49 protein-coding genes and 4 pseudogenes (2 of these 53 cut by a window edge) are annotated in these 57671 nt (G+C 63.0%); 27 read left to right on the top strand and 26 right to left on the bottom strand.

What is annotated here, in order from left to right:
- Together SBA_RS21025 and SBA_RS21020 are read left to right on the top strand one after the other, a co-directional pair.
- Positions 1-538, top strand: the 3' portion of a protein-coding gene (locus tag SBA_RS21025; protein ID WP_261936870.1) for a GMC oxidoreductase. Its footprint begins 1145 nt before the window's first position; 538 of the gene's 1683 nt are visible here — the last part of the coding sequence; its start codon lies off the left edge, out of view; it ends in the stop codon at positions 536-538.
- Positions 535-1365, top strand: coding sequence for a nuclear transport factor 2 family protein (locus tag SBA_RS21020; RefSeq protein ID WP_261936869.1), 831 nt, complete (start codon positions 535-537; stop codon positions 1363-1365). The genes SBA_RS21025 and SBA_RS21020 overlap by 4 nt, the downstream gene beginning before the upstream one ends.
- A 68-nt stretch (positions 1366-1433) precedes the next feature.
- On the opposite strand, the gene SBA_RS21015 is transcribed toward SBA_RS21020, so the two are convergent.
- Both SBA_RS21015 and SBA_RS21010 read right to left on the bottom strand, forming a co-directional pair.
- Positions 1434-2819, bottom strand: coding sequence for an MFS transporter (locus SBA_RS21015; protein ID WP_261936868.1), 1386 nt, complete (start codon positions 2817-2819; stop codon positions 1434-1436).
- A 101-nt stretch (positions 2820-2920) separates the two neighbouring features.
- Positions 2921-3688 (bottom strand): hydroxypyruvate isomerase family protein, encoded by a 768-nt coding sequence (locus SBA_RS21010; protein ID WP_261936867.1) that lies wholly within the window; start codon positions 3686-3688, stop codon positions 2921-2923.
- A 426-nt stretch (positions 3689-4114) separates the two neighbouring features.
- Between SBA_RS21010 and SBA_RS21005 the strand changes: the two are divergent.
- A pseudogene (locus SBA_RS21005) lies at positions 4115-4261 on the top strand (transposase); the annotation flags it as partial.
- A gap of 176 nt (positions 4262-4437) precedes the next feature.
- Here the strand turns inward: SBA_RS21005 and istB are convergent.
- Together istB and istA are read right to left on the bottom strand one after the other, a co-directional pair.
- Positions 4438-5166, bottom strand: a complete 729-nt coding sequence (gene istB, locus SBA_RS21000) for an IS21-like element helper ATPase IstB (RefSeq protein ID WP_261934260.1) — start codon at positions 5164-5166, stop codon at positions 4438-4440.
- Complete coding sequence (istA, locus tag SBA_RS20995; RefSeq protein ID WP_261934293.1) at positions 5153-6667, bottom strand: IS21 family transposase; 1515 nt, start codon at positions 6665-6667, stop codon at positions 5153-5155. Before istA ends, istB begins: the two co-directional genes overlap by 14 nt.
- Positions 6668-6772: 105 nt before the next feature.
- On the opposite strand from istA, the gene SBA_RS20990 reads away from it, so the two are divergent.
- The 4 genes and pseudogenes from SBA_RS20990 (at position 6773) to SBA_RS20975 (ending at position 11574) form a co-directional block, all read left to right on the top strand.
- Complete coding sequence (locus SBA_RS20990; RefSeq protein ID WP_315975828.1) at positions 6773-7537, top strand: aldehyde dehydrogenase family protein; 765 nt, start codon at positions 6773-6775, stop codon at positions 7535-7537.
- The gene (locus SBA_RS20985; protein WP_261936866.1) at positions 7534-9165 is read left to right on the top strand and encodes an AMP-binding protein; all 1632 of its coding nucleotides are present in this window, start codon (positions 7534-7536) and stop codon (positions 9163-9165) included. Before SBA_RS20990 ends, SBA_RS20985 begins: the two co-directional genes overlap by 4 nt.
- Positions 9158-9955 (top strand): thioesterase family protein, encoded by a 798-nt coding sequence (locus tag SBA_RS20980; protein WP_261937485.1) that lies wholly within the window; start codon positions 9158-9160, stop codon positions 9953-9955. The genes SBA_RS20985 and SBA_RS20980 overlap by 8 nt, the downstream gene beginning before the upstream one ends.
- Before the next feature lie 660 nt (positions 9956-10615).
- Positions 10616-11574: pseudogene (locus SBA_RS20975) on the top strand (IS481 family transposase).
- A 4-nt stretch (positions 11575-11578) separates the two neighbouring features.
- Here SBA_RS20975 and SBA_RS20970 read toward each other — a convergent pair.
- The 6 genes and pseudogenes from SBA_RS20970 to SBA_RS20950 all read right to left on the bottom strand — a co-directional run.
- Positions 11579-11731 (bottom strand): annotated as a pseudogene (locus tag SBA_RS20970) (IS3 family transposase); the annotation flags it as partial.
- Positions 11720-11878, bottom strand: a pseudogene (locus SBA_RS25320) (IS3 family transposase); the annotation flags it as partial. The pseudogenes SBA_RS20970 and SBA_RS25320, both read right to left, overlap by 12 nt.
- Positions 11879-12174: 296 nt before the next feature.
- Positions 12175-12744, bottom strand: coding sequence for a fasciclin domain-containing protein (locus tag SBA_RS20965; protein WP_261936865.1), 570 nt, complete (start codon positions 12742-12744; stop codon positions 12175-12177).
- Positions 12745-12826: 82 nt separating this feature from the next.
- On the bottom strand, positions 12827-13531 hold the full coding sequence (locus tag SBA_RS20960) for an anti-sigma factor (RefSeq protein ID WP_261936864.1): 705 nt from the start codon (positions 13529-13531) through the stop codon (positions 12827-12829).
- Positions 13524-13991, bottom strand: coding sequence for a sigma-70 family RNA polymerase sigma factor (locus tag SBA_RS20955; protein ID WP_315975827.1), 468 nt, complete (start codon positions 13989-13991; stop codon positions 13524-13526). The genes SBA_RS20960 and SBA_RS20955 overlap by 8 nt, the downstream gene beginning before the upstream one ends.
- A gap of 254 nt (positions 13992-14245) precedes the next feature.
- Complete coding sequence (locus tag SBA_RS20950) at positions 14246-14974, bottom strand: FadR/GntR family transcriptional regulator (RefSeq protein WP_261936863.1); 729 nt, start codon at positions 14972-14974, stop codon at positions 14246-14248.
- A gap of 183 nt (positions 14975-15157) precedes the next feature.
- On the opposite strand from SBA_RS20950, the gene SBA_RS20945 reads away from it, so the two are divergent.
- The 7 genes from SBA_RS20945 to SBA_RS20915 all read left to right on the top strand — a co-directional run bounded on the left by SBA_RS20945 (position 15158) and on the right by SBA_RS20915 (position 24932).
- Positions 15158-17845, top strand: coding sequence for a TonB-dependent receptor (locus tag SBA_RS20945; RefSeq protein ID WP_261936862.1), 2688 nt, complete (start codon positions 15158-15160; stop codon positions 17843-17845).
- Positions 17846-17868: 23 nt separating this feature from the next.
- Entirely contained in the window at positions 17869-19548 is a 1680-nt protein-coding gene (locus tag SBA_RS20940) for a GH39 family glycosyl hydrolase (RefSeq protein ID WP_261936861.1), read from the top strand.
- Positions 19549-19566: 18 nt separating this feature from the next.
- Positions 19567-20832 (top strand): MFS transporter, encoded by a 1266-nt coding sequence (locus SBA_RS20935; RefSeq protein WP_261936860.1) that lies wholly within the window; start codon positions 19567-19569, stop codon positions 20830-20832.
- Entirely contained in the window at positions 20829-22007 is a 1179-nt protein-coding gene (locus SBA_RS20930) for an L-rhamnonate dehydratase (RefSeq protein ID WP_261936859.1), read from the top strand. The genes SBA_RS20935 and SBA_RS20930 overlap by 4 nt, the downstream gene beginning before the upstream one ends.
- Positions 22004-22876 carry an NAD(P)-dependent oxidoreductase gene (locus tag SBA_RS20925; protein ID WP_261936858.1) on the top strand — a complete coding sequence of 291 codons (873 nt, stop codon included), beginning with the start codon at positions 22004-22006 and terminating at the stop codon, positions 22874-22876. The genes SBA_RS20930 and SBA_RS20925 overlap by 4 nt, the downstream gene beginning before the upstream one ends.
- 22 nt (positions 22877-22898) lie before the next feature.
- A complete protein-coding gene (locus SBA_RS20920; RefSeq protein ID WP_261936857.1) occupies positions 22899-23180 on the top strand; it encodes a hypothetical protein in 282 nt (93 codons plus the stop codon).
- Positions 23181-23318: 138 nt separating this feature from the next.
- Positions 23319-24932: an FAD-dependent oxidoreductase gene (locus SBA_RS20915; RefSeq protein ID WP_261936856.1), complete on the top strand. Its 1614-nt coding sequence runs from the start codon at positions 23319-23321 to the stop codon at positions 24930-24932.
- A gap of 99 nt (positions 24933-25031) precedes the next feature.
- Here SBA_RS20915 and SBA_RS20910 read toward each other — a convergent pair whose 3' ends face one another.
- The 4 genes from SBA_RS20910 to SBA_RS20895 all read right to left on the bottom strand — a co-directional run bounded on the left by SBA_RS20910 (position 25032) and on the right by SBA_RS20895 (position 30588).
- Positions 25032-25745 carry a DUF3142 domain-containing protein gene (locus SBA_RS20910; protein ID WP_261936855.1) on the bottom strand — a complete coding sequence of 238 codons (714 nt, stop codon included), beginning with the start codon at positions 25743-25745 and terminating at the stop codon, positions 25032-25034.
- A gap of 23 nt (positions 25746-25768) precedes the next feature.
- On the bottom strand, positions 25769-27781 hold the full coding sequence (locus SBA_RS20905) for a hypothetical protein (RefSeq protein WP_261936854.1): 2013 nt from the start codon (positions 27779-27781) through the stop codon (positions 25769-25771).
- On the bottom strand, positions 27768-28010 hold the full coding sequence (locus SBA_RS20900) for a hypothetical protein (RefSeq protein ID WP_261936853.1): 243 nt from the start codon (positions 28008-28010) through the stop codon (positions 27768-27770). Before SBA_RS20900 ends, SBA_RS20905 begins: the two co-directional genes overlap by 14 nt.
- A gap of 133 nt (positions 28011-28143) precedes the next feature.
- Positions 28144-30588: a TonB-dependent receptor gene (locus SBA_RS20895; RefSeq protein ID WP_224549124.1), complete on the bottom strand. Its 2445-nt coding sequence runs from the start codon at positions 30586-30588 to the stop codon at positions 28144-28146.
- 313 nt (positions 30589-30901) lie between these two features.
- Here SBA_RS20895 and SBA_RS20890 point away from each other — a divergent pair, with 313 nt between their 5' ends.
- From SBA_RS20890 to SBA_RS20875, 4 genes are all read left to right on the top strand, one after another.
- Entirely contained in the window at positions 30902-31810 is a 909-nt protein-coding gene (locus SBA_RS20890) for a TonB-dependent receptor plug domain-containing protein (RefSeq protein WP_261936852.1), read from the top strand.
- Entirely contained in the window at positions 31756-31962 is a 207-nt protein-coding gene (locus SBA_RS20885) for a hypothetical protein (protein ID WP_261936851.1), read from the top strand. Before SBA_RS20890 ends, SBA_RS20885 begins: the two co-directional genes overlap by 55 nt.
- A 60-nt stretch (positions 31963-32022) precedes the next feature.
- The gene (locus SBA_RS20880) at positions 32023-32607 is read left to right on the top strand and encodes a TetR/AcrR family transcriptional regulator (protein ID WP_261936850.1); all 585 of its coding nucleotides are present in this window, start codon (positions 32023-32025) and stop codon (positions 32605-32607) included.
- Positions 32608-32705: 98 nt separating this feature from the next.
- The gene (locus SBA_RS20875) at positions 32706-34439 is read left to right on the top strand and encodes an acyl-CoA dehydrogenase family protein (RefSeq protein ID WP_261936849.1); all 1734 of its coding nucleotides are present in this window, start codon (positions 32706-32708) and stop codon (positions 34437-34439) included.
- Positions 34440-34542: 103 nt separating this feature from the next.
- Here SBA_RS20875 and SBA_RS20870 read toward each other — a convergent pair whose 3' ends face one another.
- The 9 genes from SBA_RS20870 to SBA_RS20830 form a co-directional block, all read right to left on the bottom strand.
- On the bottom strand, positions 34543-36858 hold the full coding sequence (locus SBA_RS20870; RefSeq protein WP_261937484.1) for a TonB-dependent receptor: 2316 nt from the start codon (positions 36856-36858) through the stop codon (positions 34543-34545).
- Positions 36859-36909: 51 nt separating this feature from the next.
- Complete coding sequence (locus SBA_RS20865; RefSeq protein WP_261936848.1) at positions 36910-37821, bottom strand: NAD-dependent epimerase/dehydratase family protein; 912 nt, start codon at positions 37819-37821, stop codon at positions 36910-36912.
- Positions 37818-38279: a nuclear transport factor 2 family protein gene (locus tag SBA_RS20860; protein WP_261936847.1), complete on the bottom strand. Its 462-nt coding sequence runs from the start codon at positions 38277-38279 to the stop codon at positions 37818-37820. Before SBA_RS20860 ends, SBA_RS20865 begins: the two co-directional genes overlap by 4 nt.
- 3 nt (positions 38280-38282) lie before the next feature.
- On the bottom strand, positions 38283-39062 hold the full coding sequence (locus SBA_RS20855) for an SDR family NAD(P)-dependent oxidoreductase (RefSeq protein WP_261936846.1): 780 nt from the start codon (positions 39060-39062) through the stop codon (positions 38283-38285).
- Positions 39059-40204: an LLM class flavin-dependent oxidoreductase gene (locus SBA_RS20850; RefSeq protein ID WP_261936845.1), complete on the bottom strand. Its 1146-nt coding sequence runs from the start codon at positions 40202-40204 to the stop codon at positions 39059-39061. The genes SBA_RS20855 and SBA_RS20850 overlap by 4 nt, the downstream gene beginning before the upstream one ends.
- A 25-nt stretch (positions 40205-40229) precedes the next feature.
- A complete protein-coding gene (locus tag SBA_RS20845; protein ID WP_261936844.1) occupies positions 40230-41063 on the bottom strand; it encodes an SDR family NAD(P)-dependent oxidoreductase in 834 nt (277 codons plus the stop codon).
- A gap of 128 nt (positions 41064-41191) precedes the next feature.
- Entirely contained in the window at positions 41192-42313 is a 1122-nt protein-coding gene (locus tag SBA_RS20840; protein WP_261936843.1) for a tyrosine-protein phosphatase, read from the bottom strand.
- A 7-nt stretch (positions 42314-42320) separates the two neighbouring features.
- Positions 42321-43088 carry an SDR family NAD(P)-dependent oxidoreductase gene (locus SBA_RS20835; RefSeq protein ID WP_261936842.1) on the bottom strand — a complete coding sequence of 256 codons (768 nt, stop codon included), beginning with the start codon at positions 43086-43088 and terminating at the stop codon, positions 42321-42323.
- A gap of 56 nt (positions 43089-43144) precedes the next feature.
- The gene (locus SBA_RS20830; RefSeq protein ID WP_261936841.1) at positions 43145-45301 is read right to left on the bottom strand and encodes a TonB-dependent receptor; all 2157 of its coding nucleotides are present in this window, start codon (positions 45299-45301) and stop codon (positions 43145-43147) included.
- Between the two features lie 172 nt (positions 45302-45473).
- Here SBA_RS20830 and SBA_RS20825 point away from each other — a divergent pair, with 172 nt between their 5' ends.
- Positions 45474-46106: a TetR/AcrR family transcriptional regulator gene (locus tag SBA_RS20825; RefSeq protein ID WP_224549106.1), complete on the top strand. Its 633-nt coding sequence runs from the start codon at positions 45474-45476 to the stop codon at positions 46104-46106.
- Here SBA_RS20825 and SBA_RS20820 read toward each other — a convergent pair.
- Entirely contained in the window at positions 46092-47189 is a 1098-nt protein-coding gene (locus SBA_RS20820; protein WP_261936840.1) for an AraC family transcriptional regulator, read from the bottom strand. The two genes, SBA_RS20825 and SBA_RS20820, sit on opposite strands and share 15 nt — an antisense overlap.
- Before the next feature lie 81 nt (positions 47190-47270).
- Between SBA_RS20820 and SBA_RS20815 the strand changes: the two genes are divergently transcribed.
- The 6 genes from SBA_RS20815 (at position 47271) to SBA_RS20790 (ending at position 53627) form a co-directional block, all read left to right on the top strand.
- Positions 47271-47903 (top strand): nuclear transport factor 2 family protein, encoded by a 633-nt coding sequence (locus tag SBA_RS20815; protein WP_261936839.1) that lies wholly within the window; start codon positions 47271-47273, stop codon positions 47901-47903.
- A 5-nt stretch (positions 47904-47908) separates the two neighbouring features.
- Positions 47909-48982 (top strand): alkene reductase, encoded by a 1074-nt coding sequence (locus SBA_RS20810; RefSeq protein WP_261936838.1) that lies wholly within the window; start codon positions 47909-47911, stop codon positions 48980-48982.
- Position 48983: 1 nt separating this feature from the next.
- Entirely contained in the window at positions 48984-49775 is a 792-nt protein-coding gene (locus SBA_RS20805) for an SDR family NAD(P)-dependent oxidoreductase (protein ID WP_261936837.1), read from the top strand.
- 5 nt (positions 49776-49780) lie between these two features.
- A complete protein-coding gene (locus SBA_RS20800) occupies positions 49781-50596 on the top strand; it encodes an SDR family NAD(P)-dependent oxidoreductase (RefSeq protein ID WP_261936836.1) in 816 nt (271 codons plus the stop codon).
- The gene (locus SBA_RS20795) at positions 50593-52059 is read left to right on the top strand and encodes an FAD-dependent oxidoreductase (protein WP_261936835.1); all 1467 of its coding nucleotides are present in this window, start codon (positions 50593-50595) and stop codon (positions 52057-52059) included. Before SBA_RS20800 ends, SBA_RS20795 begins: the two co-directional genes overlap by 4 nt.
- A gap of 74 nt (positions 52060-52133) precedes the next feature.
- The gene (locus tag SBA_RS20790; RefSeq protein WP_261936834.1) at positions 52134-53627 is read left to right on the top strand and encodes a flavin-containing monooxygenase; all 1494 of its coding nucleotides are present in this window, start codon (positions 52134-52136) and stop codon (positions 53625-53627) included.
- Positions 53628-53664: 37 nt separating this feature from the next.
- Here SBA_RS20790 and SBA_RS20785 read toward each other — a convergent pair whose 3' ends face one another.
- Together SBA_RS20785 and SBA_RS20780 are read right to left on the bottom strand one after the other, a co-directional pair.
- On the bottom strand, positions 53665-54435 hold the full coding sequence (locus SBA_RS20785; protein ID WP_261936833.1) for an SDR family NAD(P)-dependent oxidoreductase: 771 nt from the start codon (positions 54433-54435) through the stop codon (positions 53665-53667).
- A gap of 32 nt (positions 54436-54467) precedes the next feature.
- Positions 54468-56603: an oxidoreductase gene (locus SBA_RS20780; RefSeq protein ID WP_261936832.1), complete on the bottom strand. Its 2136-nt coding sequence runs from the start codon at positions 56601-56603 to the stop codon at positions 54468-54470.
- A gap of 125 nt (positions 56604-56728) precedes the next feature.
- Between SBA_RS20780 and SBA_RS20775 the strand changes: the two genes are divergently transcribed.
- The gene (locus tag SBA_RS20775; protein WP_261936831.1) at positions 56729-57244 is read left to right on the top strand and encodes a nuclear transport factor 2 family protein; all 516 of its coding nucleotides are present in this window, start codon (positions 56729-56731) and stop codon (positions 57242-57244) included.
- Positions 57241-57671, top strand: partial view of an alcohol dehydrogenase catalytic domain-containing protein gene (locus SBA_RS20770; protein WP_261936830.1) — the start only. Its footprint extends 643 nt past the window's final position; only the first 431 of its 1074 coding nucleotides appear in the window; the start codon lies at positions 57241-57243; its stop codon lies beyond the right edge, outside the window. Before SBA_RS20775 ends, SBA_RS20770 begins: the two co-directional genes overlap by 4 nt.

Raw genomic sequence — 57671 nt, 5'->3', positions numbered from 1 at the left:
CGGCGCGCTGCAAAGCGGCTGGACAGCGGCCAAGCGATCGGCCGGTATCGGTAAGGATTATAAGGAGCACAACCACAAAGTCGGCCCGTGGCGGATGGTGTTCGTCGGTTTCGCCGAAAGTCTGCCGCGCGTGACCAATCGCCTGACGCTTGACCCGGTTAAGCTGGACCCGCAGGGCTTGCCGCAGCTCAACGTGCATTTCGAGCATGGCGACAATGAACGCCGCGCGCTGGCGGATGCGAAAAAGGAAGCGGCCGCGATGATGGAGGCTGCTGGCGGTCATGTCATCATGGGCTTTGATGAGCCAAATAATGGGGGCACCGCCATTCATGAAATGGGCGGCGCGCGCATGGGGCATGACCCGGCGACATCCGTCCTCAACAAATGGAGCCAGTCGCACGACATATCCAACCTCTTCGTCACCGATGGCGCGCAGATGAGTTCGTCCGCCTGTCAGAACCCGTCGCTGACCTATATGGCGCTGACCGCGCGGGCCTGCGACCATGCGGTGTCGCTGATGAAGGAAGGCGGGCTGTGAAGCGGTTCGCCTGCATCATGAGCGTCGCGCTAGTCGCTTTGGCACCCATAGTCACGGCGAAGGCAATCGACGACCGGGCTATCGTCACCGACTTTGTCGATCGCTTCTATACGAAGCACGATGTAGCCGGTGCCTTCGCCGCGCATGTCGCGCCGGACTATATCCAACATAATCCGGGATTGCCCGACGGACCGAAGGCTGCCGTGGACGCGTTGGCGCCGATGTTCGCCCGGCCGGATTCCCGGTTCGAGGTAAAGCATCTGCTGATCGACGGCGATCTCGCGCTGGTGCATCTGTTCGGACAGGGAAAGCCGGGCACGCCCGGCGCTGCGGTGGCGGATCTCTATCGGTTGAAGGGCGGCAAGGTCGTCGAACATTGGGACGTGCTGCAACTGATCGAACCGGGCAGCGATCCCATGGCGATGGCGCCTGCCGCGCCGGCGGCGAAGGACGCCACCACACGCAATCGCGCGGCGTTCGATCGCTTCATCGCCCTGTTGTTCGGAAAGGGCGATGTCGACGGCGCTTATCGCCAGTTCGTTGCGTCCGACCTGATCCAGCATAACAGCCGGATGGGGCAGGGGCGGGACGCCGCGATCGCGGCGATCAAGGGGCTGCGATCGGCACCGGGCGCGACCTTTGCAGTGCAGCGCACTCTGGTCGACGGTGATCTGGCGGCGGTCCATTATCGCGGCAAATTGTCGGTCGAGGATCGCGGCGCCGCCGTTGTCGAGATTTTCCGGTTCGACAAGGGCAGGATCGTCGAACATTGGGACATGTTCCAGCCTGCGCCGGAAACGTCGCGCAACGCGCATCCGATGTTCTGAAACAAAAGGCGTAGAGAAACAAAGAGAGGGGCCGCTGCCGGATGCAGCGGCCCCTCTCTTTGTACGTATCAGGCCGCCCGTGCTGCGATATCCCGGCGAATGCGGTCATGCAGTCCGTCCATCGGCCAGAAGGCGATAATTCCGATCTGCACGATCATGATCCCGATCGGCCATCCATAATAGGACCAGCGGATCGCGGCGCGGGCGCCCTCCGTCACAGCCTTGGGATCATAACCGCAGACAGCCAGCACATAGGCAATGATCGCCGTGCCCACCGCCATGCCGATCTTAGTCGACAGGCTGATGCCGGACGAAAGCAGTCCCTCGTTTCGCGTGCCGAAAACCCATTCATGATAGTCCACCGCATCTGCCGCCATGGTGAAGATGGCCGTCATCGTCAGGCTGACAAGGATTGCCGCAACAACGAATAGCGCCAGAAATAGGCTATGCTGCGCTTCGATCCAGGGCAGGATCAGGTGCAGGATAATGGCGAGCATCAACGCGATCATGCAGCCACTACGGATACCCGTCCGTTTGAAGATGAACGGCGCGATGAAAGCGCTCAGCAGCAAAGTCCCTGACACCGCAGGCAGTAGGATGCCGATCATCCATGGCGCGCGCATCACTTCGATCGCGAAGAAGGCCGTGACCGAAATCACGCAGCCGAAACGCAGAAAGTTGAGCGTGCAGAAGAGGAATGTGACCAGCCAGGCCCGGTTGCGGAACATCGCGCCGACATGCGGCATGATCGCCCCACCAGCAGGCGCTTCGTCATAATGCCGCTCCCGGCAACTGAAAAACAGATTCAGGAGCGCCGCCAGAGTCAGTCCGGCAAAAATCAGCGCAACCAGCGCAAAGCCCAGCCGCTCGTTACCCCCGCCAAGAAGGATGACCAGCGGCATAGTGGCGGCGGTCGCCAATATGACCGAAACAGAAGTGCCGATCGCGCGGGCACTGCCCAACTGCATCCTCGTGCCATGGTCCCGTGTCATCATCGGCATCAGCGCAGAGAAGGGAACGGCGAGAAAGGAATAGAGGATGCCCAGCAGCGTGAACGTCACATAGGCATAGGCCAACTTCGCGCCGGTAGATCCATCGATAGTGGTGAAGGTCAGGACGAGCAGGATGGAAAAAGGAATGGCCGTGAACAGGAAATACGGCCGGGTCCGCCCCCACCGCGTCCGCGTCCGGTCCACCATGATGCCGACGCCAAGGTCGATGCCGGCATCGAAAAGGCGCGACAGCAGGAATAAAGTGCCCACGGCGGCGGCGGGCAGCAGGGCAACGTTGGTATAAAAATATAGCAGGAACGCGCCGACCGCATTCCAACTCAGCCCGCAGGCGAAATCGCCGATGCCATAGCTGACCTTCTCCCATGGCCGAACGGCTATCCCGATATCCGGGGCCGGGGACAGGTCAGCCCGCATGGCCTGACTCATAGCGGCAGTGGTCATCGCGCTCTCCTCGCCAAATGTGTTTCGGCCCATGCATGGCAGGCCGTTTATATCGAAATTGTGGGACCGGCTCACGGCCAGCCCCACAGCCAGTCACCTGTTCAGAGGCCGGTAGAGGCGCGCGCCTGCGCTATGGACTGGAGGGTCGGCTTGGTCGGCTGATATTCCAGCCCAACGGCGCCGTCATAGCCCAGATCACGAAGCTTCGAGACCGTCAGAGGCCAGTCGATCGTGCCGGTCCCCGGCTCGTTGCGTCCTGGATTGTCGGCAAACTGGACATGCTGCACCAGATGGATGCGGCCCTTGAGCACCTCTTCCAGATCCTCGCCCATCACGGTGGAATGGAACACATCGTAAAGCAGGCGCAGGTTGGGGCTGTCGACTTCCTCGATGATGTCGAGCGCCAGCGTGGTGCTCGACAGGAACATGCCAGGGTGAGACACGATGGTATTGAGCGGCTCCAGCACCAGCACGACACCGGCCTCCTCCGCCAGTGCGGCAGCCTGCTTGAGTGCCTTAACTGCTTCCGCACGCTGTTCTTCCAGGCTCACATCGTCGCGGGTAAAGCCGGACGCGACCACCAGCGGCGGGCTGCCGAGCGCCTTGGCCGTTGCCAGCGTCGCCTTGATTGCGGCCAGAAACTCTTCATGCTGCGCCGGGTCCACCAGACTGCGGCGTGGGCCGACGCAGAAGCTGGTCAATTTCACGCCGGTTTCTTCCAGAGCAACCCTGATGTCTTCGATCGGCTTATCGTCCCAAAGATGGAACTCGACCGCTTCGAGGCCGGCAGCCTTGGCGGCGCGGATGCGATCGGCAAAATCGGGGTTGCTGTCTTTGAACAGCCATTCGATACAGGCGGACGGGTACATGGGAACTCTCCTTGGGCGTCCCTGTTTTCTGGAACTGGGTCCGGTTGAGCAAAGGAAGCCGATCCCGCCGGCCTAGCCGGAACCGTCGCCAAATAATTCTATGCCGAAGTTTGTTCGTTGCAAATACGATGCTGTTTCGGCTGATAGCTTCTTTTGATCAACTTGCCCCGCAAAGTTTAATGAATTATAGTTCGTATTATAATATGGTCGGATCGTTGTGTCAAACACCAATGGTGTGGATCGGTGCCGAAGCGGGAACCCTTCAGGTTTCTCTACACCGCTGTATTACAAATAGAAATATCCAGATGCGGGGGCCCGATAAGCGCCGATTGGGACCCTCCCAATATCCTTTCTTCCAGAGTCTTTTTAGATAGTCACGCCGACTTGAGCCGGGAGTCAGCTTCGACGCCGATCCGCAGACAAGCTAAGGAGGCACTCCGGCGTATCGGCAAATGGACCGTCGAGATCGTCAAGCGATCCGATGTGGCAAAAGGCTTCGTGGTTCTCCCGCGCCGCTGGGTCGTCGAGCGAACACTGGCTTGGCTGAGCCGCAACCGCTGCCCCGCCAAGGATGTCAATCGGCGTGCAAACGGGACCCCCTATCGGCGCGCAAAAGGGACCCCATTTCAAGATGGCGCAAGGTTGATCTGACGCGCTCTCCTGCGCTGCGCGCGGCGTAGGGAGGGCGTAGCCCGACCGAAGGCGCGCGCAGCGCAAAGCATCTTTTAATTGAGGGCCGATGGGGAGGATCAGCTCCGGTTTTTGAAGCGCCAGCTGTCATTGCCGGTCTCGACTATGTCGCAATGATGGGTGACGCGATCCAGGAGCGCGGTGGTCATCTTGGGATCACCGAACACGGTGGGCCACTCCCCGAAGGCGAGGTTGGTGGTGATGATGACACTGGTTTGCTCGTAGAGCTTGCTGATCAGATGGAACAGCAACTGGCCGCCCGATCGGGCGAACGGCAGATACCCCAGTTCATCGAGCACGATGAGATCGAGGCGGGATAGCTGGGCGGCGAGTGTGCCGCTTTTGCCGATCCTGGCCTCCTCTTCGAGACGGGTCACAAGATCAACGGTGTTGAAGTAGCGGCCCCGCGCACCCGAGCGCACGACATTAGCGGTGATGGCGATGGCCAGATGGGTCTTTCCGGTGCCTGTACCGCCGACCAGGACGATATTGCGCCGCGCGGGCAGGAACGCGCCGCTGTGCAATGAACGCACCAGTCCTTCGTTGATCGGGGTGCCCTCGAACCGGAAGGCGTCGATGTCCTTCACGATCGGCAGCCTCGCGGCCGCCATCCGGTATCGGATCGACGCGGCGTGGCGATGCGTCGCTTCCGCCCTCAGAAGATCGGTCAATATCTCCATCGTGGTGCGCTGGCGCTGAAGGCCGGTGGTGACCGCATCGTCGAACGCGCCTGCCATGCCTTTGAGCCCGAGCCCGCGCATGGCCTCGATCATGTCATGCCGCTGCATCGAAGGTCCTCAGCTGGTCGTAACGGGCACAGTCGGCGATCGGAGGATGGCGCAGCGCGCTGTCCTCGGAGGTGATGATCGTGAGTGGACGCGGCGGTTCCCGGCGTCGCGCCAGGATGTTCAGGATCAGGTCGTCGCTTGCCGTGCCCGTCGCCAGTGCCTCGCGCACCGCCGCTTCGACAGGCTCCAGGCCATCGGTCAACACAGCCGACAGCACACGGACGAACCGGCGATCAGCATCGTCGCCATTACCCAGCTTGCGGCGCAGGCGGGCAAGCGCCGGTGGCAGATCCCAGCCCTGGAAGGGGGCGCCGTTCCGCAGCGCGCCGGGCTTGCGGGCCAGCACCGGCAGATAATGCCAGGGATCATAGATCGTGCGGTTGCGCCCGAAGTAGCGAGGATGTTCGGCGACAACCTCCTCGCCGCAGCGAACGACGATACGATCGGCATAGGCGCGGACCTGCACAGTGCGCCGTGCCACCGTCGAGAGCACCGAGTAACGGTTGCGGTCGAAGCTGATCAGGCAGGTGCCCGTCACGGCATGCTCGCTCTCATTGAAGCCGTCGAACGGCCCCAGCATCGGCTGCAGCGCGGATCGTTCGATCTCCAGCACCTGCGCCACGGTCAGCTCTCCCTGTTCGGGATGGGCCTGCCGTTCCGCCCAGCGCCGACACTCGGCCTCCAGCCAGCCATTAAGCTCTTCGAGGCTGGCGAACCGCAGCCGGGGCTGGAAGAAGCGGCCACGGATCGTCTGCACCTGGTTCTCGACCTGGCCCTTCTCCCATCCCGCCGCAGGCGAGCAGGCCGTGGGCTCGACCATATAATGGTCGGTCATGATCAGGAACCGCCGGTTGAAGACTCGTTCCTTGCCGGTGAACACGCTCGTCACCGCCGTCTTCATATTATCGTAGATGCCGCGCTCCGGCACGCCGCCAAAGAAGGCAAAGCCGCGCGCATGCGCGTCGAACAGCATCTCCTGGCTCTCGCGAGGATAGGCTCGGACATAGACCCCGCGTGACGCGCACAGTCGCATATGCGCGACCTTCACCCGCATCGGCTTGCCGGCGATCTCGACATCCTCATGGCTCCAGTCGAACTGGTAGGCCTCGCCTGGCCTGAACATCAACGGGATAAAGGCGGTGACGCCATCGCCGGCATCCTTGCGCCGTTCGATCTTCCATCGCGCCGCGTAGCGCCGCACGGCATCGTAGGAACCCTCAAAGCCTTCGCGCACCAGCAGGTCATGGATCCGCGTCATCCGCAGCCGTTCACGCCTGCCGCGCACCTCGTTCTCTTCCAGCAGCGTGTTCAGACGATCCTGAAACGGACCGATCCTGGGCAGTGGCTGAATCTTGCGCTGATAGTCGAATGCGCCCTCCGGCGCTCGGATCGCCTTACGGATGACCTTCCGCGACACATGCAGATCCCGCGCGATCGCCTTGATCGCCTTGCCCCCGGCATACTCGCGCCGGATCCGAACAACTGTCTCCAAAACCAACATCCCGATCTCGCCGCCTGAAAATCCAGGCAGCTGTTTAAACCATCGAAATGAGGGGTCCCTTTTAGACGCCGATCACCCCGCTAACGGGGTCCTTTTTGCACGCCGATCCACAGCTTTACCGGATCGACCGCGACCGGCAAGCGCATCGCCGCCGGCAGCGCCGAGGGACTGAAGCGCGTGACGCTGGAACTGGGCGGCAACGACCCCGCGATCGTGCTGGAGGATGTCGACGTGCGCGAAACGGCGAAGGCCATTTTCGGCAATGCTTTCCTCAATGCCGGGCAGGTCTGCCTGGCGGTCAAGCGCGCCTATGTCCATGCCGACATTTACGACGCCATGTGCGCGGAACTGGCGACGCTGGCGCAGGCGGCGATCGTCGGCGACGGGCTGGAGCAGGGGACGCAGATCGGCCCCATCCAGAACGCGGCCCAATATGAGAAGGTGAAGGGCTTCCTCGACGCCGCACGGGCCGACGGCACGATCGTCGCGGGCGGGCAGGCGATAGAGCGCGCCGGCTATTTCATCGCGCCTACCATCGTGCGCGACGTCACCGACGGCATGAAGATCGTGGACGAAGAACAATTCGGCCCGATCCTGCCCGTCATCAAATTCGATGATGTGGAGGATGTGGTCGCGCGGGCTAATGCGTCCGACTATGGGCTTGGTGGATCGGTCTGGTCCGCCAATGTCGAGCGCGCCGCCGCCATCGCCGCGCGGATCGAGAGCGGACAGGTCTGGGTCAACCAGCATATCGCCATCGGCCCGCACATCCCCATGGCCGGCTTTAAGCAAAGCGGCCTTGGCGTCGAACAGGCGGAAGAAGGGCTTGCCGAATATAGCCAGTTGCAAGTCATCAACATCAAACGATGAGCGCCCTGTCGATCGCACAGGGCGCCACCGACGTCCCGCTGCTGGAAACGACTATCGGTCAGGCGCTGCTGAATATCGTCGCGGACCATGGCGACGGGCTGGCGCTGGTGTCACGGCACCAGTCCATCCGCTGGACCTGGGCGCAATTGCTCGCGCAGGTCGATGCCGTCGCCACCGGCCTGCTGGCGCTGGGCGTCGGCAAGGGCGACCGCGTCGGCATCTGGGCGCCCAATTGCGCGGAATGGACGGTGATCCAGTTTGCGACGGCACGGATTGGCGCCATCCTCGTCAACATCAACCCGGCCTATCGCACCAGTGAGGTCGATTATGCCCTGAACAAGGTCGGGTGCAGCCTGCTGGTCACGGCGCCGCGCTTCAAGAGCAGCGACTATGTCGCCATGCTGCGGGAAATCGGGCCGGACCGGCTGCCCGCGCTGCGCCATGTGGTCGTGCTGGGTGATGAACGGCATGGCGGCTGGCTGAACTGGTCCGATCTACTGGTGCAGGCCGATCCCGCCCGCCTGACCGGGATCGAGGCGAGCCTCGACCGCAATGATCCGATCAACATTCAATTCACCAGCGGCACCACCGGCCAGCCCAAGGGTGCGACGCTCACGCACCGCAACGTGCTCAATAACGGCTATTTCTCCGCCCGCACCATGCGGCTGACGGCTGCCGACCGGCTCTGCATCCCGGTGCCGCTCTATCATTGTTTCGGCATGGTGCTGGGCAATATGGCGGCGCTGACCAGCGGTGCGGCGATGGTCTATCCGGGCGAAGCCTATGATCCCCGGCTGGTGCTGGACACGGTGCAGGCGGAAGGCTGCACCATGCTGCACGGCGTGCCGACAATGTTCATCACCATATTGAACCAGCCGGACCTCGACGCCTTCGACATATCGACCCTGCGCACCGGCATCATGGCGGGATCACCCTGTCCCGAAACGGTGATGCGGCAGGTGATGGACCGGCTGAACCTGACGCAGATCACCATCGGTTACGGCATGACCGAAACTAGCCCGCTCACCACCCAGACCGCGACCGACGATCCGCTGGAGGAGCGCGTCACGACGGTCGGCCGCGTCCATCCCCATGCGCAGGCGAAGGTGGTCGGTCCCGACGGCGCGATCCTGCCCATCGGCCAGCAAGGCGAATATTGTTCGCGCGGCTATGCCGTGATGCTGGGCTATTGGAACGATCCCGAACGCACGGCCGACGCCATTGACGCCGATGGCTGGATGCACTCCGGCGATCTGGCGACGATGAACGCGCACGGCTATGTCCGCATCACCGGCCGGATCAAGGACATGATCATCCGCGGCGGCGAGAATATCTATCCACGCGAGATAGAGGAATATCTGCTCCGCCATCCCGCCGTCGCCGACGCGCAGGTGTTTGGCGTCACCGACGACAAGTTCGGCGAAGCGGTCTGCACCTGGATCATCCCCAGAGCGGACGCAATCCTGTCGGAACAGGATATACTCGACCATTGCCGGGGGCAGATCGCCCATTTCAAAATTCCCCGCTATGTGCGTATCGTCGACCGGTTCGAGATGACGGTGACCGGAAAGGCGCAGAAGTTCGAGATGCGGGCAATCATGGAACGGGAACTGGGCCTTGGTGGCTGAAGAGAATGGCGCGCAGGCCTATTTCCTGCGGATGGATGATGGCTGCTTCATGCCCACGGCCCATGTCGGTGGCGCATGGAATGTGTCGGAACAGCATGTCGCGCCGGCGATCGGCCTGCTGGTCCATGCGGTCGAGGCGGATCATGCCGCACGCCGCGCCGACCGCTTGCAGATCGCCCGCCTGTCATACGACATATGGGGCGTCATCCCGATGGACGCGTTCGAGATCGCCATCGTCGTGCTGCGCCCCGGCCGAACGATCGAACTGGTCGAGGCGCGCCTCAGCCATGGGGGCCGCACCGCCATCGTCCTGCACGCCTGGCTGACTCAGGCCTATGACAGCACGGCTCTGGCGGCGGTCAACTTCCCGTCGCTGCCACCGCCCGATGCCATGCCTGCTGGTAACCCTAAAGCGCTATGGGATGGCGGCTTCATCGCCAGCGTACAGGCGCGGCGGGAGGAAGAAGGGCAGGGGCGCGCCCGCTGCTGGGTCCGTTCGCCCTTCGCCCTGCTAGAAGGTGAGGCCGTGTCGCCCGCCGCGCGAATGATGGGGCTGGCCGACATCGCCAACGGCTTGGCACCTCTGGCTTCGCCAAAAGACGTTGCTTTCCCCAATCTCGATCTTACCGCCCATTTTTTTCGGCAGCCAACAGGTGACTGGCTAGGCATCGACTTGTCGGTGTCCGCCGGCGCGAGCGGCATCGGCGTGACACACAGCATTCTACACGATGACTGCGGGGCTTTTGGTACATCTTGTCAGTCCTTGACAATCCGTCCAAAAATTAATTAGTCGCAGAGAAATTATTCGTTAATCTTGTCTTTCCGAAGGTAGGGAAGGTGCTATGTAATAGCGGGCGGTACTTAGGTTACAGAACTATGTGCAGGAACCGATTTTCGTCGGGTGTTAGCCGCGCTGAATTTTATATTTTTTATGCGTGATCCGAGTCTGCTCTTAACGCGGATTTTTCACCTTATCGGTCGGTGAAGGCGCGTCATGAATGACCGCTTTCGGGAATGCGGATGCTATTGTCCAGCAGCCATAATTCAAAGGCGATCCGGTCTTTTGAGCTGGGGCGCTGTGCGCTCTATTATGGCGCGACGGTGTCAAGCTACAGCAGTTCATTATGATGGCGTCGATCTATATGCGCTTGCCCGGAAAAGGACGATATGTATCCTCCTGTCTTCGCGAGACGCTCGCCTGGAAGTCACCCATGCTGGTTCGGCAAACTGCCGGACTTTTTGCTGGCATTTGACAAAAAGGTGTGGATCGGCGTCGAAGCTGACCCCCGGCTCAAGTCGGCGTAAATATTTGAAAAGATTCTGTAAGAAGGGATATTGGTAGGATCCCAATCGGCGCTTATCGAGACCCCGCATCTGGATATTTCTATACTAGGTGTTTGATCCCACGGTTTGATGGTGCGATCCTTTCGTTGGAATGGAAGGAAGCATTATGGAGCGAGTACGTCACGGCAGCGCCACGACCACGCACGCCGTCCGAGCAGCAATACAGCGATCGCAAGCTTCGCTCGCGACGCTGAGCCGGGAACTGGGGATCAACCCCAAGACTGTGGCGAAGTGGCGCAAGCGGGCAACGGTCGAGGATTTGAAGACCGGGCCGAAGGCCCCTCATTCCACCACTTTGTCCGAAGCCGAGGAGGCGATGGTTGTCGCGTTCCGGCGATACACATTGCTGCCGCTGGACGACTGCCTCTACGCCTTGCAGCCGACGATACCGCATCTAACGCGGTCGGCCCTACACCGTTGCCTCCAGCGGCATGGCATCTCTCGTCTGCCAGACATCGAAGGTGACAAGCCCAAGCGTCAACGCTTCAAACGCTATCCGATCGGCTTCTTCCACATGGACATCGCCGAGGTGCAGACTGCCGAAGGCAAGCTCTACCTGTTCGTCGGCATCGACCGCACCAGCAAGTTCGCTGTCACCCAACTCGTCGACAAAGCTGATCGACGAACGGCGTGGGAGTTTCTCGAACACCTGCTGGAAGCCGTTCCCTATCGTATTCACACGATCCTGACGGATAATGGAATCCAGTTCGCTGACCAGCCGCGTAACCGCAACACAGCGTTCTCGCGTCAGATGCGCTTCGACATGATCTGCGAAGCCAACGACATCGAGCATCGGCTCACCAAGCCAAACCATCCATGGACCAACGGCCAGGTCGAGCGGATGAATCGCACCATCAAGGAGGCGACCGTCAAACGCTTCCACTACGAAAGCCACGAGCAATTACGCACGCACCTTGCAGACTTCATGGCCGCCTATAACTTCGCGCGGCGGCTCAAGACGCTCAGCGGCCTCACACCATATGATACATCACAAAAATCTGGACTTCAGAGCCAGACCGATTCATCGTCAATCCGATCCACCAGATGCCGGGACTGAACACCTAGTTTTCTAGACGCCTTCTGCTTTCAAAATCTGTTGCCGTTCGAACTGTGCGGGTGACAGCATCCCGTTCCTGACCTGCTTGCGGACCGGGTTGTAGAACATCTCGATGTAATCGAACACGTCCTGGCGGGCTTCATCGCGTGTTTTCTTCGTCTGCCGGGCATCTTCCCGGGCCCGTTGGCTCAGCGGACTCTTCTGCCAAGCATAGAAGCCGCTGGGCTGGATGCGCTAGCACCGACACATCGATCGAACCCGGAACTGATCACGATGCTCGGCGGCAAATGCGTATCTCACTTTGCATCCCTGGTCGAACGAAGTGACCGCAGGTCAAAGGGGCGGGCAAGGGCAAACCTGCGCCCGCGATAAGCGCTTCGCGCATAGCGTGATGATTCATAGCCTTAACAGGCTGGCGATGCGCAATCGCCCAAGTCTTTGCCTTGCTGCAGGTGACGGCTATGGCGTGGCCGAAGCACATTATAGCCAATTTGTCGCGCCTCTGTTCGCCACCCGCTAATCCGCGCGTCTTTGAAAATCGGGGAAGCCCGCCAATCAGGGGGCGATTGGCGGGCTTCCGCAGTCCGGCGCTTACAGGATCGATCGGCTCAGGGCATCAGAACCGTATCGACCACATGAATGACGCCATTGGACTGCATCACATTGGCGATCGTGATTTTCGACATGCCGCCCTTGGCATCGGTCAGATACCAGGCGCCGTCCTTCTGCCATGCGGTCAGGCTTTCGCCCTGCACGGTGGTCAGCACAGCCTTGCCGCCGTTCATCTTCGCCTTGGCCGCAATATCCTTGGCGGTCATCCGCCCGGCGACGACATGATAGGTCAGGATCTTGGTCAGCATCGCCTTGTTTTCGGGCTTCACCAGGGTATCGACCGTGCCGGCGGGCAGTTTGGCGAAGGCCGCATTGGTCGGCGCAAAGACGGTGAACGGACCCGCGCCCTTGAGCGTATCGACAAGGCCTGCGGCCTTGACGGCGGCGACCAGTGTCGTGTGATCCTTGGAATTGACGGCATTGTCGATGATGTCCTTGGTCGGATACATCGCCGCGCCGCCGACCATCGGGTTCTTGCCCATGTCCTTCGCCATGGCGGGCGCGCCGCCGGCAATGAGCATCGTGCTCGCCAGTGCAAGCGAGAGCTTCGTCAAGATAGTCGTCATGGAGGCTTCCTTCCTATGTCGCGCGTCGCGTCAGAGCGGGCGTGCACATCAGTTACGGCGGGAAGCGGTGGGTGGATGCAGGTCAGAAAAGCGATATTTTCCCTGCCGCGATCGGCGCGGAACTAGGAGCGTCGTGGGGCGCGCCAGCCATGGACTCCATGGTGACCGCCAGCGTCGCGCCTTCCGCCATGAAGCGGCGATAGGACGGGGCGACGGCTATGCGACTTTCGGCGCCACCGCCGATCAGGCCAAGCGAACGCGGCTTGCCGTCCGCCGGAATGATCCATAATTCGGGCGCGAGACGGCCCGACGCTACACCGGTCGGCCGCAGGACCAGGCCGCCCGAAGTCGGGTCGTAGCGCGCCAATATCATCGGTCCATCGGGTTCGCCGACCATCTGCGCCATGGCCACTTGCGCAGGCTGCTGAATGGCGACGGGCGCACCCGGACGCAGTAGCACGATCAGCGCCAGGGACGCCGCGACGGCAGCGGATGCCAGCGCGCACGCGCGCCACCAGCGCAGTTGACGCAGGGCCGGGTGTGCCGGCAATCCGCCGGCAACGGCTGTTTCGATGCCGGGCCATAAGGTTTCCGGCGGCGTCACAGCGACATAGTCGTCATAGAGCGGGGCAAGCCGCCTTTCCCATGCGTCGATCATATCGGGCGAGAAATCTGGATCTGCCATCAGGCGGCGCAGCGCAGCGGCGCGCGCCGCGCCGTCCAGCACGCCCAGCGCCAGTTCGGCGGCGATCGCGTCGCGCTCTTCGGGGGACAGGCCGTCAGCCATCGCCGATGCACGTCCTGAGTTGTTGCAGGCCGCGGCGGATCCAGCTCTTCATCGTACCAAGCGGCACCGCCATGCGATCGGCCAGTTGCGCATAGGTCAGCCCATCCAGAAACGCCGAGCGGATCGCCACGCGCTGTCGCGCTTCGAGTTCGTCAAGGCAGGCGAACATGCGCGCGCTATGTTGGTCACGCTCGATCACCATGTCGGCCAGGGGGGCGGCATCGGCGACCTCGGCCGCGGCTTCTTCCGGCGCCATGCCGGGCCGGCGCGAGGAACGGCACCAGTCGATGGCGGTATTGCGCGCGATCGCGCACAGCCAGGTAATGGGACTGGCCCGGCCGGCGTCGAACCGGTCAGCTCTGTTCCAAACCTTGATATACACGTCCTGCAAGATATCCTCCGCTGCGTCCCTGTCTGCGCAGATACGGAGGCAAATGCCGAAAAGTTTCGCAGACGTCATGGCATAGACCTGCCGAAGTGCGCGCCGGTCACGCCCGGCGACCCGCGCCAATGCGGTGATCAGCCTATCACGATCGGTGTCTGCGTCTCCCACAGGCGCGACCGTAACAATTTTTCGCCCCATTTCAATTGAAACGCGGCAGGGGGGCGAACAAATTGAGGGGGCTGGCCAAGCATGTGTCGATTGACGGGCCACCCGCAGCAGTGAGCTTGGCTGTCGTCATTAATCTAGTATGAGAAATAAATTGACGCCCGTCATAACATGCCGGCGTCGGCCGATGCGTTGCGGATCAGTGCCAGCATCTTGCGCCGCGCTTCCTCCCCTTCGCCGCGCATGATCGCGTCGAATACGGCGTCGTGGTCGGGCATGGGATCGCGGGATTCCCTGCGCTCGTCGCGTGCGAAGCGGGTGGTCCATGCGACCACTGCGGTGACGGACGTGGCCAGCGTGATGAGCGATTCGTTGCGTGTCGCGTGCAGGATCAGGCGATGGAAGCTTTGATCCGCGGCACGCCCTTCCGCGGTTTGCAGGCCAAAGCGGCGCATTTCCTCCAGCGCATGGCCCATGCGGGAAATATCCTGCCCATCCCGACGCAATGCCGCGAACTCTGCGGCGGCCGGCTCCACGACGATGCGCAGTTCGAAAATGTCACGCAGAAATTCGGCTGTAGGCCCGGCCTCGAACATCCAGGCGAGTATGTCCAGATCCAGCATGTTCCACCGCAAACGGTCGTTAATGCGGGTGCCGCTCTTGGTTCGGCTATGGACTAGCCCCTTGGCAGACAGGACGCGGACGGCTTCTCGATAGGCGGTGCGCGACACGCCCTGTTCGGCGCTATAGCGCTCCTCGCCCGGTAATATGTCGCCCGGCTGATAACGGCCACCGACGATCGCTACGCCCAGATCATGGGCGATCCGGTCATGCACGGCCCGCTGTGCCGGACTGGGAGGGCGGGAAAGCGGGTGATCGTCTGCTTGAGTCATGCCGCCTTCGTCCGCCCTGCCACCCTATCCGTCAAGCCTGATCCCGCCAAAAGGCAGGAATTGGTATGAGGAAAATTGGCGATATGGCGTCTAATCTCATTACTCCGTCAAATTATAGCTTGAATCCGTTTCAAACAAACGTAATCTAGTATGAGAAATAAAAAATGACTCGGAGGGGATGTCATGATGAAAAGCGGAATAAAGCTGTCCATATCGTTGTTCGCGCTGCTGGCGGCGCAATCGGCCTTGGCCCAGGCGGTCGAAGGCAAAGGAGCCGGGGAGGCGACCGACGGCGACATCATCGTCACCGGTATGCGCGCCAGCCTGTCGTCGGCGCAGAATATCAAGCGCAACGCCCGGCAATTGGTGGACTCGGTCGTGGCCGAGGATATCGGAAAGCTGCCCGACAATAATGTGGTGGAGGCGCTTCAACGCGTGCCGGGCATCCAAGTGTCGCCCCGCGCCCGCGGCGAGTCCGCGACCGTGCTGATCCGCGGCCTTCCCGACGTGGTGACGCTGGTCAACGGCCGCAACATCTTCAGCACCACCGGCCGCTCGCTCTCGCTGGCGGACGTGCCCGCCGACCTCGTTGCCGGGGTGGACGTCTACAAGTCGCGCTCCGCCGATCAGTTGGAAGGTGGCATCGCCGGCCTCATCAACGTCCGCACCCGTCGCCCCTTCGATTTCAAGGGCTTCGAGTTCGCGCTGGCGGGCCGCGAAGTCTATAGCGAGCAGCCCGACAGAATCGATCCCTATGCCAGCGCGCTGATCAGCAACCGCTGGTCGACCGGCATAGGAGAGATCGGCGCCCTGATCAGCCTTTCCTATCACAAGACCCGCTATCGCGACGAAACCATCTATAGCGGCGGCTATTTCGGCTATAATCTCGACAACAGCCGAGCGCCCTACACGCCGGGCGTGCCGCTCGATCCCCGCGGCACCAGCCCGACCGATCCCAAGGCCTTCCGTACCGACGTGATCGGCGCTTTCGACCGGATCGGCACCCGCACCCGCCCGGCGGTCAACGCCACGCTGCAATGGGCGCCGGACGATCGACTGACCATCCACGCCGACGGCCTGTTCTACGGCTATCGCGAACGTGGCAACAGCAATCAGAATTTTACGTCGATGAACGGCGCGCTGCTGGCGCCGCTTGTGTTCGTGGACGACACCAAGCTGGTCCAGTCGCTCAGCATAGCCAACGGTCGCGTGGCCAATTTCGGCGGCGCCTACCGGAACAAGGCCGATCGTTGGCAGGGCGCGCTGGGCGCCGACTGGACCAGCGGCGACTGGAAGGCCGCGACGGAATTCTCCTACACCCGGTCGAAGGCGACCGATGTGGGCAATAATCTGGACGTGGACTTTATCGCCTCGCGCACCGACGCGGTGTTCAACGATGGCTCGGGCGCGCCCCATTTCACCCTGCCCAATGACGATATGGCCGATCCGGGGCGTTACTATCTCTCGCGCCTGTCCACTACCCGCACGGTCGGCGACGGCAAGGAACTGGCCTGGCGCGGCGATCTGTCCTGGCGCGCGCCCTTCCTCATCTTCTCCGGACTCGACGCCGGCATCCGCCTCAGCAAGCGCAACGCCAAATCCGACAGCTTCACTCAGACCATCAACTGCTCCGCGACCGGTGCGGTGCAATGCTACAGCATCAAGGCGGCGAGCCTGCCCGGCCTGATGACGGTGACCCCCGGCGATTTCTACACCGGGACGCGCCAGTTCGTGCGGCAATGGGCGACGCCGACCACCGGTTATCTGCTGAACAATATCGGCTCGCTGCGCCAGTTGTTCGGCCTTGCGCCGGGCGATCCGGCCTTTCAGGATACGCAGCATTTCGACATCGAGGAAAAGAACTATGCCGGCTATGGCCAGGCCAATGTGGAAGTCGGCCGACTGGACGGCCAGATCGGCGTGCGCGTCATCCGCACCGACATCACGTCCAACGCCTTCCTGGTCCTGCGCGGCGCGACATCGCCCGTCACCATCCGCAACAAGAGCACCGACATTCTCCCCAGCCTGGCACTGCGCTACAAGCTGAAGGACAATCTCTTCCTGCGCTTCGCCGCCAGCAAGACGATCACCCGTCCCAGTTTCGCCCAGCTCAATCCGGCGCTCACCCTCACGCCGCCCGTACCGGGGCAACAGCCCTTCGGCCGCGGCTCCAGCGGCAATGCCGACCTGAAGCCGGTGCGGTCGGACAATTACGACCTCTCGCTCGAATGGTATATCGACCGGTCCAGTTCGATCACCGCGACGATCTTCCGCCGCGACGTCACCGGCTTCATCCAGTCGGTCACCAGCAATTTCGACATCGACTATCTGGGCGCGGACAATGGCGTCTATCAGATCACCCGGCCGGAAAATTCCGGGTCCGGCAAGTTGCAGGGGATCGAGGGTGGCTTCACTTTTTTCCCCAAGGGCCTGCCGACCTGGCTGGACGGCATCGGCATCAGCGCCAACGGCACCTATATCGACGGCAAGAACAAGGCGCTCTCGCCGCTGCCCGGCGTGACCGGCTATATGGACATCCCGTTCCAGAACGTGTCCAAATATTCTGCCACCGGCACTTTCATCTATGAAAAGGGCGGTTTCTCCGCCCGCGCCTCCTATGTCTGGCGCGACACCTATAATGCCGGCCTGCACTTCACCGGCGTCAATCCCAACTTCATCACCAACGGCCAGATCAGCAATCTCGACCTGTCCTTCTCCTATGAACTCAATCCCAGCTTCACCATCGTCGCCGATGCGACCAATGTGCTGAAAAATCTGTATCAGACCTCTTTCAACGACCCCGGCCTCTATCCGCGCGACACGGTTCTCTACACGCGCACATTCGCCGTCGGGTTCCGGGCGAAGATCTGATGTTCTTATCGAGAGGATGCCATATGACGATTTCCAGGGTGATCGCTTCGCTGTCCGTGCTGGTGGCGCTGCCGCAAGGCGCCGGGGCGCAGGACGCAAGACAGGTCGCGATCAGCGTGGACGCGGGCAAGGCCGTGGGCAAGCTGCCGCCCGTCTGGCGCTTCTTCGGCGCGGACGAACCCAATTATGCGACCATGAAGGATGGCCGCAAATTGCTGATCGAACTGGGTGAATTGAAAAAGGGTCAGGTCTATTTCCGCGCCCATAATCTTTTGAGCAGTGGCGATGGCACGGCCGCCTTCAAATGGGGCAGCACCAACGCCTATACCGAGACGAAGGATGGCAAGCCGGTCTATAACTGGGCGATCGTAGACGGCATCATCGACGCCTATCTGGCGGAGGGCATCCGCCCCTATCTCCAGATCGGCTTCACCCCCGAAGCGATGGCCAACGCCCCGGCGGGCACACCCTATCGCCATAGCTGGCGTCCCGGCTTCGCCTATAATCTGATCGCCACCGGCTGGACCTATCCGCCAAAGGATTATGAAAAATGGGCGGAGCTGATCCATCAATGGACGCTCCACAATATCGAACGCTATGGCCGGGCCGAGGTCGAGAAATGGTATTTCGAGGTCTGGAACGAACCCAACAGCCCCTTCTACTGGAGCGCCAGTCCCGAGGAATTCTACAAGCTGCACGACTATGCCATCGCCGCCGTGCGCAAGGCGCTGCCCACCGCGCGCGTCGGGGGGCCGGACGTCGCGGGGCCGGGCGGCACCTTCATGGACGGATTCCTGAAGCACGTCTCTTCCGGCAAAAATTATGCGACCGGTGAAACCGGCACGCCGACGGACTTCCTGTCCTTCCATGCCAAGGGCAAGCCGACCTTCGTCGACGGCCATGTCCGCATGGGCATCGCCACCCATCTGCGCGAAACCGATGGCGGCTTTACCAAGGTGCTGTCGATCCCCTCGCTCGCCGGCAAGCCGGTCGTGATCGGCGAGAGCGACCCTGAAGGCTGCGCCGCTTGTCCGGGGCCGGCCAACGCCTATCGCAACGGCACCATGTATAGCAGCTACACGGCGGCCAGCTTCGCGCGCATCTGGGAACTGGCCGAAAGGCGGAAGGTCAATCTGGAAGGCGTCGTGTCCTGGTCCTTCGAATTTGAGGATCAGCCCTGGTTTGCGGGCTATCGCCAGCTATCGACCAATGGCGTCGACCTGCCGGTGCTCAACGTCTTCCGCCTGTTCGCGCAACTGGGCGAAACCAAGCTGGCCACGACCAACGATGCGCAGGTACCACTGGACGTGCTGATGAAGAATGGGGTGCAGGGGGATGCCGATATCGGCTCCATCGCCACCCGCACCGCCGATGGCAAGGTCGCGCTGCTCGTCTGGCATTATCATGACGACGATGTCGCCGGGCCGGACGCCCAGATCCGGCTCAGCCTGAACGGGATCAAGGGCAAGCCAGCGCAGGCCAAGCTGTGGCGGGTCGATGGCGATCATGCCAACGCCTTTTCGGCCTGGAAAAAGATGGGATCACCCCAGTCGCCCAATCAGGACCAGTATAAGCAACTGGAGGCCGCTTCGGTGATGCACGCGGAAACGCTGCCCGTCGCGACGGGCCAGCGCGGTGGCGCCAGCGTCGATCTGCGTCTGCCGCGTCAGGGCGTCGCCCTGATCGTCATCGACGGCCAGTAAGCGCCAGAGATGGAGGCCATGACACAGGTGCGGGCAATAGCGCATCGGGGGCGCTGGGCGATTGCGGCGATGATTACCGTCGCCATCGCCATCAGCTATCTCGATCGGCAGACTCTGCCCTGGGCGATCAAATATATCGAGGCCGACATTCCGATCGGCAACCAGACCAAGGCCGTCCTCGATTCCGCCTTCCTCGCCACCTATGGCCTCATGTATCTGGGCGGCGGCTGGCTGCTCGATCGGGTGGGGACGCGCCGGGGCTTTCTGGCGATCATGATCTTCTGGTCGCTCGCCTGCGCCAGCCATGGGTTGGCGGGCGGCATCGCAGCGCTGGTGGTCAGCCGGTTGCTGCTGGGGGTGGGCGAAGGCGGCGGCTTTCCGGCGGCGACCCGCGCCATCGCCGAATGGTTTCCGGCGCAGCGTCGCGCTGCCGCCATGGGGCTGGTCAATGCCGGGACCGCGGTCGGCGCGGTGATTGCCCCGCCGCTGATCGCAGGCATATTGGCCTATGGCGACTGGTTCGGCCTGTCGAGCTGGCGCTGGGTCTTCTTTGTTACCGGCGCTTTCGGGCTGGGTTGGGCGCTCTGGTGGTTCGCGACCTATCGCACGCCGCCGGTCGTGGACAGCGACACGCATGAAGCAGACGGCCCCGCCCCGACCATCGCGATGCTGCTGGCGCGCCGGGAAGTGCGCGGCCTGGTCGCCGCCAAGTTCCTGAGCGACGGCGCCTGGTATTTCTACCTTTTCTGGCTGCCCAAATATCTGTTCGAGGCACATGGCTTCGACCTGAAGCAGGCTGCGACCATCGGCTGGATACCCTATGCCGCCTCCGGCGTGGGCAGTCTGTGCGGCGGCTGGCTGTCCAGCCGCCTCCTCTCCTCGGGCCGGTCAGTCAACGCCGCGCGCAAGATCGCCCTGGGGCTTAGCGCCACCTGTATGCCCTGGGTCATGCTCGCCCCCACGACCGGGTCGATCGCGGCGATCATCGCGATCTTCAGCCTCGCCTTCTTCGGACAGCAAAGCTGGTCGACGCTGGTCATGACCCTGCCGACCGATCTCGCGCCACGCAGCGCGCTTGGCCGTCTCGCTGGCCTCGTCGGCCTGGGTGGCGCGTTCGGCGGCATCGTCATGGGGCAGGCGGCCGGCTGGGCGCTCGACGCCGGGCTTGGCTACACGCCGGTGCTGACCGTCGCGGCGACCCTGCACCTGATCGCCTTCGCGCTGATCTGCCTCGCCATTCCCCGAATTTCACGTCTCACCTTCATGCGAAAGGCCGTTCCTTGAAAATCACCGAAATCCGCACCCGCGTCGTCCAGTGGGAAGGCGAGACCGTGCCGCTGCCACCGCATTTCTGCACGAACCCGATGGATATCGTCTCGCCGATGCTGTCGCCCGAGACGATGGGCACCTTCACCTTCCATGGCTGGCTGATCGTGGAAATCTTCACGGACGCAGGTCTGGTCGGCATCGGCAACGCCGCGCTCGCGCCGCTCGTCACCAAGCAGATGATCGACCAGTATCTCAGCCCCCTGCTGATTGGCCAGAACCCGTGGGACAGCGAGTTCCTGTGGCAGCACATGTATCGCAAGACCATGGCGTTCGGGCGCAAGGGCGTGGCGCTGGTCGCGATCTCCGCGCTCGACATCGCGATCTGGGACTTGATGGGCAAGGCTGCCAAACAACCCGTGTTTCGCCTGCTGGGTGGCCGGACCAAGGCGAAGATCCCGGTCTATGCCAGCCGCCTCTATTCGATCCCGCTCAATGAGCTGGCGCAGGAAGCCGCCGCCTACAAGGCGCAAGGTTATAAGGCGATGAAGCTGCGCTTCGGCTGGGGGCCGATCGACGGGGCCGCGGGCATGGCGCGCAACGTGGAATTGATCCGCACCGTGCGCGAAACCGTGGGCGACGAAATCGACATCATGGCGGACGCCTATATGGGCTGGAGCCTGGACTATGCCAAACGCATGATGCGCCTGATCGAGCCCTTCAACCTGCGCTGGCTGGAGGAGGCGATCATCCCCGACGACATCAACGGCTATCATGAATTGCGCCGCTTCGGCACGACGCCGATCGCGGCGGGCGAACATGAGTTCACCAGCTACGGCTTCCGCCAGATGATCGAGGCCAAGGCGCTCGACTATTTCCAGTTCGACACCAACCGCGTGGGCGGCATCACCGCCGCCCGCAAGATTCAGGCGCTGGCTGAGGCCTATTCCATCCCCGTCGTCCCCCATGCCGGGCAGATGCATAATTATCATGTCGTGATGGCCAGCCTGAACAGCCCCATCGCCGAATATTTCCCGATGGTCGATGTGGAGGTCGGCAACGAACTTTTCTGGTATATCTTCAAGGGCGAGCCACAGGCAGTGGACGGCCATATCGATCTGGACGACAACCTCCCCGGTCTGGGTCTCGCCATCGACGAGGCCGCTCTCTCGCGCTTCAAGGTGATCGGATGATGAACAGGAAAGTGGCCGTTCTCGGCTTGGGTCTGATGGGCGGGGGCATGGCGCGGCAATTGCTGGGGGCGGGCTTCGATGTGGCGGTCTGGAACCGCAGCCCCGACAAGGCGGCGGCGCTGGGCGAAGCTGGCGCAAGGATCGCGACCACGCCCGCCGATGCAGCGGCGGGTGCGGCCATCGTCATCGCCATGCTCGCCGACGACAGCGTGTCAGATACTGTATGGACCGGTGCGCACGGTGCGCTCGCGGCGATGAGTCCTGATTCAATAGCTATCGATTCCAGTACGTTAACTGATATATGGGTGACGACACTGGCCGATCTTGCGGCAAAGTACGGCGTCCGTTTCCTCGAAGCCCCCGTCACCGGCAGTCGCGATCAGGCGGCGCAAGGCGCCTTGCGCTTTCTGGTCGGTGGCGACCCAGCGACGCTGGCAGATGCCCGCCCGGTTTTCGAGGCCATGGGCAGTGCGATCGTCCATCTCGGCCCGGTCGGCAGCGCCGCGACGGTGAAGCTCGCCAACAACTTCCTGTGCGGCGTTCAAGCGGCCAGCCTGGCCGAAGCCATCGCTCTGTTGGAAAAACGCGGACTGGACATCGAACAGGCGATGGCGATCCTCACCGATGGCGCCCCTGGCAGTCCGATGGTGAAAGGCGTGGGTCGCCGGATGCTCGACCGCGACTATGCGCCGCATTTCCTCGTCCCGTTGATGGCCAAGGATCTGGGCTACGCCGCGCAAGCGCTCGCCGATGTCGGCATCATCTCCGCCATGGCCCAGGCCGCAAGGCAATGTTTCGTGGAGGCGGCCGCTGCCGGCGAGGGGCATCGCGACATAGCGGCGATCGTGGAGCCGCTCCGGAAAATCTGAAAACCGAGAGGGAGAGGCGCGGATGAAAAAACGCGCGATACTGTCCATGTCGTTGTTCGCAGCGATCATCTCGCCGCTCTCGCCTGCCGCTGCGCAGGACAAGGCGCCCATCGCCGCGACCTTGACCGCCAGCATTATGCTGCACGCCGACACGCCCGGAGCGGCGATCGACCGCCCGATATTCAGCCCGGTCGCCGAGCATCCGGGTCGGGTCGGTATCCAAATCCCCAATATGCGCGTCGCCACCGAAAGACATTCTGACCGACCGCATTCTCCTCAAGATCCGCAACCGAGCAAGGCGTGATGATTTGCCGGTTGCAGGCACCGGGATCGTGGATGATAGTCTGCTTCGTGGATGAACCTTTGCCAGGAGATCCGACCTGCGTAGCCAATTGCCCATATCGACAGGCCTGGCGCCTGTGCGCGCAGCGCTGTTCGCCTGATGGAAACCATCGGCCGCGACCTTAATGAGATGCAGCGCGTGCCGCTGGCCGACGATCATGTCGAAGCCCTGCGCGCGGCTGGCGCGTCGGCAACCTACCCGGCGGACAGTTATATCGTCCAGCCCGGCGATCCGGTCGATTGCTTCGTCTATGTCGAGGATGGCGAGATCGAGGTTGTCGATGCCTTTACGGGCGCGCGTTACGGCTCGTCCACTCTTGGTCCGGCGCAATTCATGGCAGAGATATCCTTCCTGAGCGGCGGCGTCTGGACGATGCCGATGCGGGCCGTGCGCGATACGCAGGTGATCGAGGTGCCGCGTGCCGCCATGTTGCGGCTGATGGCCGAGATGCCGGAGATGTCCGATATCATCATCACGGTCCTGTCGGCCCGGCGACGGCGCCAGCTCGACAATCGGGACGGCACGCTGGTGCTGATCGGTGAGGAAGACGACCGCGATATTCGCTGCATTGCCGAATTTGCCAGCCGCAACCGCCTGCCTTTCGCGTCCCATGCCATCGGGTCACCGGAAGCGGAACGGGTTGCAAGGAGTTGCGCCATAGCGATCGGCCAGCCCGCGGTGATCTTCGGCCGCGATCGGGTGATCGCACAGCCTACGCCGCACAAGGTGGCGGAACTGCTGGGCCTTAATCGGGATGTTGCCCAATGTGAGGCGTTCGACGTGCTGATCGTCGGCGGCGGTCCGGCAGGTGTCGCGGCGGGTGTCTATGCCGGCGCGGAAGGGCTGAATGCCCTCGTCGTCGAGGATATCGCGATCGGCGGCCAGGCGGGTACATCGAGCCGGATCGAAAATTATATGGGCTTTCCGACCGGCATTTCCGGCGCCGACCTTCTATGGCGGGGCGAAGTCCAGGCGATGAAGTTCGGCACGCGATTCGTCATGCCCCGCCGGGTCGAACGCTTGGAACGGCTGGACAGCGGCCAATTCTGCGCGACATTCGACAATGGGCATCAGGTGCGGGCGGGGGCGGTCGTCGTGGCGACCGGAGTACAATATCGACGCCTTCCCATCGCCCGTTTTGCGGAGTTTGAAGGTGCCGGCATCTATTATGCGGCCACCGAGAATGAAGCGCGCTATTGCAGCGGCGCTGAGGCGATCGTCATAGGCGGCGGCAATTCCGCGGGGCAGGCGGCCATGTACCTCAGCCGTTCGGCCGATCATGTCCGCCTCTTGGTCCGGGGTACGTCGCTCGCCACATCCATGTCCCACTATCTGTCGAGCCGCCTGGAGGCCGACCCCAAGATCAGCATCGAATATGAAACCCATATTGTCGCGTTGCATGGATTGCAGACACTCGACGGGGTGACGATCCAGAAGGAGGGCACCGCCCCCCGCACCATGCCGGTCTGCGCCATGTTTGTCATGGTCGGCGCCGCCCCCAATACGCAGTGGCTGACAGGACTTGTCACCCTGGATGACAAGGGCTTCGTCATGACGGGCGACGCGGTGGATGCCGGCTCGCCCTATGCCACCTCCTGCCCGGGCATTTTTGCGGTCGGCGATGTCCGTTCTGGCTCGGTCAAGCGGGTGGCGTCTTCGGTTGGCGAGGGGTCGGTCGTCATCTCGAAGGTCTGGGACTTTCTGAACGGCTAGGCGGCGTAGCGCACAAGGTCTTGCGGGCGTGAGTATGGCCGTAAAAGGTCAAATCGGACATGCTCTGGGGCGGGAAAAGAAGATGCTGACGGGTCTTCCTTATTCGGCAGATCGGGCCGGCGACAGCAGGAACACCACATAGCCGCGAAATTGGGGCTGTCTGGCAAGCATCGATGGCGCAACCCATTGTCCACCTTCGACAATCGCGACCCGGAAGGGAATGGGAAAGCCCTCCATCCGTCGGAAATAATCTTCGTAGCCTGCAATTGTCGTGCGTCCCTGATAGGTCTGTATCACCACCTCATCAATGATGCGGGCGAGGCCTGCCAGCGCTTGCGGATCGCCATGCGCGCTCCAGTCCATCAGCCCCGTAATCGACAGTCGCCAAGAACGCGGCAGGCGCTGGCGCAGGTCGCGCAGGAAAGTCTCATATGTGTCGATGCCCCGCGTGGCGGCATCGAAATCGATCTGGAGGCCCGCGACGCGATTGCCTGCCTCTCGCCAGCGGTTGAGATCGTCAAAAATGGCCGCGTAGGTGGTTTCGTTCCAGTCGAGCCGATCCGCCCGGACCACCAGCCAGACCGTCTTGCCGGAAAGGCGGGGAACGCCCATGCGCAGCCGCTCCAGACGGGACAATCCACCGCGGCGCACTTCTCCGTCGAGCAGATAGACCGTCTTCGGCTGCAAAGTCTTGTCCGGATGGACGCCTGGCCAGAGGTAAAAGGCGTCATAGGCCGCCGGGTTAACGGTGGTTGCGTCATTCGCCGCCTGACGCTGGCAACCGCCCAGCATCATGGCCACCAGCAGCGCCATCCGCCAGCCTGCCGACCGGATCATCACCAATAATAGCGCAGGGCCTTGGCCCACTGACTGTTCGGATAACGCTGCTTCAACTCTGTGAACCACGCCTTGCGGTCACCTTTGGGCGCTTGTGCCGCATCCATCTCGTCATAATTGCGGTGAGGACCGCCACAATTGCTGTAGCCCGACGGCGCGTAGCACATCACTGCGCGATACAGGGCATAGGCGCGATTCTCCGGTGCTGCCTTTTTGTCGGCGATAATCGCGGCATAGATATCGGATCGCGACAGGGGGCGGCCGGGAAAGCCATCTGGCCCGTTGCCCAGAGCCATGGCATTCTCGCCAGGGTTGAACAGGCTGAAGCCGTCGAAGCCGTTCAACCGATAGAAGTCGCCCAGGCATAGCCGCGCCTTGGCATCGGCGGGCGTGCGCGTGAGCGTCGCTGCGGTTTGGGCGACAGCCGGGCATGGGAAGCCATCCGACCATTTGCCCGTGCGGAACAGGCCGGCGGGAATGCTATCCTGCTGCGTGAAATCCCATAGCCCCGCGGCGCTGTCGGCATTGGCGGGGAGCAGCGCCAGATCCTTGGCAAAATCAGCGTAAGCGCCCCTGTTCAAATCCTTGTACAGCAAGGTGAAGCGGGCGATGTCCTGTTCGCGTGCGGGCCGGGCTGCGTCCTGCGCGCTGTCCCGCAGGATGGCGGGTGTCGCCAGGCTTTGCAGCAGGATCGAGCGGATGCTCGTGTCAGTGACGGGCGAACCGGGTGCAAAAATCTGCGCTACCCGTCCGTCGCGCTGCCAGCGTATGGCGAGGCCCATTTCGACCAGAGGTCGCTCATAGCGTGGACTGGCTCCGCCTAACAAGTCGCGCCAGAACCCCACTTCATTGGGATCGCGCGACTTGGCAAGCGCCATGCCGCGCAGCATCTGACGGCTGAAGGTGATCGGCGTGAAGCGGCTTGCGCGAGCCGCGTCTGGCAGCAGGGTCAGGATCGCCCTTGAGTCTTCTCCCGCATAATAGCTGCGGCTGGCCTGGAGCAGTCCGTATAGATCGCCATGCGCCGCAAACTGGTCTTTTTGCGCCGCGAGGTCGGCGGCGGACAGTCCGGCGGGGCCATCCGCCGGCCTGCGCATCCGCTTGAGGTCGGACACGGCGAGCAGAAGCGGCAGGTTCCGCTGCCCGTCGATAATCGCGCCCGCATCCGACCGTTCCAGCAGCTTGATGTCGATTTCCTCGGCCAGATCGGCAGCGGCTTCATCGTTTCCGGGCGTTGCGGCGAGGAGTGTCTCATAGCTCTGGGCTAGCGCCGCCATGTCGCCGCTCAGCCATGCAACCCGGCGCATCAGCCCTTGCGCCGACGCTGCATAGCGTCCCTTGGGATAGGCCTTCAGATAGGCTGCAATGCTGTCCCGCGCTTCGCCTATGGCGATGCGATCAGCTTTGTCGGGGCCGGCAAAATCCCCATATTCGGTGACCGCGCTCGATATGGCGGCCCGCAGGCCGATACGTATCGGCATATATTGAGCAGTTTCGGCAACCCATCGGCTGCGCGCGCGGGTCAGGGCAGCAAAGCCTTCTCTGGCGGCGGACCAATCGTTCCGGTGGAACGCGTCGGCAGCCTTGAGATAGGCGAGATACTCGCGGCCCGGCTTGCTGGAGATTGGCGTATCCCATGTCGCGTCACTACATCCCGTTTTCGTGCGCAGACGAGCCAGCGCGCCGCGATCCCCAGCCGGCAGACCCGGCTCGGCGTTCAGCGCCGCGGCAAAGGCCAGGATCGCATCCGACGACGCGCCGCAGCCCGGCGTTGCGTCCGCCGCCTGGCTGGCGCTTTCGTTGCTGGCAGGCGCGGGTTGCGGCCAAAACGCAGCCCGCATACCCGGCCATGACATGAAGATTTGCCCGAACTGTGGATTGTCGATCTCCGTCACCGCGCTTGCGGGCTGGACCTGCCCAGGCCGAAGACTTTGCATCAGGAGCAGCAGGTTGATCCGTGTGTCATTCCCCGGGCTGATCGCAGCGCGACCGTCGCAATCATAATCCTGCAAAGCCAGTTGCCATTCCGGCGAGCAGGATGAGTCCGCACAGGCCCAGAGCGCTCCGCTCAGCGCGACACTCGAAAATATCAGCCCCGCCAGCAGGGTTGCGACTGGATGTCTGCGGGCCGATCGAAGGCCATGGCGCATGATGCGGCGTGCTGGGGTCGGTTTCATCATCCTTTCGTAACTGAACAATTGATCGCTTCAGCGCAATCACGAACGGCAACGGATCGGCCATACGGACCGATCCTCCTTCCCAGAGCCGAGGTTCAGCCGGATCAAGCCGTTCTGTGGCATCGCCACTTGCTACGGCAAGCATCCGGCCAATCATCGCGCCGCCTTGAAAGTCGTTCGCCAGGCGGCAGATCCTCTCAGTAGCGGTAGCCGAGCGTGAATCCGTAGGTCCGCGGCGGCAGCCAGGTGGCGCCGATGACGCGCCCGGTGGAGATCGCGAAGGTGGAACTGGCCCGAAGCGTGTCCGCGATATTCTTGATCCACAACGACGCCGTGACGTCCTCCTTGTTGGAGGTCCAGCGCAACGCCGCGTCGAACAGCGTGAAGGCCTTGGCGCCCTCGCTCAGACGATTGAATTCGGTGAAATAGATGGTGCTCTTGCCCGACATGTCGCCCGACAGAGTGACCGTGCCCATGTCGCTATGATCGACAAGATCCAGTTCACCATGAACATTATAGGACCATTTCGGTGAGTTGCGGGTGCGGTTGCCCGCCAACTGTATCTGGCACCCGCCGACATTCGCGCTGCCGTCGACGCAGGGCGCACCAAAAGCAGTGGGGTCGGGGTTGGTGACGGGGTTATAGGCCGGCTGCCCCGGCTGTGAGACATTGCGCGGATCCAGCGGATCGAGCGTCAGAAAATCCTTATATTTACTATCTGTATAGGACAGGCCACCCGATAGGCGGACCCGATGCATCGGCCGCAGCATCCACTCGATCTCGACACCTTTCGCTTCGGTCCTCGCGGCATTTTCGAAGATCGTCGTGTAGCCGGTAGGGCCGCCGCCGATCGTCTTGTTGATCTGCAGATCCTTCAGCTTGTACCAATAGCCCGCGAGATTGAGGGTCAACATGCGATCGAACAGGTCGAGTTTCGCGCCGACTTCATGGTTCTTCATCTTTTCCGGCTTCACGATCGTCGAGCTGCCCGCGGCGTTCTCGCCCGATCCGGCCTTGAAGCCTTCGGAATAGGTATAATAAAGCAGCGTATTGCCGTTCGGTTGCCAGTTAAGGCCGATTTCCGGGGTGAAATCCTTGAACGTCTTCTGCCGGTAGGTGCCGCCTTCGGTGTAAGGCGCATCGGTGTAGGCCAGCACCGACCCTACGGCCGGATTGGCGTTGGCCGTCATGACGACCGACATATTGGCGGTCGATACCTTTTCATGACTGAAACGGCCGCCCAGTTTCAGTGTCAGATTATTGAGGCCGATCGCTTTTTCCAGGTCGAAATTGAGCTGACCGAACGCTGCCCAGGCTTCGGTATTGAGCCGCGAGCGCAGGCACACACGGTTAGGCGCAACGCCATCGGAAAAGCCGCACAGATAATCGGCATAGGCGAGGCCGATCGAACCCGGTGCCGCGACCTTGCCGTCGATGATGGTCGGTCGCGTCGCGAGAAAGCCGATATTGCTGGCCATGCCATAGGAGGACGTCAGGCCGACCTGGTCGCGCGGTCGCTGATGCTCGCCGAAATAATAGAGACCGACGACGCCGTTGACGATGTCGCTGTCATATTTGACCTGAAATTCGTTGCTCCATTGCTTCGAATTGATCGTCCGCGTTTGCACGGTCGTAGCGGTCGGCAGCCGGTTGACTACCGCTGAAATATCGAGATCCTGAATTAGCTGGGTCTTGAAATCGCGGTAATTTGCGACATTGGTGATGGAGAAGGCGTCACTGAATTCCCAGTTGAAGGTCGCGGTATAGGACTGGCTCTTGGTGTTGACCGAGGGCGGCTCATCGCTGCCCAGGTCGCGTGGTTTGGTCGCAATGCCGGCCGGGCCAAGGGGCGCGAGGCGCGCGACTCCCGGAAAGGCGTCGCCATAATAATGGACCGCGCCGCTATTATCGTCCTGACGGAAATATTCCGCCGAGAGCAGCAGGTCCGCTTTTTCGGAAAAAAGGATTTGGGCCTGGCCGCGCACCATCTTGCGATTGAGATCGTCGACGTCCCAGTTGTTGAACGGATCCTTGCCATAGCCATCGCGGACTTCGCTCTTAGCTGCGAGGCGCAAGCGCAGCCAGTCGGCGACTGGGCCGGAAACCGCGGCCTCCGTCGTGAGCGCCTGATAGTTGCCGTAGCTGAGGCGTGCATAGCCGCTCAGCCTGTCTGTGGGCTTGGCCGTGATGATATTGATCGAGCCACCGACGGCGTTACGGCCGTAAAGGCTACCCTGCGGGCCGCGCAGCACCTCGACGCGCTCGACGTCGAAGAGGGAGGTCAGTTGCGCTTCCGCGCGGGCGACATAGGCGCCATCGACATGGAGCGCGACGCCGGTGCTGCTGCCGGTGGTCGACGTATTGGCGCCTACACCGCGGATGAAGACCTTTGCCTGGTTAAAGTCGTTGCCGAAGGTGACAGATGGCACCAGCTGCTGCATATCCTGCAGGTTGCTGATCCCGGCATTGGCCAGCGTGTCGGCACCAATGGCGGATACCGCGACGCTGACATCCTGCAATGATTGCGCGCGCTTTTGCGCCGTCACGATGATTTCATTATAGCCGTTGTCGGCGGAGCCATTGTCTTGCGCCACCGCCGTATGCGCCATGGCAAGCGCCATGGCAGACGCCGATAAGGTCATGTGCTTCCGCAGTCTCGGCATCATCTCTCTCCCTGTTTTTTGTCACCGGCTTGAACCGGTCCCGTCTCCTTTTATCCATGATGCCACCCTGCATCCAGAAAAATGTGCTCCAAGGATACAAATGACCGTCGGATTCTTGCGCGCCGCCGCAAAGCATCAGCCCGGCCGGACGTTTCCCCAAGACGATGACTGATCACCGGCAAGATGATTGCAACAGGGTTGAGCATAACGCATGAGCCGATGAGCGCTTCTCGTTGGCCGGTTTTCACGGCTTAGCCTAGCCGGTCCTCGACACAAGATTATCGGGGGCACCATGACACGACCATTTCGCCACGCGCTGACGATCGCCTTGCTGGGCTCTGCCGGCTGGCAGGGCGGCGCGCTGGCCGCCGACGCGCCCGCGGCGGATGCGGCCGGCAGCGTGGACATCGTGGTGCTGGGCAGCCGCAGCGCCGATCGCACCGTGGCGCAGAGCAGCGCGCCGATCGACGTGGTCGGCAATGACGCGCTGGTGCAGACCGGCGGCGCGGCGGGGCAGTTGCGCGACGCGCTGTCGGCGCTGGTGCCCAGCTTCAAGGTCGATACCGGGTCCAACGCCGCCTACAACACCTTCGGCCGTCCGGCGGGCCTGCGCGGCCTGTCGGGCGCGCATGTGCTGGTGCTGGTCAACGGCAAGCGCCGCCATCCCAGCTCGATCCCGTTGCCGACGACCGCCCAGGCATCGGGCGCGAACGCGGTCGATCTCGACCAGATCCCGATGAGCGCGATCGACCATGTCGAAATCCTGCGCGACGGCGCGGCGGCGCAATATGGCTCCGACGCGGTCGCCGGGGTCATCAACATCGTCCTCAAGAAGGATGCGTCGGGCGGTTCGGTCACCATCTATGGCGGCGAGCGCTATCGCGGCGACGGCGAGCAGGCGCAGGTACGGCTGAACTATGGCTTCAAATTGCCGAACGAGGGCTTCCTCAACCTGTCGGCCGATTATTTCTTCCAGGATTTCGCCTTCCGTCCCGGCCTGGCCACGGTGCAGAACTATCCGAAGATCAACGGCCAGCCCGACCCGCGCGAAGCGACGCGCGACCGCCACCTGACCCGCGGCGGCGGCTGCGCTTCCGCGCCACGATCGACTGGATGGAAAGCCATGACGACCAATGGGCCGATATATTGGCCAAGGCCACCGGCATCGACCGCGACTATTATCTGGAATGGCGCCGCCTGAAGAAGAACAGGACCCGACTGGTGCCGATCGACGACAAGGCGATCGCCGACCAGCAGTCCGCCGCCCACCTGTTCCGTCGTTTCGACGTGACGAAGGCGCATTTCGATGCGGCTCCTTTATGGGACAGGCGCTTCGAAGCGATCCTGTCCTGATCCGGCGTATCGGTTTTGGCGGGGCTTCGCCGTTATGGACAGATGTGCTAGCGGGTCGAGATGAAGAAATATGATCTAGCGAGTGGGGCCAACGACGAAGGATCGGGGCGCCGCCGTCAGATATTGGAAATCGCGGCGCAATTGTTCGCTAAAAAGGGATATCGCGGAACGTCGATGCGCGACATCGGCGAGCAGGCCGGCGTGTTGGGCGGTTCGCTCTACCACCATATAAAGTCTAAAGACGCGCTGTTCGTCGAACTGCACAATGCGGCGCTGGATGCCGCCGAAAACAGCATCGCCCACGCTGTTCGCGTGCAGGACGAGCCGTGGGCCAGATTGGCGGCGGCCTGCGCGGCCTTGCTGGAAATCCAGCTGGCGCCTGATTCGCTGACGATGCCGATGATGAACGATTTTCGCGAGGTGCCCGATGCGGTGCGCGAACAGCTGATCGCGCGGCGTGATCGGTTCGAAGAGATTTTCCGGTCGCTGGTCACTTCCTTGCCGCTACCCCCTCATATCGATCGTTCGATCTACCGCAACCTGTTGTTGTCGCAGCTCAATTCGGCATCGGACTGGTATCGCGACGGACGTTTGTCGCCCAGCGAGATTGCTGCTCAGATCGTTGCGATCTTCCGGCGCGAATAAGGCCTTCGAGGATGACCAGACCCCCTGAACAACGCGCCGACATTGACTGTAACACATGTTTGGTATAGTTGCAGCGCTGCGCTTTGAGGAGAGGCCCGATGTTGAGCTATGTTCCCCCGATCGACGATTACCGCTTCCTGCTGACGCAGGTGCTGGGCTTTGATGCGGCGATGGCGGAGACAGGCAAGGAAGTCGACGCCGACCTGGCCGTCGCGGTGCTGGAGGAAGCGGGGCGCATGTGCGCCGATCGGCTGCACCCGCTCAATCGCCATGGCGATGAAGAAGGCAGCCGCCTTATCGACGGCAACGTGGTCACGCCGACCGGGTTTGCTGACGCCTGGCGCGATTTCGTTGCCGCAGGCTGGGCCTCCATGTCTGCCGATCCGGCCCATGGCGGTCAGGGCCTGCCCTTCATCCTCCAGTTGTGGCTGGATGAAATGCTGTCTGCGGTGAATCTGTCCTTTGGCCTGTTTCCAGGCCTCACCCGCGGCGCCTGCGAAGCGATTGCGGCCCATGCCAGCGATGCGCTGAAAACCGCCTATCTGCCGCGAATGGTGAGCGGCGAATGGACCGGCGCCATGGCTCTGACCGAAAGTGGGGCCGGCACGGACCTGGCCCTGCTCAAGACCAAAGCCGTGCCGCAGGACGACGGCAGCTTTGCCGTGACCGGGCAGAAAATCTTCATTTCGTCGGGCGACCATGATTTTGGCGGCAACATCGTCCACCTCGTTCTCGCGCGCCTGCCCGATGCACCGGCTGGGGTGAAGGGAATCAGCCTGTTTCTGGTGCCCAAATATCTGCCCGACGCGGATGGCGAATTCACGATACGCAACGGCATGTCGGTCGGGGCGCTGGAAAAAAAGATGGGCATCCATGCCCAGCCGACCTGCGTAATGAATTACGACGAGGCGACCGGCTGGCTGGTTGGCGCGCCGAACAAGGGACTAGCCGCCATGTTCACGATGATGAACGCGGAGCGGCTGATGGTCGGCATCCAGGGACTGGGCGTCGCCGGCGCGGCCTATCAGCAGGCCGCGGGTTATGCCAAGGAGCGGCTCCAGGGACGCAGCGCCGATGGTGCGCGTGGGCCGGTGGCGATCATCGACCATGCCGATGTGCGGCGGATGCTGCTCAACATCCGCGCCTTTGTCGAGGCCGGGCGGGCATTGGGCGGCTGGACCGCGCTACAACTCGATCGGGCGCATCATCATCCCGACGCGGCAGAGCGGACCAAGGCCGACGCGCTGGTCGCGCTGCTGACGCCGGTGGTGAAGGCCGCTTTCACGGACTTCGGTTTTGAAAGCGCGGTGCAGGCACAGCAGGTGTTCGGCGGTCATGGCTACATCCGCGAATGGGGCATGGAGCAATATGTCCGCGATGCGCGCATTGCCCAAATTTATGAAGGCACCAACGGTGTGCAGGCTATGGACCTGGTCGGGCGCAAGCTGGCGCTTGCAGACGGCGCCGTGGTCGAGGGCTATTTCGCGTCTGTTGCGGCTGATCTGGATGCGGCCGGCACCATCGATGTGGCGGACAAGACGCGGGCGGCACTCGCCCTGCTGCGCACCGCCACGGCGTCGTTGCAGGACGCGAATGGAGATGCGGCTGGTGCGGCGGCAGTCGATTATCTGCGGCTGTTTGCGCTTGTATCCATGGGGTGGATGTGGACGCGCATGGCCGCGGCGGCACAGGGTGACGATCCCCTCCATATCGGCAAGCGTATCGTCGCCGATTTCTTCGCGCAGCGGATGCTGCCCCAGGCGCACAGCCTGGCGGCCAGCATCGCGGCGGGCGAAACGTCCATCATGGCGCTCGGCGCGGAAAGTTTTTGAGCGACGCATATTCTATGTGAAATCGCGCAGCGGCGCGTAGTTCGCCGCTGCGCGATGACGTTCATGCCGGTCCGGGGCCGATCTGCCGATCAGCCCAGCCGCGTCACAGCTTCACGCGGAAATCCACGCCATAGCTGGTGGGCTCTCCATAGGTATTGCCGGCATAGCCAAGGCTGCCGAAGTCGATGCCGTAGAGCCGATATTTTTCGTTGAAGATATTCTTGCCCCAGAAGGCCAACTCCGCTTTCGCACCGTTGAGATCAATGTTTGTCAGAGAGATTCTGCCATTGACCAGATGGCGCGGCGCGCCGGCGATGTCGTCATTATAGGGCGTCCCGACGGTCGTCGGGTGATAATAGATTTTCGTCCGATAATCATAGTCGCCCCGGACTGACAGCCGCCCGAACGATAATTCCGCGACATCCCATTGCGCATAGGCGCTGACCGTCGTCGTCGCGCCGACCAGGAAGCGTGCGCTATCCTTCACGTCCACGATCTGGTTGGTCGTGGGATCGAGGATCAGGAACTGCTTATATTTGCGGTTGGTGTAGCCCAAATTGGCGCCCAATGTGAGGGTATCGATCGGCTTGACCGTAAGTTCGGCCTCAATCCCCCAATAGCGCGCCTTGCCCGCATTGACGGTGATGCTGGACGCGCCGCTGGTTCCGGCCTGGAACTGCTGAAGCTGCAAGTCGGAATGGCTGGCATAGAAGCCGGTCAGGTTCAGGCGCAGGCGCCGGTCGAGCCAGTCGGACTTGATGCCCGCTTCATAGGAGGTCAGCGATTCCGGGTCGAAGCCGGAATTGATCGAGCGGGCGTTGAAGCCACCTGCCTTGTAGCCGGATGCGGTGCGGGCATAGACCAGCATAGAGGGCGTCGCCTGCCAGTTGATGCTTGCGGCATAGTTGAAGCGGCTGAAACTGGCATCCAGTTCGCGGACCTGTGGCGCGCGCTGCACCAGATGCTTCTTGTCATGGGTATAGCGAATGCCGCCCGTCACGCTCAGCGTGTCGGTCAGCTTGTAGCTGCCCTGCGCGAAGGCCGCCGCCGACTTGTTATAATGGTCATAATCGGTCAGCGACGAAAGCTGCACGCCGAAGCTGTTGAGCGACACGGTGGGCGTTAGTGGAATGGGCACGGGCGACGGGAGGATCAGCAGGAAGTTCTGCGGATTATATTCGGACGAATGTTCGTGGAAATAATAGCCGCCCAACACATATTCGAACCGATCGCCAATGTCCCCGAGCAGGTTGATTTCCTGCGAGAATTGATGCTGGCGCCGATGGTTCTGGGTGCTGAACAGGTCGATCGGGGTGACGCCCAGCGGATTGAAGCTGAAGGGCGGAGCCAGAATTTCCGGGCCGACGGTGAAGCCGACCAGACCCGAATTACCGTCCAGATCGTCGCGTGCGTTCCGGTTCGTCCAGCGTCGGAAGCCGGTGAGCGATCGCACGGTCACCCCGCCCAGATCCAGTTCCGCCGTCAGCGTGTGGCCGATCACGCGATCGGTCATCTTCCCCTGGTTGAGGGCGATGCTGTCCAGTCGATCGGGCGAAAATACGGGCGCGCTGCCGCCAAAAGCGGATGATGCCTGAAGATAGGCCAGGACGTCGGGCCGGATCACGGTCAGCTGGAAAGCCGGCGCATAGCTTTCGCGCTTCGACCAGTCGAACCCATAATCGAGCTTCAGCGCGCCAGATTCGAACTGGACCGCGCCGCGGACCGCGTCGAGTACATAGGCGCCCGGATCGCGATTGTCGGGCGCATTGACGTCGTCGACATAACCGTCGCGTTCCTTGTGCAGATAGGTCAGCCGTGCCTTGAGGCCGCTATTGGCGATATTGCCGCTGTCGACCGAGGTCTTGAGGCTGTAATAGCCGTAATTGCCCGCCGATCCGTTGATCGAGGCGTGGAAGTCGTCGGCAGGCTTGGCGGTGATGAGGTTGACGGCGCCGCCGATCGTGTTGCGACCATAAAGCGTACCCTGCGGCCCGCGCAGCACTTCGATCCGTTCCAGGTCGAGAATGTCGAACGCGCTGCCTGCGGCACGGCCCAGGATGATGCCATCGACATAGATGCCGACCGGGCTGTCCGACGTCAGGATGGGATCGATGTCGCCGACGCCGCGGATGAACAATTGCATGTTGGTGGAGGAGGCGGGCGATGTCGTCACCGACAGGCTGGGCGCCACCGCTGTCAGGTCGGCGGCAGAGGCGATGCCCTTGTCGCGGATCATGTCGGCGTTGAGGGCAGTCACCGCGATCGGCGTGGATTGCAGATTTTCCGCCCGCTTTTGCGCGGTCACGACGATGTCGGCGATGCCGCTCGTACTGGTGTCTGCCGCTTCGCTCTGCGCTATGGCCGGCCCGGCCGCGAAGATGAGGGCGACGCCGCCCAGCAGAAAATAGCGCAACTTCATGGTCACTTTACAGTTCCTTCCCCGTCCAATGTGTTCTTGTTCCTGCGAGCGTCAGGCGCGCACCTGACCAAACTGGTCCGCAATCTCGCGGACGGCGGCAGCGATGTCGTTGCGGCGATAGCCGAGCAAGGCGACCTCAACGGCGTTCGGCGCATAGTCGATCCAGTTGCCCCGCCCTTGCGGGATAGCGACGTCGGGCAGCAGCGGCAGTTCCGCGTCCCGCTCTTCGACCTGGACGGATCGGCATGCCGCGTCGAAGAAGAGCTGGAAATAGGCGCGGAAGGACATGGTCTCGTCGCCCACCAGATAGGCTTTGCCCGGCTCGCCACGGAGCAATGCGCCTTCCAGGGCCTGCGACAGCGATCGATAGGACATGAAATTGGTGCCGCCGGTCGGCGCATAGGGCTCGATTGGAATATGTCCCTCGGCCCATTGCATATAGGGTGCGAAGATGGCGCTGGGCAGGCCGGGCACCGTGCCGACCATGAAGGGCGCGTTCACGCTGATGACGTCGAAACCCGGCCGCCCCTGCGCGCGTGCGCCTTCGCAGGCAGCTAGACGGGAACGGATATAGCTATTGTCCGCCAGCAGTTCCGGCGCGGCTTGCGGATAGAAGCTGCCGAGCTGGATGGCACGGTTGACCCCGGCATCCCGGCACGCGGCGAACAGCGCGGGGACTGCCTCATGATTGGCCTTCAGCAGGAAGGCGTCGAAATCCCCGCCCTGCGGCACATGACGCGGGTCGTTCCCGGCGGCGAAAATCACCCAGTCGAACCCTGCGAGCCGGTCCGGCGTGAAATCGCCCGCGACATAGTCGCCCTGCAGGAAGGGCATCGCCGCCATCGGGGTCAATGCGAGCGGCGCGTTGCGGCCTGCGACCGTGACATCATGGCCCTGGGCGGCCATGTGGATCGCAGCATGGCCGCCCAGCGCGCCTGTACCGCCGATCACCAATAGCTTCATAGCGTCATATCCTTGAACTGGTTCATGGAGGTTCCGGCGTTGACCGGACGTGTTTCGGTCCAGTCGAGCAACAGGCTGCGCCGGGTGAAGCGCCATCCTTCGTCATCGCGCCGCCACGCATCCTGATAGCGGATCGCCCAGACCAGAATGGCGTCGCGATCGCGCAGCAGATGGCTGGCGGCGCAATAGGTTTCGCCGACGGCGGCATCCTCGTCGATGATGACGCGTTGCTGCAGCACGTCATGCCGCGTGGCGCGATACATATGGTCGAGCGCATCGATCAACTGGAGGCAGGCGTCCCGACCCTGGGTGATGAAGCCTGGCCCTTCGATCACGCACTCTTCCGCCAGCACCTGCCGCCACAGCGCCTTGTCGCGCCGGTCCGCCCCGATGGCATAGAGGTCCGCCGCCTGCCGCAGCAGGTTTTGGTCGATCATCAGGGAATGGGCGTCAGCCATGGCTCAGAGCATGTCCGCGAGCGGCGGAAAGGCGGAGAGCAAGGCCGCGTCGATATTCTGCGCCTGCCCGTTGATCCCGGCCGATCGGCGGCTCAGCAGGAACAGCGCGACCTCCGCGATCTGCTGCGCGCTTAGCGCGCCGCGATAGGCGGGATCGGCCACCTCATCGGGATCATCGATCGCTTCCAGCCCGACAGTGCCGGTCATGCCTGTTAGCACCATGCCGGGGCAGATGGCGTTGATCCGTGTGCCTCGCTCGGCAAAGGCGGAGGCCGCCGACCGCACCAGCCCGACCAGCCCATGTTTGGACACGGCATAGGCGGGGCCTTCGGCAAAGCCGATGACGCCGGATAGCGATGCTGTGACGACGCAACTGCCGCCCGGCCGCAACCGCGCGCGCGCCTGCTGCACGCCCAGATAGGTGCCGCGCAGATTGACGGCGATGATCCGGTCGAAGGTTTCGAGCGCCAGTGCCTCCAGCGGACCATAGGGCTGTATCATACCGGCATTCAGGAACGCCGCGTCGATGCCGCCGAAACGTTCTTCGGCCAGATCGAATATTGCCTGATTATCCTGCTCGCTGGCGATGTCGGCGCGGATGGCGACGGCCTGACCACCGCGCGCCGCGATCAGTTCCACGGTGCGCTCGGCCCCTGGCAGATCGATGTCGGCCACCACGACCTGCGCGCCTTCCACCGCCAGCCGCTGGCTGGCCGCACGGCCGATGCCCGATCCGCCGCCGGTGACGATCGCGACCTTGTCATTGAAGGGTGCGCGGCTCATTCCGCCGCTTCCTGTGCCGACTGCGCACGGAAATGCGGGATGACCTTGGCGCCGATATTGTGGATCGTCTCCAATATCGCCGCGTGTGGCACCGTGCCCATCTGGAACAGGAACAATATCTCGTCTGCGCCCGCTTCCTGCAGGCGCGTCACATAGCGGATGCAATCATCGGCATTGCCATAGGCATCCTGCGCCACGGCATAATTGCTGACATGCTCGTCGCCGACGGGAATATGTTCCTCCGACAGATAGGCGACGACGGCGTCCTTGCCCTGCTGCAGCGCATCGGCCTGTTCTTCGGCGGACAAGTCAGCGACGCTGGGCTTGGGACCGCCCTGATACCAGTGGGCGATGGCTTCGGCGAAGAAGCGCTGGCCCCGCAGGCCGATCCTTCGCGCCTCCTCGCGATCATCCAGAACGCAGGCGGCGCAGAAGGCGGCGAGATGCTCCGTGGGGACGATGCCGACCTGATCCTCCGCCTTCCGAGTGCGGAAATTCTCGCGATAGATGGCATTTTTGCGCGCGATTTCCTCCGGCCCGGAAAAGCCCAGGACCAGCGCGCCGATGCCGCGCTTGCCGGCTAGTTCCAGCGTGGCTTCACGGGTGCAGGCATAATAGAGCGGCGGATGCGGCTTTTGCAGCGGCTTGGGATGGATCGGACGGCGCGGGATTTTGATGTAGGTGCCGTCATGTTCGATCTCGTCCTGCGTCATGATCTTGGGGATCAGATACATGGACTCGTCGATCATCGGTTGCAGTTCGGCCAGGTCATAGCCGAAGGTGCCGGCCTCCTGCTGGGTGCCGCCCTTGCCCATGCCGAAATGCACCCGCCCGCCCGACAATATGTCGAGCGTCGCGATCCGTTCGGCCACCTTCACCGGATGGTTCATGGCGGGCGGAAGGCACACGACGCCATGGCCGATGCCGATCCGGCTGGTCCGGCCGGCCAGATAGGCCAGCACCGTTTCGGGCGCCGACATATGCGCATATTGGGTCAGCGCGGTATGTTCGACGCACCACACGGTGTCGAAGCCGAGCTGTTCGGCCAATATGACCTGCTCGACGATCTCGTTGAAGCAGCGCACTTCCGACGCCGGGGACGGGTCAGCCATTTGCGCTTCGTAGATGATGGAGAATTTCATATCTGCTCCTGAAAAATGGGCCGTGTCAGGCGGGCATTGCGATGCCGTTGCCGCTGATCATCGGCACGACGGTCCATTGCCCCTCGGGCGTCTGCATCCAGCCGGCCGCCGCGCGTGCGCCGCCATCGACATGCAGGGTGGTGCCGGTGATCCAGGCGGCCATGGGACTGGCCAGATAGAGTGCAGCATCCGCGCTGTCCTGTGGCCGGCCGAAACGGCCCAGCGGAATCCATTTGTCCATATGCGTGCGGTTCTGCGGCGGGATCATATACTCCAGTGGCACTTGCGGCGTGTCGGTGGTTTCGGGCGCGACGGCGTTGATGCGGATGCCGGCAGGCGCCAGTTCCAGCGCGAGGCTCTGGGTCAGGCCGGTGACAGCCGCTTTGGCGGCGCCATAGATGGCGCAATTGGGAATGCCGCGAAACGCCTCGATCGACGTGATGTTGACGATGCTGGACCCCGGCCCGGCTGTCCGCAACAGCGGCAGCATGGTGCGGGTGACGCGCACGACCTGGCCGAAATTGATGTCGACGATCGCATCGACCTCGTCATCTTCCAATGCCTCGAACGCCTTTGTGTGCAGGAAATGGCCGACATTGTTGACCAGTATGTCCAGCTTGCCGTCCCAGTCCCGTACCTGACCGCCAAGCATGCGCAGTTCGGCGCGGTTGGTGATGTCGCAATGGACGACCAGCGCCTGTGGAAAACGCGCGGCGAATTCGGCGCAACGCATCTCGTCTGCCTCAGCGATCGCGATCCGGGCGCCAGCCTCGGCGAAATTCTCGGCGCAGGCCAAGCCGATGCCCGATCCTCCACCGGTGATCAACACGCTCTTGTCGCGAAAATCGATGGCTTTCATGATCTCTCCCGGATGTCGGCTTTTTGCCGTTGCCGACATTCTAGCGGTTCAGGTGCGAGGCGCATGGTCCATTTGGACTAGATGAAAAATTAATCGCCATGAATAAAACGCAATTTGTGGATGAATTGTTATGATAGGTATATTTTGCGTAGTTCATCCAGGTCGTGGCCGTTCAATTCCAGGCCGTTTCGCAGATAGGCGTCGAAAGAACCGTGTCGCTTCTCCACCTCATCGAACGCGGCCTGCAGATAGGCGGTGCGCACGGTCAGCACTGGCATCAGGCTGGCGGGATCGATCGCGCTTCCCGATTGCGCAAGGGCGCTCACCGTCTTCGCATTCTTGCGTTCCAGATAGCGGTTGCTCGCCATATAATCGGCCATGACGGTGTCGCGCGGCACGCCGAGCAGGGTCAGCACGACGGCCGTCGCCCAGCCGGTGCGATCCTTGCCCGCGGTGCAATGATAGAGCAGGGGCATTGCTTGCGGCGTCGCCAGTTCGCGCAATAGCGCGGCATAGGCTTGGCGTGCGCTGCCCAGAGCGACGAAATCGCGATTGGCCGCGGTCAACAGTTCCACGCCCTTGCCCGCAGCAATCGCCGCGGTCGCCTTGCGCATGTCGCCGCCCAGCGAACCGTCGCCGTCAGCAGCGACGTCCAGGATGAGCGGGCGGCTGCCCGGGGGCAGTCTGTCGGGTTCGCGCATCCTTTCGCTTTGCGTCCGTAGATCGACGACGACGCGCAGGCCCAGCCGTTCGAGCGCGGCCATATCGGCATCGCTCACCCGGTCGAGCTGATCCGAGCGATAGAGCATCCCCATCTTCACCCAGCGACCATCTGTAGTGCGATAGCCGCCAATGTCGCGCAGATTGGCGATGCCGGATATGTGCAGCGCCCGATCCGCAACGACCAACGGTGCGCCGCGATCGGGAACTAGGGTGAAATAAGACCGGCTGCCCGGCGTGAGGCCACGGATGGTCGCGCTGCCCGTACCATTTCCTTGCGCCACCGGCTGTCCAACGAGCATGGGAGACGGCATGTCGCTGACATATATGGCGATGCGTCGCACGTCTTCCGCCTGCCATTCAACATGATAGTCATCGCTGTCGGCGATCCGAATGACGCTGGCGGCGCGGAAGGGAATGGCGGCGCTTGTCCCGCGTGCGACTGGCGTCGTGCAACCCGCCAGCGCGGCAAAGGATGTCAGCAGCGCGCCGGAGAGAAAATGACGGCGGTCTATCGGAAGGGCTGTCATGCCGTCATCACCCGCGCTGCGATGAGATGTTGCCGCCGTCCACGACGATTTCCGACGCGGTGACATAGCTCGCCTCGTCCGACAGCAGGAAGCGGACGACCCGCGCGACTTCCTCTGGCTCTCCAATACGACCGAGCAGGATGCGCCGCTCGAAATAGCCGTCCGGCAGGGCGTCGACGGCCGGGCGCATCATCGGCGTCAGAATTTGACCGGGCGATACCGCATTGATCCGGATGCCGTCCATGGCGAGCCGGTCGGCCAGCGAGCGGACCAGCGAAAGTATGCCGCCCTTGGCGGCGCTATAGATCGGGTTGATGCCGTTCCCCAACGTGGCGTTTATCGAGGCGATGGCGACGATGGCAGAGCCGGGCTGGCTCGCCAGATCGACTCGGATGGCCTGGGTGACGAAAGCGAGCGCGCGCAGGTGGATGGCGATGCCGCTGTCCCAGCTTTGCGCCGTCATCCCGTCGATCGAGTCCGTATCGACGATACCCGCCGCATGGACCACGCCGCCCGGCGCGCCCATCGCCTGTCGCGTCGCCGCCAGTGCGGGAGCGATCCCGTCCAGATCGCGCAGGTCGATGCCGATGCCTATGGCGGCGATGCCATGTGTCTGGGCGATAGAGCCGGCGGCAGCGGCGGCCCCGTCGCCATCGATATCCCATAGCGCGACCGGCCGCCCGACGGCTGCCAGGGCCTTGGCGGACGCAAGTCCGATGCCTGAAGCGCCGCCGGTGACGATGACGGGAGAGGATGGCGAAGAAACTGGGTTCATGAAGCGTTTCCTTTCAGATAACGGGGTTCGGGCGGGTGACGATCGCCAACTGCGGCTTAGAATTCGACGCTCAGGTCGACGCCATAGGTGCGCGGTTCCCCGAACAGCGCGCCGGGACGGCCGACGTTGAACTGCATGACATAGTAATTTTTGTCGGTAAGGTTGCGGCCCCACAGGCTGGCGCGCACGCCCTTCACGCCAGGAATGTCCGTGAGTGTCAGCCGCCCATTGAGCAGTCCATAGTCGCCGATGATGTAGCGGCCGCTGGTGACAGTGGCATTGGTATATTTGTCGCTCTGCGCCGTGTAGTTGAGGTTGGCGCTCAGATGCCCGAGCGGCAGGCGCGGCAGATCATAGGTAAGGTCCAGCGCGATGCTGTGCCTGGGCGCATTGGTGAAGCGATAATTGGCCGCGATATTGGCACCGGTCGCGTCGATGATCTCCTTGTAGCGCGCCAGCAGATAGCCGTAATTCACCGACAGGCGAAGATCGCGGGCGGGCGCGAACGTCAAATCCATTTCCACGCCTTTCACGGTCGCACTGCCGGCGTTCAGCACGTCGGTCAGGCGGATATTGGTCGGATCGGACTGAACATTGACCTGAATGTCCGAATATTTCGAGATGAAGCCCGCCGCATTGAAGCGCAGTCTTTTGTCCAGCCATTCGCTCTTCACCCCCGCTTCATAGGACCAGAGTGTCTCCGGGCCGAAGCCCTCGTCGAACCTGTCGATGGAACTGGCCCGGACATTATAGCCGCCGCTCTTATAGCCCTTCACGGCCTTGACGTAGAGATTGACGTCGTCAGATGCGTCATAGGCGACCACGAAGCTGGGGCTGAAATCCTTGAAGTGCCGACTGCCGTCTCCTGCGCCCGGCACTATAGTGATCGGGCCGCTATTTACCTGCGTCTGGCGCGCGAGCGTCGCCTCGCGCTTGTCCCAGCTCTGCCGCAGACCCACCGTCAGATGCAACCGCCGGTCGAGCGCCTGCGGGGTGAAGGTCGCCTGGCCAAACAGTGCATAGGACCGGTTGTCGATGGTCGCTGTGGTGAAACTGCGCGTCAGCGTCGGCGGGCTATAGCTATTGCTGAAATTATCGCCGCTTTCCGAGAAATAATAGAAGCCAGCGACATATTGCAGCGTGCCGTCCAGTGCATCGCCCACCAACTGCCATTCCTGGCTCCACTGATCCTGCCTGGCGCGGCTGCTGTTCTTCTGGAGCGGGAAGGGGCCGAGCGCGCCGGTGAGATAATCCTGGTTCTGGAAATTATCGAGCTTGCGATAGCCGGTGATCGACCGGACGGTCAGGTCGTCGCTCGCCTCCCATTCGCCGGTCAGGCTGTGGCCCTGGGAGGTGATGTCGTTGGGCACCAGATCGCGTACCAGCGGACTGCCTGCCTTGGGACGATCGATCGTGCGCGGATGGAGTGGGGAGAAGGCGACATAGGTGGGCGTGTCGCCGATTTCGGTGCGATCATAATTATATCGCAGGCTGAAACGGTCCGACGGCTGCCACAACAGGTCGGCGCGCATGGCCTGGCGGTCCTTGTCGCCCCAGCGGCTGACGCCCGTGCCGGGATTGGCGATGAAACCGTCCTGCTGCTGGTTCACATAGGACAGGCGCAGCGCGATCGTCTGCCCGACCGGGATATTGACGGCAGCCTTGAAACGGCGATTGTCGTAATTGCCGAGCGTGACCTGCCCCTTGAAGCCGAAGGCGCGAAGGTCCGGCTTGCGGGTGATGAAATTGATCGCGCCGCCAGTCGCATTGCGGCCGTAGAGCGTGCCTTGCGGCCCGCGCAGCACCTCTATCCGTTCAAGGTCGGCCACTTCCATCGCCAGCCCCTGGCTGCGGGCGACATAGACGCCGTCCATATAGACCGCCACGCCGCCATCCTGGGTGATCTGATCGTCGGCCAGTCCCACGCCACGCATGAAGATCTGCGTCGTTGCGGCATTGTTCGGGAAAGGCGTGAGCTGAAGATTCGGCACAGTGGCGCGCAGGTCGGTCAGGCCGTTGATACCCTTCGCTTCTAGGTCTTTCGCGCTGAATGCGGCGATCGAAATCGGCGTATCCTGCAACGATTCCGCGCGCTTCTGTGCGGTCACGACGATGTCCGCGATGGCGTCCGCCCGATCCTGCGCCAAGGCCGGCGTGGCAGCCATGCTCGCGAGCAATGCGACAACGGACACGGCAGTCATGTGATTCGACATATTTTCCTCCCCAGAATCCTGCGTTGGCGGCCGTTTCACAGCTCATCTCTGCCAAGCGCACATTAAATCTACCTACAAGTCAGTAGATTTTCAAGTCGTGACGATGCAGATTGGCTTTATTGGCCGCAATCGGCGTTGCATGGCATGGATGTGAGCGCATAAGGACGGGACAATGACCGTTACCAGACAGCCTACCCGCCAGGCACGCGGCGATGCCACCCGTCGCCAGATATTGGATGCTGCGGAACGTATTTTCGCCGACATCGGCTATGCGGCCGCGCGGCTGGACCATGTGGCGGAAATGGTGGGTATCCGCCGACCGTCGATCCTCTATTATTTCCCCGGCAAGCAGCCGCTTTATGATGAGGTGGAGGCCGATATCTTCTCCTCGATGCACAGCTTCGTGCTGGCGCAGACGGAGGGAGTAGCCGATCCGATGGCGCGCCTGCTCGCGCTGCTCGACGCTTGGCTCGATTTTCTCGTCGGCCGGCCGACCGCTGCGCGGATCATCCAGCGCCTGATCGCCGACTCCGCAGCCTATGGCGACAATCCGGTGCGCTTTTCCGAGACGGCCTTGCAGGACATAGAGGATGTCGTGGCGGCCGGTGTCGCCAGCGGACAGTTTCAGCCGGTTTCGGCGATGGTTTTACTCAATACCGTGGCGGGCGGCGCGCTCCATTATGTTTGCAACGCGCATCAGCTTGGCCCGGCCCGGTCCTATGATCCGGCCGCGCCTGAACAACTGGCGGCGTTTCGGGCAATGATCCATCGTCTGGCCAAGGCAGCGGTGTCATTCGAGGCGTGAGTCGTCTCTCGCACCTATGATCTGTGTCTCCCGCCAGCAGGTGGGAGACTGGCCGGTCCATGCGTGGAAGGCGCGGCGGAAGGCGCTGGTGTCGCTGAACTGTGCGCGGCGTCCGACTTCGCCGATGGTCAGGCGCGGGTCCGCCAGTAACTGATAGGCCAATGTTTGCCGGGCCTTGGCCTTGATCCGCGCCAGAGACGTGCTTTCGGCCGCCAGACGGCGTTTCAGGGTCGCGACGCTGATGCTGAACTGCCGCGCCAGTTCGGCCGCCGTCGATGGCGTTTCGCCGCTCGCCAACATGGCGCCGAACAGATGGGCAATGCGTTCCGAAAGGGGCGCATCCTTGGACTGGGGTTCTTCGATGTCGAAGGGAAAGCGTTCGAGCAGGCTTTCCAGTTCATGCGGGCTACGGATCACCGGGCGATCCAGATAGGTCGCGGGAAAATGGAAGCTGTTTTCCGGTGCGCCATGTCGGACCGGGCAGGGCATCAGATAATGGATCGTCGGTTTGTCCAGCAACGGCGGATAGCGCATCGCCGCGCCCAGCAACGGCAAATCCTCGCCGATCAGCCAGCCATAAAGGCGCGCATAGGTGGACAGGCCGGTAAGGTCGGACAGATAGGCGCAGGCGTTGCGGATCTTGCGGACGGTAGGCATGTCGATCCGCGCCTTGCCTTCATCGACCTTCAACAATAATCGCCCCAGCCTTGGCCCCAGCATCACCGAGAATCGATCCATCCGGTCGATCACGTCGCGCAAGGTGCGACAGGTGATGAGGCAATGGCACATCATGTCGAACCCGGCCTTGGTCAGCGCCTCGCGCCCTTCCTGATGGGCGGCATGATCGTCCAGCAACAGGGTGCAATGGGCATAGAGGCGCGCGAAATCGCCATGCGATAGCGGGCGTTCCCCTCCACCCGGCGCCAGCAGTGCACTGCCCAGATGCGACAGGCCGGCATCGCGGAGAAGCACCGACGGATCATAATCGAACTGCCGGACGAGCCGCAGCAGGTCGCGCGCGATGGCGGCGGACACCCGGCCGGGCACCGGGCGCGAAAGATGCTTGTTGACCCATTTTGTCATGACCTTTGAGCTAATCCGCCATTTCGTTGCGCAAGCCAATAGGGGATGATCGGATAGCGACGATAAACGGGATGGGAGCGGATGAGCGAAAATGAAGGCCTGATGGCGCGTATCGACCGGCTGGAATCGCTCGATGCGATCCGTCAGTTACCGGCGAAATATGCGTTGGCGCTCGACATGCGCGATTCCGACGCCTGGGTGAACCTGTTTCCCGAAGATGTGAAGGTCGGTGGCGGCCAGACCGGGCGCAAGGCGCTACGCGACTGGTTCGACGAAACGCATGCGATGCAGTTCGACGGGACATCGCATCATATCGGTGGCCATATCATCGATTTCGACGACCCCGACCATGCCCAGGGCATCGTCTATTCCAAGAACGAGCATGAGTGCGGGTCGGAATGGGTCATCATGCAGATGCTGTATTTCGACCGCTATGAGCGGATCGACGGGCGCTGGTATTTTCGCCGCCGCTTGCCGCTTTACTGGTATGCGAGCGATCTCAACAAGCCGCCGATCGGTGATCGCAAAATGCGCTGGCCCGGCGTGGCACCCTATCATGGCAGCTTCCACGACCTGTTTCCGACCTGGAAAAGCTATTGGGCGCGCGAGGGAAGGCCGCATGACGGCCCGGTCGATCCGCCTGCGCCGCTCGAAAAATTCATTGAAACGATGCGCCGCGACGCGCCCCTGCCCCGCCCGCGCGTGCGGAGCTGAAGCGAATGAGCGACATATTCTCGCCGGTGCGGCTGGGCGACCTGGAATTGGCGAACCGCATCGTGATGGCGCCGATGACGCGCGATCGGGCCGGGCCGCAGGATGAGCCGACGCCGGTTATGGCGGACTATTATCGCCAGCGCGCCGGGGCCGGCTTGATCGTGACCGAAGGGACGCAGCCATCGCCGTCGGGCAAAGGCTATTGGCGCACACCCGGCATCCATAGCGAAGCCCAGGTCGATGGTTGGCGGGCGGTGGCGCAGGCGGTCCATGATGAAGGCGGACGGATCGTCATGCAATTGATGCATTGCGGCCGGGCGAGCGTGCGCGCCAACAAGGATGCAGGGGCGGAGACGGTCGCGCCATCCGCCATTCCCTGCCCGGACCCAATTCCCGGACCGGACGGGGTGCCGCAGGCAACCGACATGCCTCGCGCGCTCGAGACGCATGAGATCGCAGGCGTCATCGCGGACTATGTGACGGCCGCCCGCAATGCGATTCGGGCCGGGATGGATGGCGTGGAACTTCATTGCGCCAGCGGCTATCTGCCGATGCAGTTCCTGTCTTCGAACAGCAATCAGCGTGCGGACCGCTACGGTGGATCGGTCGAGAATCGCGTGCGCTTCGTCGTGGAGACGCTGACCGCTTTGGCGGATGCGATCGGATCGGGGCGGGTCGGCTTTCGCATCTGTCCGGGTATCACGCTCAACGGCATGGCGGACGTCGATCCGCATGAAACCTATGCGACGCTGCTGAAGGCGGTAGATGGTCTGGAACTGGCCTATGTGCACCTGATCCATATCCCGCTGGATGGACAGGATTCGCTGGAACTGGTTCGCGCCCACTGGAGCGGACCGATCATTGAAAATGGCGCGCTGACGCCCGACAAGGCGCGCGTCCTGCTGGCCGAGGGCAAGGCCGACGCTATGTCCTTTGGTTATGCCTTCATCGCCAATCCCGATCTGGTAGCTCGCTTCCGCACCGGCGCGCCGCTGGCGAAAGCGGACCGCAGCAGTTTCTACACCGGCCATGGCGACGATCGCCGCGGCTATACCGACTATCCGGCGCTGGGAGATTAAAATGGGCCAATTGCTCGAAGGGCGCACGGCGCTGGTCACAGGTGGCGGGCAGGGCGTGGGCCAGGGTATCGCCCGTGCGCTGGCGCAGGCAGGCGCAGCCATCGTCATTGCTCAACGCCGCGGCGAGGAAGCGGAGCGCGAGGCGACCTGGCTGCGCGATCAATATGGCGTGCGCGCGCTCGGCGTCGCCGTGGATGTGACCAGTGCGGACGATGTCAGGCAGATGGTCGAGGATGCCGCCGAACAACTTGGGCGCCTCGACATCCTGGTCAATAATGCGGGCGGCAGTTTCCCAAGACGGCTGGAGAAGCACAGCGATGAAGAGATGGCCGCCGCCTTCGATCTCAATTACTGGGCCGTATTCCGCGCGATGCGCGCCGCCTTTCCGATCATGAAGGCGCAGGGCTATGGCCGCGTCATCAATCTGGGCTCACTGAATGGCGTGAACGCCCATATGTTCACGGCGGCCTATAACGCCAGCAAGGAAGCGGTGCGCGCGCTGACCCGCACGGCGGCGGTCGAATGGGGGCCGCACGGCATAACCTGCAACATCATCTGCCCCTCTGTATCCAGCCCGCAGGCGCAGGATTATTTCGCCGCCAATCCGGCCATGGCGCAGGCGATCCTGCAGCAGGTGCCGGTAGGCCGCTTTGGCGATGCGGCGCAGGATGTCGGGCCGGTCGCGGTCTTCCTGGCGAGCGAGGGCGGTGGCTACACCACGGGCAATACATTGTTCGTCGATGGCGGCGGTCATATCAACGGCGTCGCCTGGCGCCCCGAAGTCGAGGATTGAGGACTATGGAGAGGCTCAAGGGCAAGCGTGCGGTCGTCACCGGCGGCGCGCAGGGGATCGGCGCGGCCATCGCGCAGCGGCTGGCGGCGGAGGGCGCGCGGGTGGCCGTGCTCGATCTGGACGAAGGGGCGGCAGCCGCCGTCCTGCCCGCGCCGCATATCGGCATCGCCTGCGATGTCGCCGATACGGCATCGGTCGATCGGGCCTTCGTTGCCGTGAAGGCGGCATTCGGCGGCGTCGACGTTCTGGTGAACAATGCCGGACGAGGCAGCGCGGCCGGCGACGGCATGGATCGTTACTATGCCGCCCAGGCCGAACGCAGCGGCCAGATCGCGCGGGGTGAGGCGCCGGACATCTTCATCGACCAGACACTCTATTGCGAGGATGAAGGCTGGACCGGCGTCTTGAGCGTGACGCTGGACGGTACGTTCAAATGCAGCCGCGCGGCGGTCCGGCTGATGGCGGAACAGGGGCAGGGTGGTGCTATCGTCAATATCGGATCGACGGCGGGCGTGAAGGGCGACGGCCCCATCCCCTATTGCGCCGCCAAGGCGGCGGTGCTGGGTATGACGCGGGCGATGGCGCGCGAACTGGCCGACCGGGGCATTCGCGTCAATGCGGTCAATCCGGGCGCGACCGAAACGCCGATCTACGCCGGTCTGCCAGCCGAACTGAAACAGGCGATCGCCGCCGACAGCCTGATGAAAAGGCTGGCCCAGCCGGACGAGATTGCGGGCGCGGTCGCCTTTCTCGCAGGCGCGGATGGCAGCTTTGCGACCGGGAGCATCCTCACCGTGAATGGTGGAGCCTATTTCTCATGATCGACATCTCGCTGCATCGCCCTTACCCCGCCAGCAAGGTCGAGCGATGGGACTATGAGACGGACGTAGCGGTGATCGGCTTCGGTGCGGCGGGAGCCTGCGCCGCGATCGAGGCGGCGGAGGGGCGCGCGCGCGTCATGCTGTTCGAACGCGGATCGGGCAGCGGCGGCGCGTCCGCACTGTCGGGTGGGGAAATCTATATCGGCGGTAGTGGCGGGACGGATGCGCAGCGTACAGCCGGGTTTGCGGACAGGACCGAGGACATGGCCGCCTATCTGAAGGCGGCTGGCGGCCCGTGCGCCGATAACGCCAAATGCGATCTCTACGCGCAGGAGTCGCTGGCGCATTTCGCCTGGCTCAAGATGCAGGGCATTCCCTATCGCGGCAATTACCTGCCCGGCAAGCATATCGAGCCGACCGACGATTCCACACTAATCTGGTCGGGCAGCGAGGCGGCCTACCCCTTTTGCGACATGGCGAAACCAGCGCCGCGCGGCCATGTGATCCAGCATAATGGCTGGGGTGGCGGCCGGCCGTTGGTCGACCTGCTGGAAGGTCGCGCGCGGGCCCTGGGCGTGTCGGTCGTGACCGATGCCCGCGCCGTGGCGCTGGTGCAGGACGAGGATCGGATCGTCGGCGCTGTGCTGCGGATCGACAATGCGATCCGCTTCGTGAAGGTGGCCCGCGGCGTCATCCTGTGTACCGGCGGTTTCGTGATGAACGAGGCGATGCGGCGGCGCTATTGCCCAGAAACCTTCCGCATCAACAGTCCGATCGGCGATCAGGATGACGGTTCCGGCATCGAACTGGGCGTGGGCGCGGGCGGCGATGCGATCCATATGGAGCAGTTCTTCACCACCTGCCCCTGGACGATGCCCGAATCCCATGCCTTTGGCGTTTTCGTCAACCAAGCCGGGCAACGGTTCATCAACGAGGATTGCTATCATGGCCGGGTCAGCCGCCAGGCGGTCGATCAACTGGGCGACCGGGTCTATCTGCTGCTCGACAATGCGCATTTTTCCCAGCCGCTCGACATGGCGGGGATCGGCATTGCCGGGACGGGCGACAGTTGGGAGGAGGTCGAGGCCGAATTGGAGATGGCGCCCGATACGCTGAGCGCGACCATGGCCTTCTACAACGCCCATGCGCGGGAGGGGCGCGATCCTGTATTCCACAAGCGGCCGCCGATCCTGACGCCGCTCGACCAGGGGCCGTTCATCGCGCTGGAGCTGCATTTCCAGAACAGCTATTTCAGCTTCTTCACCCTGGGCGGTCTGCGGACATCCACCGACGGCGAAGTGCTCGATCGCGCCGGCATGGCCATTCCTGGCCTGTTCGCGGCCGGGCGCTGCACATCGGGCCTGCCCGCCTGGGGACATGGCTATAGTTCGGGCCTCAGCCTCGCCGATTGCACCTATTTCGGGCGGCGGGCGGGGCGGAAGGCGGCTTTGGAACGCGCCTAGTCCGTTTGGCCGATGTCGCGCGCCGGCTGCTGGGCCATCATCCCTGTCAGTGATACAACCGACAGGAGAGTGACTTGTCCATCGATCAGGCCCGCAACGGTCTTCGCTTTGCCGTCATCGGGGCCGGCATGGCCGGCATATTGGCCGCGATCCGTCTGAATCAGGCAGGCGAGCGCTTCACCCTTTATGAAAAGGCGGACGGGCTGGGCGGCACCTGGCGCGAAAATCGCTATCCGGGCCTGACCTGCGACGTGCCGGCCCATGCCTATACCTATAGTTTCGAACCCTATGCCGAATGGCGGGCCTTCTATGCCAAGGGGGCGGAGATACAGACCTATTTCGAGCGCACAGCCGAGAAATACGGGATCATGCCGCATGTCCGATTCGGTGCGGAGGTCGTGTCGTGCGTCTGGAATGAAAGCCAGGCCTGCTGGCATCTGGGCCTTTCGAGTGGGGAGTCGACGAGCGCGGACGTGGTCATCGCCGCGTCGGGCGTGCTGCACCATCCCAAAATGCCGGATATCGAAGGGCTGGACGATTTTGCGGGCACGATATTGCACAGCGCGCGCTGGCGCGACGATGTGCCGCTGGACGATGCCCGCGTCGGCGTGGTCGGCAATGGATCGACCGGGGTCCAGATCATCACCGCGCTCCATTCGCGCGCGGCCAGGCTGGTGCATTTCCAGCGCTCGCCGCAATGGATCATGCCGGTGCCGCAATTCGACTATAGCGAGGAGGAACGGGAGGCCTTCCGCCGTGATCCGGCGCTGATCGACGCAATCCGAAACAACCAGGATTATTGGGACTCCATCTATCGCTTTACGCAGGCGATCACCGACACCCATGGGCCGGAGATTGCGGCGATCGAGCAACTATGCCTCGACAATTTGGAAAATAGCGTGCGCGATCCCGCATTGCGGGAAAAATTGCGGCCGGATTACCGCGCCGCGTGCAAGCGGCTGATCTATAGCTGGTGCTATTATGACGCCGTGCAGCAGTCCAATGTGGCGGTGGAGCGCGAACGGATCGTGCGCGTCGAACCCGAAGGGGTCAGGCTCGCCGACGGCCGGTTGCAACCGCTCGATACGCTGATCCTGGCCACCGGCTTCCATGCCGATCGCTTCATCCGCCCGACGAGGGTGACGGGCCGGAACGGGCTGTCGCTGGACGATGCCTGGTCGGTGCGGCCCACCGCTTATTATGCGGTGACGATCCCGGGCTTCCCCAATTTCTTCATGCTTAACGGCCCAACCGGGCCGGTCGGCAATTTCTCGCTGATCGACATTGCCGAACGGCAATGGGCCTATATCGACCAGTTGCTCGACCTGCTGCGTCGCGGCGACGCGGAGACGGTCGAGCCAAGCGCGCAGGCCCATGCCGCCTATGAGGCCCGGCGGATCGCCGCCGCGCAGACCACCATCTTCGGATCGGGGTGCAGCAGCTGGTATCTGGACAAGACCGGCGTGCCCGCGAGCTGGCCGTGGAGCTATCAGGCCTTTGCGGAAGCGATGGCGGCGCCAGTGATGGCAGACTATGTGCTGGGCGCTTCGACGGAAGCAGCGGAATGAGGAAGCGGCGGGGGCGGGCGCAACCGCCCCCGCTAGTTCAGACGCCGAAGCCGCCGGATACGGAGATGGTCTGCCCGGTCACATAGCGCGCACGATCGGAGGCGAAGAAGACGGCGGCCTGACCGATATCTTCCGCCTGTCCCCAGCGCTTGAGACACAGCAGCTTCTGCGTCTCCGTGACCCAGGCCGCGTCGAACACGCCCTGGGCACTCAGTTCGTGGAACATGCCCGCGTCGATTACGCCGACCAGTACCGAATTGGCGCGGATCTCATATTTGCCCTCTTCCTTGGCGATGCCCTTGATCAGCGCTTCATTGGCGGCCTTGGGCGCGACCGACAGGCCGTCGAGCTTGGGCCACCAGTCATGGCCGGCCGACCCCAGATGGACGAAGGCGCCGCCCCCCTGTTCGCGCATATGCGGGATGAGCGCGCGGGCGGCATGATAGAAGCCGAATACTTCTACCTCCATCGCTTGCCGGAACTGGTCCTGGGACCAGTCGGCGAGGGCGGTTTGCGACACCAGCGGTCCCGCGCCCCAGACAACGCTGTGGATGCGGCCGTGCGCGGCGGCGGCTGCGGCGACGACAGCTTCGACGGATGCTGCGTCGCGCACGTCGGTCTGGTGGATGGTCGCCTTGACGCCAAGCGCCTCGATCGCCTGCGCCGTCTCCTGCGCCACCGCCTCCTTGGATCGATAGCAGATGGCGACGTCTGTCCCCGCCTTGGCGAATTCGATCGCGACGCCCTTGCCGATGCCGCCGCTGCCGCCGAAGATCATGGCGGCGCCTTGAGGGAACATCTGTCCCATCCCGTCTCTCCCGTACCTGTCGTTGAAAAAGTTCAGCGGCCCATGGCAGCGACGGCTTCCGCCGCACCCCGCATCGCGCCTTCGATATAGGTGACGCCGGTGCCGTCGCCGATTTCCACCACCTCATGGCCCTGCGCGCGCAGCGCATCGGCCAGGGTGGAGTCGCCATGGGCGCCCATCGCCACGACGACATGGTCGGCTGCGATGCCCTGCATCGTGCCGTCCGACGCGGCGAAGACGACGTCCTTCCGGCCGATGCGAATGTCGCGCGCACCGGGGAACATCGCCACGCCATGTTCGCGCAGTTCCGCGATCAGCCGCATCCGCCGCACCAGCAGCAGGCCGCCGCCAAATTTCGGCGCTTCGCCCACGATCGTGACGTCGCGGCCCCGCTCCATCAGAAATTCCGCCAGTTCCAGCCCGACCAGCTCGCCGCCGATAATCACCACCCGCTTGCCAAGCGGCATCCAGGCATGGGTCGCCTTGCGCACCAGTTCCAGATTGGCCGTGGCGCCCGTGGCCGCGCCCAGCTTGGTCGCCATCCGCGTCGACCAGCTCGTCTTGCGGCGGATCGCGGCGCTGTCCTCGCCCAGCATCATCCCGCGCAGATCGTCGCCCGACAGGACGAAATCCTGGTCGTGGCCGGGGATGGGCGGCATGTCGCGCACCGCGCCGGTCGCGACGATGATCTTGTCGGGCTTGAGCGCGGCGATCAGCGTCGGCGTCGCCTCGGTCTTCAGCCGGACATCGATCTGTGACTGGCCGACCTGATGCCGCAACCAGTCGAGCAAGCGTTCATTGGGTTCATAGGCCAGCGCCGCGAACCGCAACGTGCCGCCCAACCTGTCGGATTTCTCGATCAGCGTCACCTTCGCGCCGGCCAGGTCCAGCCGGCGCGCGGCCTCCATCCCTGCTGGCCCGCCACCGATGATTACGACATGGCCCGGCGCCTTGGCGGGCGTCCAGTCGAGATCTTCGTATCCCGTTTCGGAACGTACGGCGCAACGCACCTGCTCGCGCAGATAGGCGGTGCTGACGCAGGTATAGCAGTAGATGCAGGGCCGGATGTCGGCGATCCGCCCGGCGGCCAGCTTGGCGGGCAGGTCCGGGTCGGCCAGCAGCTTGCGCCCCATGGCCAGGAAGTCGAATTCGCCCTGCGCGAGCCCCCGCTCGCCCCGGTCGATTTCGACCCGGCCCGACGCGATGACGGGAATGGCGACGGCTGCACGGATCGCCGCCGCCGCTTCGAGATGCGCGGCGGGCTCGTGCGGGATGTTCGATGCGGAATGGAGCTTGCCCTGACCGACATCATGATAGGCGGACACGGTGATGGCGTCCGCGCCCGCGGCCTCCACCATCGGCGCGAGCGCGACGGCGAGGTCCAGGGTGATGCCGTTCGCCTTGCCCAGTTCGCGCGAATCGATCTTGACCCACATTGGAAAGTCGGGGCCGACCTCCGTCCGGACGGCGCGCACCACCTCCAGCAGCAGGCGCGCGCGCCCGGCCAGGTTGCCGCCATATTCATCGTCGCGATTGTTGGTCGACGGCGACACGAAGGAGGAGAGGAGATAGCCATGTGCGCCGTGAATTTCGACGCCGTCGAAGCCCGCTTTTCTGGCGCGGGCGGCGCCTTGTACGAATTGGCGGACAACGAGCGAGACATCTTCTCGCGTTAGTATCTTGATCTGCGGCACGCTGCCGCCGGCGAAGGCGGCCATTTCCTCGGGCAGGAAATAATCGGGGAAGTCGCCCTTGAAAGGCGGCGGATAGGCCGGCGCCCACAGCGGATGACCCTCGCCCGCGCTATGGGTGGCGACCAGGCCACCATGATGCAATTGGGTGGCGATGCGGCTGCCCGCGGCATGGACCGCATCGACCAGTCGCTTGAGGCCGGGCAGGAAACGGTCGTCGGAAATGGCGGTCTGCCTGGGCTGTACCGCGCCGACCGGCCAGGCGACGCCAGCGACCCCGGTGACGATCAGGCCCGCGCCGCCCTTCGCCTGCGCCACATGATAGTCGATAAGCCGCCGGCCGACGGTGCCGTCCGGCTCGGCCAGACTCACCCCCATTGCGGTGACGATGATTCGGTTGGGCAGGCTCAGCGTACCGATCCGGCCCGGCGTCAGCAGCGTGGCCGGACGGCGGGAAAGGGCAGGGGCTGCGGCCATGTATCGACTCTCCTGAAATCCATTATTTGCGTATTATTGACGCCGATATATCACGATTATATACGGTAGTACCACATAAAATATAATTGATCGCGTATCATGTGCCGCGATGGAAGGAGGATTTGATGTCCCAGTCCCTGCTCGATCAATTGGCGCTGCGCGATCTGCTGATGCGCTATTGCCGGGGGTGCGACCGCCGTGATTTCATGCTGGTGCGGTCCCTCTATCATGACGATGCCATCGACGACCATGGGGCTATGTTCCGGGGTGGCCCGGACGATTTCGTCGCTTGGCTGCCCCAGGCGATGGCGCCATGGCAGGCGACCCGCCACAGCATCGCCAACAGCCTGTTTGTCGTTGATGGCGACCGAGCCGAGGGTGAGCATCATGTCGAGGCCTGGCATCGCAGCCATGGCCCCGAACCGCGCGACTATATCGTTTATGGCCGTTATCTCGATCGCTACGAACGGCGTGATGGCGTGTGGAAATTCAGCCATCGCAGCGTGGTTTTCGACCATGGCCTGATCCGGGATGCGGATCAGGCGGCAATGGATCAATTGGGCGCGGATGCGCCGCACGGCCGGGCCGATCGCGAGGATCCGTCCTGGGCCTATGCGCTGCTGGCGGGGGCGGCGCGATGAGGGGCGTGGTCTGGGATGGCGCGCAGCTGCATATCACCAAAGCCCTGTCGCTGCGGCCGATCCGGCCGGGCGAGGTGCGCGTGCGCGTGTTGCGATCGGGCATCTGCCATAGCGACATCGGCATGATGGCGATCCCGCAGGCGGTCACGCCGATGGTGCTGGGTCATGAGGCGGCGGGCGAGGTGATGGACGTCGGCCCCGGCGTCGAAGGCTGGTCGGTGGGCGACCGGGTCGCGGTGGGGACGCAGACGCCCTGTGGCCAGTGCCGCGAATGTGGGCGGGACGAGCCGCATAATTGCGATACGACCTGGGGCTATGTGCCCGACTGGCCCTTTCTGTGGGAGGGGCGGCCGGTGGCTTCCTTCGCCAATGTCTCCTCCTTCGCCGGCGAAATCCTGGTCAAGGCGGGGCAATTGTTCGCCATTCA

It is taken from the genome of Sphingomonas bisphenolicum, from assembly GCF_024349785.1.
Lineage (GTDB): Bacteria > Pseudomonadota > Alphaproteobacteria > Sphingomonadales > Sphingomonadaceae > Sphingobium > Sphingobium bisphenolicum.
This window is presented reverse-complemented; position numbering and strand designations above follow the sequence as displayed.

Coding starts and splice junctions, on each gene's coding strand:
- SBA_RS21015 (WP_261936868.1), bottom strand. CDS start 2,819: ATGACCACTGCCGCTATGAGTCAGGCCATGCGGGCTGACCTGTCCCCG.
- SBA_RS21010 (WP_261936867.1), bottom strand. CDS start 3,688: ATGTACCCGTCCGCCTGTATCGAATGGCTGTTCAAAGACAGCAACCCC.
- istB (WP_261934260.1), bottom strand. CDS start 5,166: ATGCAGCGGCATGACATGATCGAGGCCATGCGCGGGCTCGGGCTCAAA.
- istA (WP_261934293.1), bottom strand. CDS start 6,667: ATGTTGGTTTTGGAGACAGTTGTTCGGATCCGGCGCGAGTATGCCGGG.
- SBA_RS20985 (WP_261936866.1), top strand. CDS start 7,534: ATGAGCGCCCTGTCGATCGCACAGGGCGCCACCGACGTCCCGCTGCTG.
- SBA_RS20965 (WP_261936865.1), bottom strand. CDS start 12,744: ATGACGACTATCTTGACGAAGCTCTCGCTTGCACTGGCGAGCACGATG.
- SBA_RS20960 (WP_261936864.1), bottom strand. CDS start 13,531: ATGGCTGACGGCCTGTCCCCCGAAGAGCGCGACGCGATCGCCGCCGAA.
- SBA_RS20955 (WP_315975827.1), bottom strand. CDS start 13,991: ATGACGTCTGCGAAACTTTTCGGCATTTGCCTCCGTATCTGCGCAGAC.
- SBA_RS20950 (WP_261936863.1), bottom strand. CDS start 14,974: ATGACTCAAGCAGACGATCACCCGCTTTCCCGCCCTCCCAGTCCGGCA.
- SBA_RS20945 (WP_261936862.1), top strand. CDS start 15,158: ATGATGAAAAGCGGAATAAAGCTGTCCATATCGTTGTTCGCGCTGCTG.
- SBA_RS20940 (WP_261936861.1), top strand. CDS start 17,869: ATGACGATTTCCAGGGTGATCGCTTCGCTGTCCGTGCTGGTGGCGCTG.
- SBA_RS20935 (WP_261936860.1), top strand. CDS start 19,567: ATGACACAGGTGCGGGCAATAGCGCATCGGGGGCGCTGGGCGATTGCG.
- SBA_RS20925 (WP_261936858.1), top strand. CDS start 22,004: ATGATGAACAGGAAAGTGGCCGTTCTCGGCTTGGGTCTGATGGGCGGG.
- SBA_RS20920 (WP_261936857.1), top strand. CDS start 22,899: ATGAAAAAACGCGCGATACTGTCCATGTCGTTGTTCGCAGCGATCATC.
- SBA_RS20915 (WP_261936856.1), top strand. CDS start 23,319: ATGGAAACCATCGGCCGCGACCTTAATGAGATGCAGCGCGTGCCGCTG.
- SBA_RS20910 (WP_261936855.1), bottom strand. CDS start 25,745: ATGGCGCTGCTGGTGGCCATGATGCTGGGCGGTTGCCAGCGTCAGGCG.
- SBA_RS20900 (WP_261936853.1), bottom strand. CDS start 28,010: ATGGCCGATCCGTTGCCGTTCGTGATTGCGCTGAAGCGATCAATTGTT.
- SBA_RS20895 (WP_224549124.1), bottom strand. CDS start 30,588: ATGACCTTATCGGCGTCTGCCATGGCGCTTGCCATGGCGCATACGGCG.
- SBA_RS20890 (WP_261936852.1), top strand. CDS start 30,902: ATGACACGACCATTTCGCCACGCGCTGACGATCGCCTTGCTGGGCTCT.
- SBA_RS20880 (WP_261936850.1), top strand. CDS start 32,023: ATGAAGAAATATGATCTAGCGAGTGGGGCCAACGACGAAGGATCGGGG.
- SBA_RS20875 (WP_261936849.1), top strand. CDS start 32,706: ATGTTGAGCTATGTTCCCCCGATCGACGATTACCGCTTCCTGCTGACG.
- SBA_RS20870 (WP_261937484.1), bottom strand. CDS start 36,858: ATGAAGTTGCGCTATTTTCTGCTGGGCGGCGTCGCCCTCATCTTCGCG.
- SBA_RS20865 (WP_261936848.1), bottom strand. CDS start 37,821: ATGAAGCTATTGGTGATCGGCGGTACAGGCGCGCTGGGCGGCCATGCT.
- SBA_RS20860 (WP_261936847.1), bottom strand. CDS start 38,279: ATGGCTGACGCCCATTCCCTGATGATCGACCAAAACCTGCTGCGGCAG.
- SBA_RS20855 (WP_261936846.1), bottom strand. CDS start 39,062: ATGAGCCGCGCACCCTTCAATGACAAGGTCGCGATCGTCACCGGCGGC.
- SBA_RS20850 (WP_261936845.1), bottom strand. CDS start 40,204: ATGAAATTCTCCATCATCTACGAAGCGCAAATGGCTGACCCGTCCCCG.
- SBA_RS20845 (WP_261936844.1), bottom strand. CDS start 41,063: ATGAAAGCCATCGATTTTCGCGACAAGAGCGTGTTGATCACCGGTGGA.
- SBA_RS20840 (WP_261936843.1), bottom strand. CDS start 42,313: ATGACAGCCCTTCCGATAGACCGCCGTCATTTTCTCTCCGGCGCGCTG.
- SBA_RS20835 (WP_261936842.1), bottom strand. CDS start 43,088: ATGAACCCAGTTTCTTCGCCATCCTCTCCCGTCATCGTCACCGGCGGC.
- SBA_RS20830 (WP_261936841.1), bottom strand. CDS start 45,301: ATGTCGAATCACATGACTGCCGTGTCCGTTGTCGCATTGCTCGCGAGC.
- SBA_RS20825 (WP_224549106.1), top strand. CDS start 45,474: ATGACCGTTACCAGACAGCCTACCCGCCAGGCACGCGGCGATGCCACC.
- SBA_RS20820 (WP_261936840.1), bottom strand. CDS start 47,189: ATGACAAAATGGGTCAACAAGCATCTTTCGCGCCCGGTGCCCGGCCGG.
- SBA_RS20815 (WP_261936839.1), top strand. CDS start 47,271: ATGAGCGAAAATGAAGGCCTGATGGCGCGTATCGACCGGCTGGAATCG.
- SBA_RS20810 (WP_261936838.1), top strand. CDS start 47,909: ATGAGCGACATATTCTCGCCGGTGCGGCTGGGCGACCTGGAATTGGCG.
- SBA_RS20805 (WP_261936837.1), top strand. CDS start 48,984: ATGGGCCAATTGCTCGAAGGGCGCACGGCGCTGGTCACAGGTGGCGGG.
- SBA_RS20800 (WP_261936836.1), top strand. CDS start 49,781: ATGGAGAGGCTCAAGGGCAAGCGTGCGGTCGTCACCGGCGGCGCGCAG.
- SBA_RS20795 (WP_261936835.1), top strand. CDS start 50,593: ATGATCGACATCTCGCTGCATCGCCCTTACCCCGCCAGCAAGGTCGAG.
- SBA_RS20785 (WP_261936833.1), bottom strand. CDS start 54,435: ATGGGACAGATGTTCCCTCAAGGCGCCGCCATGATCTTCGGCGGCAGC.
- SBA_RS20780 (WP_261936832.1), bottom strand. CDS start 56,603: ATGGCCGCAGCCCCTGCCCTTTCCCGCCGTCCGGCCACGCTGCTGACG.
- SBA_RS20775 (WP_261936831.1), top strand. CDS start 56,729: ATGTCCCAGTCCCTGCTCGATCAATTGGCGCTGCGCGATCTGCTGATG.